The organism is Flavobacterium erigeronis, from assembly GCF_054075165.1.
In genome coordinates this window covers 1-57,671 of sequence record NZ_JBSKGP010000004.1, presented here as the reverse complement: position 1 = coordinate 57,671, position 57,671 = coordinate 1, and the positions used below count along the sequence as shown (strand labels likewise).

The window sequence follows — 57,671 nt, the reverse complement described above, 5'->3', positions numbered from 1 at the left end:
CAGCCGATGCTGTTTCGGTATTGGCAATTGGTTCTGTAAATGCTACAAAAACAAGATCGAGTTCTAGTTCTATCGGTCCAAGTTATGACGGAAGAATAAAACCCGATGTAATGGCGCAAGGCGTTTCTGCTGTAGTGGCGAATGCAAACGGAACTATTGGAACAGCGAGCGGAACTTCATTTTCATGTCCGATTATGGCAGGAATGGCAGCTTCGTTATGGCAGGCTTTTCCGTCCAAAACAAACAAAGAAATCAGACAGATGATTTTGGCTTCTGCCGACAGGTATGCTAATCCAGATAATAATTATGGATACGGAATTCCGAATTTTGGAGCTACATTAAGTGTGGACAGTTTTATAGCTGAAGCTTCGTTTGCAGTATATCCGAATCCAGCTAAAAATGAAGTTTCGTTTTCTTTTTTGAATGAAAACAACACGGCATCGGTGACTATTTATTCGATATTAGGACAAAAATTAATCGAAGAAAAAATCAATAATTCAAATCCAGTTCTTTCTTTGCAATCCCTTCAAAGCGGACTTTATGTTTATAGTTTTGATGCTGGTACTCTGCATAAAACAGGAAAGATAATCAAGCAATAAATTTTAATGAATAAAATCACGCAGCTTTTTAATATAAAATACCCAATCATTCAAGGCGGAATGATCTGGAATAGCGGTTACAAATTGGCTTCTGCAGTAAGTAATGCTGGAGGTTTAGGACTCATTGGTGCAGGTTCTATGTATCCAGAAGTTTTAAGAGAACACATTCAGAAATGCAAAAAAGCAACCGACAAACCTTTCGGTGTCAATATTCCGATGTTATATCCAAACATTGAAGAAATCATGAATATTGTGGTTGAGGAAGGAGTAAAAATTGTTTTTACTTCTGCAGGAAATCCGAAAACGTGGACGTCTTTTTTGAAAGAAAAAGGAATTACAGTAGTTCATGTGGTAAGCAGTAGTGTTTTTGCCTTAAAAGCGCAAGACGCTGGAGTAGATGCTGTTGTAGCTGAAGGTTTTGAAGCGGGCGGACACAACGGGCGTGAAGAAACGACTACTTTGACGCTAATTCCGATGGTTAAAGAAAAAATACAAATTCCTTTAATCGCTGCGGGTGGAATTGCCACAGGAAGAGGAATGTTGGCTGCAATGATTTTAGGAGCAGATGGTGTTCAGGTTGGAAGCCGTTTTGCCGCATCTGTAGAATCTTCTGCACACAATAATTTTAAAGATACGATAGTTAATACTAAAGAAGGCGGTACTCAATTGACATTGAAAGAATTGGCTCCAGTGAGATTGGTAAAAAACAAATTTTATCAAGATGTTCAAGACTTGTATCAAAAATGTCCTTCTAAAGAAGAATTAGTACAGCTTTTAGGGCGTGCGAGAGCCAAAAAAGGAATGTTTGAAGGTGATTTGGAGGAAGGCGAATTAGAGATCGGCCAAGTGGCAGGACTGATTCATGACATTTTACCAGTTGAAGAAATTGTTCAACAAATGATAGCCGAATTTGAAGTCGCATCCAAAGAAAAGACTACATTTGAGTTTTAATTGACGGCAAGAAATAATTTATGAATTCTATACGCACTTATATACTATTACTTTTTTTAGGATTTGGTCTTCAACAAGTTCAAAGTCAGTCCTATCATTTTAAGACTTCTGGCTTTAGCGTTCTAGAAAAAAACGAAAGAGGAAAATGGGGCGAGTGGTCGAATCTCGATTTGGTAAATCTTTCAGTCGTTTTAGATACCAATAAACATAGAATTGTAGTTTATTCTCAAGAAATCCAGCTTTTCAGTATTTTAGATTACATCGAAAGGGAAGAAAATGATACCGATATAACCTATTCTTTTTTGTGTAAAGACAACGACGGAAAAGAGTGCAAACTGTCAATCATCACCCGAAAAAAACAAGACTACCGCAAACAGCTTTATATCAATTATGACGATCATATAATTGTGTATAATATTTTTAATGTTTGATGTAAAGGTTCTGAGGTGCTAAGCTTCTAAGGTTCTGAGCTTCTAAGTTTTCAATCATAAACATATTTAAATATTAAACCCGACAAGTTTTTAAAACCTGTCGGGTTTGCTATATAAACTGAGAACCTTAAAGCCTTTGAGCCTTAGTTTCTTAGAACCTTAGTACCTCAGAGCCTTTAATTCTCCACATCCTTAATAAACTCATCATACTCTAAATAGAACATTTCCAGCGCGTGCATATTTTCGTTGAAAAAATCGAAAATAGTGTCCCAAGTATTTTTATTGCTAAAACCAACGCCTAGTTTTTCCACCCAAATTCGGCTGATGGTTTTGCCACTTTCAAGAGTATAATTTTTTTCAAAAACTAGATCTTTAATAAACTCTTCTTCTAGAATATTTTTTAAAGCTTCCAATTTTTCGAAGTAGGCAATACGTTTCTCATCGCTTCGGTGTTCAATGTCAATTAAAACCTGTGCCTTTTTATTGTCAACATAAAATTTAAAAGAGAAATCTTTGATTTTGGTATCATAAAGCACCCATTTACGAGGGTATTTTTCGGCAAATGCTACCCAAAATTCTCTTTTTATTCGTTGTGATTCTTCTCTGCTGTACATTTTTTTTTAGGCTTTAAGATTAGAAAACTTGCGGTACTGCGTTTTCTGGAGTATATTTATGTTTTATTTGAAAATACAAAAATAAGCTTTGATTATGAATTTTCAAGACTTTTTAAAATATGTTCCCAATATAATTCCAATCGAATTACCAGCAGTGACATCACACTTAAAAATGGCTCCCAAAGAGCGTATAGAGGGATTAAAAAATCTTGATATTGAAGGACTAAACGCTAGAATGGCGGGAGTAATGATGCTGTTTTATCCAAAACAGGAAAAAGCACATCTGGTTTTGATCGTTAGAAATGCTTATGATGGAGTCCATTCGGCTCAAATCGCATTTCCAGGAGGAAAGTATGAAAAGGAAGATTTAAATTTTGAAACCACAGCACTTAGAGAAACACATGAAGAAGTCGGAATTACAAGAGATAAAATAGAGATAATTAAGCATTTTTCGCCTATGTATATTCCGCCAAGCAATTTTTTGGTGCATCCGTTTTTGGGAATTGCCAAAGAAGAACTTTCTTTTTATCCCGATGTGCGAGAAGTAGCCGGAATTATAGAACTGCCTATTTCTGTTTTTTTAAATGATGATATCATTATCGATGCCAGATTATCAACTTCTTATGGAGCAAATATTTTGGTTCCTGCCTTTAATATTCAAAATCATGTGGTTTGGGGAGCCACAGCAATGATTTTAAGTGAATTGCGAGATGTGCTGAAAGCTGCAATCGCGAAATAAATTTAGTAAAGTTTAGTTAACGATTTGATATTCATCTGGATAACTGCAAATCGTAGAAATTGTGTAAAAGTGTTGCTAAAAGAATAATTTTTGTATGTTTGCGAACTCACAAAAAATAAGACAAATTAGTTATGGGATTGTTTAAGCGAAATCCTTTTGGGCATATATTATTCATCAAGAAATGGTTAATCCGAGTTCTTGGTGCGATGACTCATAAGAGATATAGAGGTTTTAATGAATTGCAGATTGAAGGATCTGAAATTATTAAAACGCTTCCAGACACTAATGTTTTGTTTATTTCCAATCACCAGACTTATTTTGCAGACGTTGTAGCTATGTTTCACGTCTTTAATGCCAGTTTATCAGGACGTCAGGATACCATTAAGAATATTGGTTATTTATGGCAACCAAAAATGAACATTTATTATGTTGCGGCCAAAGAAACGATGCAAGCGGGATTATTGCCAAGAATTTTAGCTTATGTTGGTGCTATTACAGTAGAGCGAACTTGGCGCGCTAAAGGTGTCGATGTTACCGAAAAACGAGATGTGAACCCAAATGATACCGAGAATATCAGAATTGCACTAGAAGATGGTTGGGTTATTACTTTTCCGCAAGGAACTACAAAATCGTTTAAACCAGTTCGTAAAGGAACTGCACATATCATTAAACAACACAAACCAATCGTTATTCCGATTGTAATTGATGGTTTCCGCCGCTCGTTTGACAAAAAAGGACTTCGACTAAAGAAAAAAGGAATTCTGCAATCTTTCATCATCAAAGAACCTCTTGATATTGATTATGAAAACGATACCATCGAGCAAATCGTAGAAAAAGTAGAATATGCAATCGAACAGCACCCTTCATTCTTAAAAGTTATTCCAGCTGAAGAAATAAAAGCGCAGGAAGAACTCAACAGATTGAGACAATGGGAGTATTAAAATTTTAGATTTCTGATTTTAGATTGTTTTGTTTTCTGGCCGGCTGCGTGAAATGTTTCAAGTTTCAGGTTTCAAGTTTAAAAAAAACTCTGCCCCTTTGCAACTCTGTCTCTTTGTTACTAAAAAAACTTAGTAGCTCAGTATCTTAGCACCTTAGAAGCTTAGATTAGAAATCAATCTTCTTCAACTCTTTATAATTCGCGTATAATCTGCGTAAAAGCGTTCCGTAGATAACTCTGTAAAAACACCAGAACAATCCGAAGAAGCCTAAGATTACAAGAAACAAAATACCGATTGTAACAAACATGGCTTTTCCGTTCATGGCCAGTTTGTTTCTAAGAAACTCCATATCCGGATTGTATACAAAAGCGATAAAAAAGCTTAAAATTGCTGTAATTACAATCATGCCTAAGTTATACCAAACATAATATTGAACCGTTTTACGAGTCTTTAAAATAGCGCTCATCAGCGATTTTGTGGCTATTGTGGTCGAAATTGTTTTGTAATTTTTATAAAAGATGTAAACAAAAATCAATACTACTATATAATTGAAATACGTTAGAAACTCTAAAGCAGTTACAATTTCAGGATGATTCATTTTATGCAATACATCGTCTGTATTGATGAATAAATTCGAAAATGTCCAGAAAGAAATTTCCAAAATGCTGATAATCAAAATCCATTTTACAATAGAAGATGATTTTTTGTGAATCATTTTGTAAATCTCCGTTTCAGAAATTTGTTGAAAAGAAGCAGCGCTCTTTTGCCAGTCTTTTTTTAGTAAATCCAGTTCTTTCATAATAATTTTTAAGGATTTAGTATTTTTTTAAGTTTCCCCTTAATTCTGTTCATTTTCACGCGCGCATTCACTTCGCTGATCCCTAGGGTTTCAGCTATTTCTTGATAATCTTTGTCTTCTAAATACATAAAAACTAATGCTTTTTCAATGTCATTCAATTGATAAACTGCTTTATACATCAGTTTAATCTGTTCTTCTTCTTCATAATTGTAGTCAACATCTTTTACAAAATGCTGATGATTTTCATAATCTACGGTCGAAATAGTTCTTTTGGTTTTTCGGTATAAGGTAATTGCTGTGTTTAAGGCAACACGATATGTCCAAGTCGAAAATTTACTGTCGCCTCTAAATTTTGGATAAGCCTTCCAAAGCTGAATGGTAATCTCTTGAAACAGATCTTTATGAGCATCTTCCCCAGCAGTATATAATCTACAAATCTTGTGGATTATATTCTGATTTGCCTGCAGCTGCGCAACAAATGACTGTTCTAGATTTTCGCTCATATAAGGATTAGTAGTTGTGAAATCATTTTTGTTACAGTTGGAAAACTTTTTTTATTGTAAAAAATTATAAATCTTTATCTCGATAATAATTAATCATCAGATCAATAAACTTACTGTAACTTTCCATTCCGTCTTTTTGATTGTTGGTTTTTAGGAAATTATCATACAAAAACTTAAAAAACGGTTCAGCAGGACTTTTATATTTTTTTCCGAAATCAACATCTTCTTGATAATTATTTAAAATGCCTTTATGAACAGATTTTATTAATTGCTTATAAATAGCCTCGTTTTTTTGGCGCCAGATACTTAAGCAATAACCAAGTGTAAGGGTATAACCAGAATATTTAAAATATAAGTTTTTGTTATTTGTCGTTGCCATAACTCCTATAAAATTACACTCGCTTTCGCTTGCAAAACCTATTTGGTGTGCCATTTCGTGACAGGTGGTAACAGGGAAATTGTATTTTGGCAATAAGTCGTTTACCTGAGCTTCATTGGTAAATGGATTTAAATAACCCCCAAATCCCATGTAGGATAAAGGAAGGCTAAAAAACGATTTTTTTACACTTAAAATTTTATATTCAAAAAATGGATATTGTTTCGCGAGATTTTGATATCCATTTAAATTCATCAGAAAAGCTTCTTTTTGAGAATACGGAAAAACAACTTTAGCACTATCGTTTTTTGTGATTTGAAACTGAACTTCATTTGTTTTTGCAATCAATCTTTTTGTAAAAGCCAAAAGATCAGCATCTGTATACTCTTTTTTGATTTCCATTTTTTGAAAAAGAGGTTCGCGATAATAATTGAAAGCCCAAAGCAAATGGAAGAAAAAGTAAAAAACTGAGATTTTACCTAAGATGGTTAAAAGATGATCTTTCCAATCTGTTCTCCAGGTTTTTCTAATTTTCCAAAACCAGCTAATAATAGAAATAAGTAAAAGGCCATAAATGATGTCGCCGACAGAAAAAGGAATTTTACCTAAAAGCGTTCTTGAAAAATGAGAAATTCTAATGAATAAATTCTTGCTGTAAAAGCCTTCAACAAAATCGGGAAAGTAGGGAAGGATTTTGTAAAAAATGATTTGGACAAGAAGAAATAGTGGGAGAATATATTTTTTTTTCACTCGGTTTACTTTTTTATAAAAATAATAATTAAATCGTACTTTGTTTTATTTTTTATAAATTTGTTGTACTATAAATAAGGAAAAAATGACACAAATCACGTTAAATATTCCAGATGAAGAATTGACTTTCTTTATGAAATTGATTGAGAAATTTAATTACGAAACTGTAATTAATGATTTTGCTGTGTCTGAAGAAATGAAAAATTTATTAGATCATCGTAGATCTAGTTCGAAAAAAGAAGATTTTATTCCTTGGACAGAAGCAAAAAAACAATTGGTTTTTAAATCTAAGAAATGATTTTTGAAGTTGTAATTGAACCAAGAGCAATTCTTGATATTCAGGATGCAATTGATTATTATGAATCTAAACAAAAAGATTTAGGAGATCATTTCTTTCAAGTGGTTAATGAGCATATTGAATTGCTAACTAAAAACCCTTATTTTCAAATACGATATAAAGATTATCATGGTTTGCCTATTAAAAAATTCCCGTTTATAATTTTTTACTTTATTGATGAAGAATTAAAAACGGTAAATATTTTATCAGTTTTTAATACATCCATGAGTCCATCAAAATATCCAAAATAATTCAAACAAAATATAATGAGTCAAGAAATTAGAAATCTGGAACCAAAAGTACTTTGGAACAAATTTGCAGATTTAAATGAAGTTCCGCGTCCATCGAAGAAAGAAGAGCGTGTAATTGAGTTTATGAAAAACTTTGGAAACAGCTTAGGCTTAGAAACTTTCGAAGATGAAATCAGAAACGTAATCATCAGAAAACCGGCGACTCCTGGAATGGAAAATCGTAAATCGATCGTAATGCAGGGACATTTAGATATGGTGCATCAAAAAAATGCCGATACAGTTTTTGATTTCGATACGCAAGGAATCGATATGTATGTTGATGGTGACTGGGTTCGCGCGCGTGGCACAACACTTGGAGCTGATAATGGGTTAGGAGTAGCGACAATTATGGCTATTCTGGAAAGTAAAGATATTCCGCATCCTGCAATTGAAGCTTTGTTTACGATTGACGAAGAAACGGGAATGACAGGTGCTTTAAACCTAAAAGGCGGTATTCTTCAAGGCCAGATTTTATTGAACTTGGATACAGAAGAAGATGATGAAATTGATATTGGATGTGCTGGAGGAATTGATGTAACAGCAACTAGAACCTATCATGAAGAAGAAGTTTCAGAAGGTTCTGTTGGTTATACTATTACAGTTAAAGGTTTAAACGGCGGACATTCAGGAATGGATATTCATAAAGGTTTAGGAAATGCCAATAAAATAATGAATCGTTTATTGTTTGATGCATTTGAGAATTTTGGTTTGCAAATCGTTGAAGTAAATGGAGGAAGTCTTAGAAATGCAATTCCGAGAGAAAGCGTTGCGAAAGTAATTATTTCTCAAATGTTTGATGAAGCGTATGTGTATGATATGCAGGAAATTATTTCTGATATCAAAGCGGAATACAAAACAACTGAGCCTAATTTGTCTATTGAAATCGTGAAAGGCGATTTGCCTGAAAAAGTAATGGATTTAGGAGTTCAAGAAGGGATTATCAGAGCGATTTATGCTGCTCAGAACGGAGTGTATAAAATGAGTGCAGATATGGCTGATTTGGTTGAAACGTCAAACAATATTGCTCGCGTAGTGATTAAAGATGGAGAAATCTTAGTAGGCTGTTTAACACGTTCTTCTGTTGAATCTTCAAAATTTGATTTAGCTAATTCGTTGCGTTCTGCTTTTGAGTTAGTAGGATGCGAAGTAGAGCTTTCAGGTTCTTATCCAGGATGGACACCAAATGTAAATTCTGAAATCTTAGAAGTTTTAAAAGAGATCTACGAAAAACAAAATGGAGAACAGCCAAAAGTTGTGGCTTGTCACGCCGGTTTAGAATGTGGAATTTTAGGAACAAATTATCCTGATATGGATATGATTTCTTTTGGACCAACAATTCACGGCGCACACTCTCCAGATGAAAGAGCTAGTATTTCTTCTGCAAGGAAATATTGGAAATTCGTTTTAGAAATTCTTTCTAATATCCCAGTGAAATAAAGAGTATTCAGTGTTCAGTCCCGAGTATTCGGGATAGTGTTCAGTTTAAATAGCTGCACTTTAAAATGAACTCTTACTTCATAAAAAAAAGTGGCCATTGGCCACTTTTTTTGTTTTATACTTAATAATCACTGATCACTTTTTTAGGCTGACCACTGACCACTTTTAATTTCTCTTCAAAACCTTATATTGTTCGTAACAAGCGCTGATTGCATCCATAATCTGGAGATCATTTGCACTTTGAATGAAAGAATCAGAATAGTTGCAGCGATGCATGATTTCGGGAATTTCATCCTTACTGATGCCTAATAATACTGCAACAGTTTCTCGGTCATATTTCGATTCTAAAAGCGTTCGTACCGTATCATCTTTTTTCATTTCCTTTAGTTTCTTGAGTTCTCTGGCATTTTTACCAAAAAAACCATAGAGTACGTCGGCGGGATTAAAAATAGATCCGAGGACTTTTCCGAAAGCATTTGGCGCGTATTCTCCAGCTTCGTAACCTTGTGTAAGTCCAGATATACTATAACGATAGTTTTCTTTTGTTGGAATTAATTTAGAATCGATTTCAAGATATCCTGTCAAAGAAAAAGGAGCAATAACAACTTCTTCCAAAGCAATTGCTTTTTCGGTAAGTTGAATTCTAGTCACTTTATTTTTTATCCAGTCATTTGTAACTCTGATTCTTAACGATTGAAATCCTAGAATAGAAAAATGAAGCGTATCGTTGACTTGAACATCAATTTCGAAATATCCTTTTTCGTCAGATTTTGCACCACGTACTTTATTGGTATTAATGATGTTTACCCCAGAAAGCGGTTGCTTGCTGTCGTCATTAATAACATAACCTGATACTCTTTGTGGAACTGTTGGCTGTGTATCTTGCGTATCTTGCGCAAAACCAAGGTTGGCGAGAAGTGTAAAAAAGAAAACTGCGAAATATTTCATATCCTGATTTAAAGCTCTAAAAGTAGTAAATCGGGATTAAATATCTCATAGTCTTGGAATTTAATTATAAGAAAATTAACAAAGGCAGTAGTATTGCTTTTTTGAATTACAAAACTCATTTAAAGAGAATGAAATTCTCGTAAAAAAAAATCCCAAATTCCAAGTATGTCTGGAATTTGGGATTTTGTATTTAAGAAATTGAATTATTAATCTCTTCTTGATCTTCTTGGTCTTGAGCTATCGCCGAAGTTGTCTGAACGTCTTGGAGCTCTGTCTGAACCACCTTCTGTTCTTGGAGCAGAACTTCTGAAACCGCCTTCTCTTCTTGAAGATGAGTTTCTGTCGCTTCTAAAACCTCCATCTCTAGAGCCACCATCACGTGAACCTCCGTCTCTTGAAGAATTTCTATCGCTTCTAAATCCACCTTCACGTCTTGGAGCAAAGTTTCCGTCTCTTCTAGATCCAGAATCTCTTCTTCCGCCACGGTTGTTGTGGTCACGTCTTCCGCCACCATCATTTTTAGAAATCTCAACATTAATACGACGACCTTCTAATTGAACATTGTTTAAAACGTCCATTACTTTGTCTGTAAATTGTGGATCTGTGTTAAAGAAAGAGAAACCTTCTTTTACATCAACTTTAAAGATATCATCACGACCTAAATCTAATGTTTCTTTCAAGTAATCTTTTAAAGACATCCAGTCGAAGTTGTCTCTTGAACCGATATTTACGAAATAACGAACTGCTCCGTTGTTGCTAAATTCTCTTGGTTCAGAATCTCCTCTTTCACGTCTGTCTGAAGATTGAGTAGAAATATCTCTGTTCTTTTTGTAATAAGCAATAAAACGGTTAAATTCTACTGAAACCATTTTCTTAATCAACTCTTCTTTAGATAAATCTTCCAAAACATTGTTGATTGCTGGTAAGTAGTTGTCAATTTCGTGATCAACCTCAGTATCTTTAATTTTGTTTGCTAAGTGCAATAACTGAATTTCGCAGATTTCAATTCCAGATGGAATAGTTTTTTCTTCAAATTTCTGTTTGATGATTCTCTCGATAGAAGAAATTTTACGTAATTCACTTTTTGTAACAATTACAATAGAAGTACCTAATTTTCCAGCTCTACCAGTACGTCCAGAACGGTGATTATACGTTTCAATTTCGTCAGGCAATTGATAGTTCACAACGTGAGTTACGTTATCAACGTCAATTCCACGTGCAGCAACGTCAGTTGCAACAAGCATTTGGATTTGTCTTCCACGGAAAGATTTCATTACACCATCACGTTGCGCTTGAGATAAATCTCCGTGTAACGCAGCGGCGCTATATCCATCTTCAATTAACTTTTCTGCAATAGCTTGCGTGTCTCTTTTTGTACGACAGAAAACTACAGAAAAAATGTCTGGATTAGCATCAGCTAAACGCTTTAAAGCTTCGTAACGATCACGAGCATTTACTAAGTAAAATTCGTGAGATACTGTAGAAGAACCAGAATTTTTAGTTCCTACAGTAATTTCTACTGGTTCGCTCATGAATTGTTTTGCAATTCTAGCAACCTCTTGCGGCATAGTTGCAGAGAACAACCATGTGCTTTTTTCATCTGGAGTATCTGATAAAATAGATACAATGTCTTCGTAGAATCCCATGTTTAACATTTCGTCTGCCTCATCAAGAACACAGTAATCTATGTTTTTAATGTTTACCAAACCTCTGTTAATCATGTCTTGCATTCTTCCAGGAGTTGCCACAATAATTTGTGCACCTCTCTTTATTTCTCTTGCTTGCTCTGTTATACTAGCTCCTCCGTAAACTGCTACCACATTAATACCTTTTTCGTATTTTGAGTAGTTTTTAAGTTCGTTAGTAATCTGTAAACATAACTCGCGAGTTGGCGATAAAACTAATGCTTGTGTATTTCTGTTGTCAGCATCAATTTTTTGGATTAGCGGAAAACCGAAAGCTGCCGTTTTCCCTGTCCCTGTTTGAGCCAACGCAACCATATCCGTGTCTTTTTCCAATAATAGGGGAATCGCCTTTTCCTGTACCTCTGACGGATTTTCAAATCCTAGATCTAAAATCGCCTTCAGTAACGATTCATTCAATCCTAATTGTTCAAATTTATTCATATGTGTTTTAAAATAGGGTGCAAAATTACTGTTAATTATTCAGATAAACTAATGCAGTTTTAATAATTATGTATTTGTTAAGAATTGATTATCAAAAAGTTACAGTTTTATTAAAATTATTTTTTCGATACAATGAAGAAATACGCTAAAAAACACGTCGTAAAATGTAAAATTTAGCGTCTAAAATGTTGTATTTTAAACAATTATTTTGTGGTGCTCAGAAAATCAATTAGTTGCTTAACAGCTTTTCCGCGGTGACCTATAGTATTTTTGGTTTCCAAAGGCAGTTCTGCAAAGGTCTCGTTAAAATTTTCAGGTTTAAAAATAGGGTCATAGCCAAAACCGTTTGTTCCCGTTTTTTCATGTGTAATATTTCCTTTCGCAATTCCGGTAAACAAATATTGCTGCCCTTTTAAGTTTAGAGTGATAACGGTCTTGAACTGGGCGCTGCGATTTTCTACATTTTTTAAAGCCTCCAAAAGCTTGTTCATATTATCATCTGCATTTTTTTGCTCGCCTGCATATCGGGCAGAATATACTCCAGGTTCTCCATTTAAAGCGTTTACTTCTAATCCCGTATCGTCTGCAAAACAATCGTAACCATATTTTTGAGTTACATAATCGGCTTTCAAAATGGCGTTTCCTTCAATAGTATCAGCAGTTTCTGGAATGTCTTCCAAACAGTTAATATCTTCTAAGCTTAATATTTTAATGCTTTCAGGAAGCATGCTTTGAATTTCTGCGATTTTATTTTTGTTGTTTGAAGCGAAAACGAGTTTCATAGAATTAAAGTATTTAAATGATTTTCAACACAAATTTAGAATTCTTATATTTGATATGTTAGCTAAAATTCAAATAAATGCAATTATCAGTACTTTATAAAAAAATCCTGCCTTTTGTAAAGCCGTACAGAAAAATGGTAATCGCAACTTTACTGCTAACTTTTTTAGGATCGTTTGCAGCACAGGTAAATGCTGTAATCTTAAAATATACTGTTGATACCATCAATAATTTAATGGTTGCTCATGAACCATTATCAAAAGGATTTCATTTACTCGGAATAATTAGCATTGTTTTGTTAACTAAAGAACTGGTCAATTCGGTGGTTCAGTTTGGACAAAAATTCTACGGAGAAAAACTCCGCATTTTTATCACTCGTGATATTTCTCAAACGATCGTCGAAAAAATTCTAAGCTACAGAATGGAATTTTATACTTCAGATGAAAATGAAAGCGGTAAACTGCAGACTAGAATAGATGCTGGAATTAGTAGTTTGACACGATTGGTTCAAAACTTTTTTATTGATATTCTCCCTCTTTTTGCAAATGCATTTGTGGCTTTGGTTATTATGTTTTATGCTAATGTGTATGTTGGTTTGGTGAGTTTGTGCATTATTCCTATTTACTTTTACATTAGTCAGTTACAGGCAACGAAATTGAGCGGTTTTAGAAGAAGAATGCGTAATTATCGCGAAACAAAAAATAACGGTATTATTAGTTTGATAGAATCTATAACCGTTATAAAATCGTTTGTTCGTGAACCTGCTGAAGCCGATCGTCATCAGAAAATTCAATTTGAAATGACCGAAAATCAGCTCGAAACTAGAAAAACGAGTTTTATTTTTGAAAGCATAAAAAGTTTTGTCGAGCAGATCGGAGTGGTAATCATTATTATTCTAACAGCTTATTTTGTTTTGAACAATCAAATGACAATTGGAGCGATTATGTTTCATATTATGTTGTTTAATAATGTATCATCTCCAATTCGACAATTGCATCGAATTTACGATGAAGTAAACGATGCTTTGATTTATTCTGAAGGTTTCTTTGATATTTTAGAATCTGATAATGAAATTGAAACTACGGGAGATTTTATTCCAGAGAAAATTATCGGATTAATTGAAGTTAAAAATGTAGATTTTAAATATCCAAACGGCACTCAGGCACTTTATGATGTTAATTTTACGGTGAAACCAAATGAAACTACGGCATTAGTCGGATTAAGTGGAGCTGGAAAAAGTACGATTATTAATTTATTGGATAAATTTTACCTTCCAACTTCAGGACAAATACTTTTGGATGGAAGAGATCTGAAAGATTATAACACCGATTTTCTTCGAAAAAATATTGGATTGGTTCTACAGAAAAACCATATTTTTAAAGGTACAATCGCAGAAAATATTCTCTATGGAAATCCAGAAGCCACGCATGAGGAAGTCATAGAAGCAGCAAAACAAGCCTATATTCACGAACAAGTTATTCAATTGCCAAAAGGCTACAATTCTGATGCGCATTTACTTTCTGGCGGACAGCAGCAGCGTATTGCAATTGCAAGATTATTTCTAAAAAATCCGCCCATAATATTTCTGGACGAACCAACTGCAAGTCTGGATGCAATTGCCACAGAACAAATTAAAAAATCTTTGGATGCTATAAAGAAAGACAGAACCGTAATTATTATTTCGCACAGCATTTCGCAGATTATTGACGCCTCAAATATTGTTGTTTTGGAAAAAGGAAGATGCGTAGAAAAAGGAACACACGACGAATTGTATGATAATAAAGGAGTTTACTATCAAATATTTATGGCAATGGCCAATAGTTTAAACATCGAGAAAATTACGCAAACTTTCGATTAAAATTAAGGACTAATTCATCTATTAAAAAAGCAATTGCAATTCCGAAGGTATAAGCTAGAATATCCGACCATAAAAATCCTTGTCCTAGAACATATCTACCAAAAAGTGTTTTTCTAAGTTCAATCATCCATTCTCCTTGATAAAGCTGTAAAAACTCAATGCAATAACAAATAAAAAGTGAAATTGCTGCTAAAAAGAAAAAGCTTTTTAGAGGGAAAATGATTCTAATCAGAAAGTAAATCATAACCGCATAAAGAAAATCACCAATCCAGAGAGGGATAAAAGAGATTTTTCTCGAAAGTATTCCTAAAGCAATGATGAATAGGAAAACTAGTAGATAATAGATTCTTGATTTTTTCAATTGATAAAATTTGAAAGCAAATTTATATTAAATCGTACTATATTTTAGTGCGAGAAGTTTTTTTAGTTGATGCTGTTTTTCGGTCTGAGTATTTTTGGTCTGGCTGAGCGGAGTCGAAGCCTTACTAGTACTCATAACGTATTTCTATTTGTGTTTTTGTTTTTTTAAAGCTTTGCTGACACTAAATGTTATAGAATAATTTCCTCATTTTATGTCTTCCTGAGCGGAGTCGAAGGACATGCTAGAAACTCGACAAAGAGAATCGACAATCTTTGCGGGGCTTCGACTCCGCTCAGCCTGACAAATGGCAATCTATTTGACAATCTTTGCGTAGACGCACTGCAGTGCGTCTCTACGGAAAATCTTTGCGATCTCTTAGGATATAATCTTCGCGAACCTTTGCGTAAATCTTTGCGTTTCTTTGCGGTAAAACTCGTCCTAATATATTCTCAAAACACCTTTAATAGTACATTTTTGCGGTACAAAAAATACAAACACTCTTCTACATTACTTTATTTCATAAATTTATCGGTTCAATTAACTCACTATCAAATTAACCACATGAAGGCAAAATTTTTTACGCTGATTGCAGCTTTGTTCCTTTTCTTAAATCAAGGCTATTCTCAAAAAGACAATTCGTTTAATATTAAAAAGCAATTGGATTATTGCGCAGAACAGGCATCAAAAACCTTAAAAGTGATTCCGAATGACGGAACTTCTCCGAGAACAGTTCCAAACGGAAGCAAAGAATGGAAATTTGTTGGTTACAAAGATTGGACAAGCGGATTCTGGCCTGGAGAATTGTGGTTTTTGTACGAAGCAACCAAAGATAAAAAATGGGAAAAGGAAGCCGATAAATTTAGCCGTTTTCTAACGCCATTGTCTGTTTCTAAAGCGGGAGATCACGATTTAGGTTTTCAGGTTTTTAATAGTTTTGGAAACGGGTATCGTTTGACAAAAAATCCAGAATACAAAGAAATTATTCTAAAAACGGCCGACACATTGGCAACACTTTTTAATCCGAAAGTGGGAACAATCCAGTCTTGGCCTCACAATAAAATGGGCGGTCACAATACTATTATTGACAATATGATGAACTTGGAGCTTTTGTTTTGGGCTTCAAAAAACGGAGGAAGCAAAAAACTATATGATATTGCTGTAAAACACGCCGAAACTACAATGGCAAATCATTTCAGACCAGACAATACTTCTTATCACGTCATTATTTATGATTTCGAAACTGGGAAAAAGATAAAAGGCAGAACGGCTCAAGGATACAGTGATGACAGTATGTGGGCGCGCGGTCAGGCGTGGGCTATTTATGGTTTTACAATGACTTACAGAGAAACAAAAGATCCTAAATTTTTAGATTTTGCTCATAAATTGGCACGTGTTTATTTAGATAAATTAACGACAGAAGATTTAATTCCGTATTGGGATTTTAACGCGCCAAATATTCCAAACGAACCAAGAGACGCTTCTGCGGCGGCAATTGTTTCTTCTGCACTTTTAGAACTAAGTTCATATACAAAAGACAAGAATTTAAAAGCAGAATATCTGACCAAATCTAAAAAAATGATCGTTTCACTTTCAGATCATTATCAGAGTCATGATGTTAATTCAGCATTTTTATTGCATTCAACGGGTCATAAACCTGCAGGAAGTGAGATCGATTGTTCTATAAATTACGCAGATTATTACTATCTTGAAGCACTTTTAAGACTTCAGAAACTAAAATAAAAGATTATGCTAAAGAAAATAAGCCAAATTGCATTTGCAATAATCACAGTTTTAATGCTTGTAAGCTGTAAAAACACCAAACAAAAACTTCAAGAGTATGTTGTTACGTATAATAAAACGATAGCTCCAAGTTTTAGAGCAGATAATGTAACCCTTACTACAGCAAGAGGTTATATTAACGATGATAAGATTGAATTGCGTTTTGAAACCGATTTAGAGCAAAATGAAGCAAATAAATCGGCTGCGGTTATTTCTTTTCCGAAATTGATCAAAGGAATGATTGATAAAGATCAAGTTCCAAGACAATTGATTGAAGAAGGAGTTCAGTTTGATGTTTATTTTCTAGCAGATGATAATACAGTTCTAGACAAAGAAGTGCTAAGTGGCGAATCTCTGAAAGATTTTTTGAAATAATGAGGTAAGTTTTACAGTAAAATAAACCGTTTTAATTCTTACATATTAAAAGTCTCTTTAAACTTTATTTAAAGAGACTTTTTTGTATTTGAACTAAAAGTAAAATCTAAAACAAACGTTTTTATTCTTACAATTTTTTCTTTTTTAAGTACATAATGAGTTTGTATTCAAATAATTATACAAGTGTTTTTTGTTACTGGGTGTTGTTTTTATGTTGTGAATTAGTTATGTTTGAGTTAAAAAATAACTATTAAACCAAAAAATTATGAAAAAAATTACCCAAATCGCATTTGCTGTTGCTTTTGCATTGTTTTTAGTTAGCTGTAAAAATACCAAGCAGAAAATTCAAGAACATGTAAGTAATTATAACAATTCTTCTTCTATAAAAGGAAGCGGTATTACGAGCACAACGGCAAAAGCTTTTCTAAATGAAAATAAAATCGAAATTAGGATTGAAACCAATTTAGAAGAAAATGATGCAAACAAATTAGCCTACAAAGAATCTTTTCCAGCTCTGTTAAAAGAAATGGTTAAAAACGACCAGATCTCTTCTTCGCTAATTGCAGAAGGAGTAAAGTTTGATGTTTATTTCTTGGCCTACAATAATGCTATTTTAGCACAAGAATTGGTAGATCAGGAAGAATTGGCAGTTTTGGAAGGAGCCGCGAGCCCAAATAAAGAAACGGCAAAATTATAGTTTTAAAAAAACCTCTTCATCTGAAGAGGTTTTTTAATTATGAGAACTGCGTAACGTTTTTCAAATTATCAGGGAAATATTGATCAGATAAATTGGCAAATTCGTCACCTCGCATGAAAATACTAATGTCTACGTCTGCAAAACTGCTTTTCCCTGCTGCAGCCAAAAGTTCATTTGCAGCATGCAATGTATTTTTATGGAAGTGAAAAACTCTTTCAGATTTATCTGTAACCACCAAACCTTTCATCAGCATTTTGTTTTGTGTAGCAACCCCAGTTGGACATTCGTTATTATGGCAGCGAAGCGCTTGAATACAGCCTAAAGAAAACATAAATCCTCTCGCACTGTTGCACATATCGGCTCCCAATGCAATTGCATGTAAAATAGAATAGCCAGAAATAATTTTTCCGCTTCCTATAATGCGCATTTTATCGCGAATCCCTAAACGGACTAAAGTTTTATTAACGAAAATTAATGCAGGTTCAAAAGGCATTCCAACACCATCTGCAAATTCTAGCGGAGCTGCTCCAGTTCCACCTTCTGCGCCGTCAACTGTTATAAAGTCTGGATAAATATCTTCGTTGATCATCTCTTGGCAGATCGCTTCAAATTCGGCAGTATTTCCAATACACAATTTAAATCCGATTGGTTTTCCGTTAGATAAATCGCGTAATTGTTTAACGAAATAAATTAATCCTTTCGCATCAGAAAAAGCATGATGGCCAGGAGGAGAAAGAATCGTCGTATGTGGCTGCACGCCTCTAATTTTGGCAATCTGTTCGGTGTTTTTTGCGGCTGGTAATACACCTCCGTGACCTGGTTTTGCACCTTGCGAAAGTTTAATTTCGATCATCTTTACATTCGGAAGATTCGCTTTTGCAGAGAAATTTTCGGGACTAAAATTTCCTTCTGCATCACGGCATCCAAAATATCCCGTTCCAATCTGCCAAGTAATATCGCCGCCTCCTTCTAAATGATAATCGGTTAATCCTCCCTCTCCAGTATTCTGGTAGAAATTTCCTTTTTTTGCACCAAGGTTAATGGCACGAACGGCATGTTCGCTTAAGGAACCAAAACTCATTGCTGAAACATTAAATAACGAAGCAGAATAAGGCTGTTTGCAATCTTTTCCGCCAACTAAAACGCGAGGAAGTTCCTCATTTACTTTTGCTGGAAAAATAGAATGTTTTATTCCTTCATAGTTTTCTGTGTTCAAGTTTAATTGTGTTCCAAAAGGCGTATTCGAATCAATATTTTTGGCTCTTTGGTATACTAAAGAACGCTGATTTCTAGAAAAAGGCTTTCCGTCTGTAGATCTTTCAATAAAGTACTGTTGAATTTCTGGCGCAATCATTTCAAACAAATACCTGAAATAGCCCAAAACAGGAAAGTTTCGCAAAATAGCATGTTTCTTTTGCGAAGCATTATAAACTCCGACAATCAATAAAAGAGGAATAATAAAAACGAGTAAATAACCGCGTCCAGTATAGTAGTAAATTGCAGCAACAATTAGAAACAATAAGAATCCGTAAATAAAGAATTTTTTTCTCATGTTTTTAAAAAATTAAATAGGTAATAAATGTAATCTTAGTTGAATCTTAAACGCACATAAACGTGTTTGATTCCTTTTTTGTCCGATTCTCTTTCGTCGATTTCTAAAATATCGGTCAATGATTTAAGCATCGGAGTCAGTTTAGAATAACCATAGTTTCGAGGATCAAATTCAGGTTTTTTCTTCACAATCAAATTGCCGACATCGCCTAAAAATGCCCAGCCATCGTCGTCTTCAATGTCGGTAATGGTATCTTCTATAAGTTCTATAGTTTGCTTGTCTATTTTGTGAAGTGCTTTGTCAGAAGGTTTTTCTACAGGTTTTTTAGTATCAGCAGCGACTGCTTTTGGTTTTTTCTTTTGAGTGGCGCCGTCCAAAACTTCAATATAAATAAATCGGTCGCAGGCAACAATAAAAGAATTTGGTGTTTTCTTTTCTCCAATACCAATCACTTTCATACCCGATTCGCGAAGTCTTATGGCAAGCCGTGTAAAATCGCTGTCACTAGAAACAATACAGAAACCGTCTAATTTGCCAGAATAAAGCAAGTCCATGGCATCAATAATCAAAGCAGAATCTGACGAATTTTTTCCAACTGTATAACTGTATTGCTGAATAGGAGTAATAGCATGTTCTAATAAAACGCCTTTCCAGCCATTTGCATTAGGTTTTGTCCAGTCTGCATAAATCCTTTTTGTGGTTGGCGTTCCTAATTTTGCAATTTCTTCCATCATGCCTTTTACATTACTGTAAGGCACATTGTCTGCATCAATAAGAACTGCCAGTTTTAAATCTTTTGAATTGCTTAAAGGCATTATTTTAATATTTAAAATTAAATACTCTCAAAGTTAAAATTAAAATTGGTTTTTATAAGAATCCAATGCCGAATAAGTTTTTCAATTAGCACTAATTAGTTTCATTATAAATAATATTCAGTAGTTATAAAATTAATTAAAGATAAATTTGTCTTTTATGTAAAACCTATATATCTTTGCTAAGAATAATTAAAGGATGTATGTTTTCAAAAGCGTGTGAATACGGAATAAGGGCTTCAATATTTATTGCAACCAAATCTTCAAAAGGGATTAGAGTTGGAATAAAAGATGTTGCAAAAGAAATCGATTCTCCAGAACCATTTACCGCCAAGATTATGCAGATTTTGACCAAAAATGGCATTATTCATTCGGCAAAAGGAGTAGGGGGCGGCTTTGAGGTTTCTCCAGAAGCATCAAAATCAATAAAATTAATTCAGATTGTAGATGCTATAGACGGAAATAAAATTTACAGCGGCTGCGGTATTGGTTTAAAAGAATGTTCAGAAGAGCATCCTTGTCCTGTTCATCATGAATTCAAGAAAATACGAGGTTTGCTTTTAGAAATGCTGACTAAAACAACTTTAGAACAACTCGCTTCAGACGTAAAATCGGGCGATTTCTTTTTAAAAACATTGAATATAAACGATTAATATTAAATAAATTATCTTAAAAATGAATACAAAAACCAAAATTTCACTATTAATCCTAATGGGATTTTTAACAATAACTTCTTGCGGTAAAAAAGAAACAGCTCCAGCAGATCAAACTGAGACAACTGAAACTTCTACAGAAGGAGAAGCAGCTCCTGTAACCCCAGCAACAGAAGAAAATGTATTAGTTATTGAAGGAAATGATCAAATGCAGTTTAATACAAGTGAGTTGAAAGCAGTTGCAGGGAAACCAATCAAACTGACTTTAAAACATGTTGGAAAAATCCCTAAAGAAGCAATGGGACACAATTTAGTGATCTTACAAGAAGGAACAGATCAGTCAAACTTCGCTTTAAAAGCAAATGATGCTAAAGCAACAGATTATATTCCAGAATCTGAAAAAGCTTCAATAATCGCTCACACTAAATTATTAGGCGGTGGCGAAGAAGATACAATCGAGTTTACAATAGACAAAAAAGGCTCTTACCCGTTTATCTGCTCTTTCCCTGGCCACGTGGCTATGATGAAAGGCGTATTAATTGTAGAGTAAATAACCAAAACTCCAAATGCTGTAAAAGGTTTGGAGTTTTTTTTAAAACCAATAAAAGATAAAATTGTCTTTTATTTAAAATTCCCCCCAAGGAAATGAAAAGAGAAAAAAAATTATGGCTAGTTTTTGCACTAGTGATGAGTATATCATTTGCAGTGCTTGGTTATTATGGTTACGAAATTTATCAGCAGGCACCCCCAGTACCGAAAGAAATAGTAACCGATTCAGGAAAAGTTGTTTTTAGCGAAAGCGAAATTAAAGACGGACAAAATATCTGGCAAAGTATAGGAGGCCAGGAAGTGGGATCTGTTTGGGGACACGGCGCCTATGTGGCCCCAGACTGGACCGCAGATTGGCTGCATAGAGAAGCACTATTTATATTGGATATTTATGCGAAAAAGGATTTTAATAAGAAATATGCCGAGTTGGATGCTGAAAAACAGTCGGCTCTGAAGATTCGTCTGCAACAGGATGTAAGAACGAATCGTTACAACGCTGAAACGGGAGTTTTGACCATTTCTGAAAACCGTTTGGCGGCGATAGAATATTTAAGCGAATATTATAAAGGTCTTTTTACGAATGATCCAAAATTTGATAAACTGAGAGGCGACTATGCAATTCCTAAAAACTCTATTACAGATGTAGATAGAATGCATAAAATGAATGCCTTTTTCTTCTGGGCAACGTGGGCAACAGTGACCAATCGACCTGACGGAAATATTTCATACACACACAACTGGCCTTCAGACGAATTGGTTGGAAATGTTGCAACCACAGAACTTTTGGCTTGGTCTGGAGTAAGCATTATTTTATTGATTTTGAGTGTCGGAATCTTAGTTTTCTATCATGCAAAATCTGGAGAGGAAGAAGAATTTCCGCTGCCAAAAGAAGATCCGATTATCAAACAAGGCAAAACCAAATCGATGGGATTGGTAACCAAATATTTCTGGATTGTAAGTTTACTGATGGTGCTGCAAATGGTGTTCGGAATTATAACGGCTCATTATGGAGTGGAAGGAAATGGTTTATACGGAATTCCGATTGATAAAGTTCTGCCTTATGCCGTAACGCGTACCTGGCACACGCAATTGGCTATTTTCTGGATTGCAACGGCTTGGCTGGCAACAGGATTGTATATTGCTCCAGCAGTTTCTGGTAAAGATCCTAAGTTTCAATGTTTTGGTATTAACTTCTTATTCATTGCTTTATTGATTATTGTTTTAGGTTCAATGGTTGGACAATGGTTTGGAGTGATGCAAAAACTGAATTTAGTTCAAAATTTCTGGTTTGGACATCAAGGTTACGAATATGTTGATTTAGGGCGTTTCTGGCAAATATTCCTTTTAGTGGGACTGTTTTTATGGCTGGCTTTAATGATTCGTCCATTGCTTCCAGTTTTAAGAAAAAAAACAGAAGAGAAAAACCTGATCATATTGTTCTTAGTTTCTTGTACTGCAATCGCAATGTTTTACGGAGCTGGATTGATGTGGGGAAGACAAACCAATTTAGCCATTGCAGAATATTGGAGATGGTGGGTTGTTCACCTTTGGGTTGAAGGTTTCTTTGAAGTATTTGCGACCGTAGTAATTGCCTTTTTATTTGTTCGTTTAGGATTATTAAAAACCAAAACAGCAACTTTAAATGTATTGTTTGCCACCATTATTTTTATGGCTGGCGGAATTTTAGGAACATTCCACCACCTGTATTTCTCTGGAACACCAACAGCAATTATGGCTTTAGGAGCAACTTTTAGTGCTTTAGAAGTGGTTCCGCTGACTTTAATTGGATTTGAAGCGTATCAAAATTATAAACTATCAAAATCAACAAAATGGATAGCCGATTACAAATGGCCGATTTATTTTATGATTTCTGTAGCATTCTGGAATTTCCTTGGAGCTGGAATCTTCGGATTCATTATTAATCCGCCAATTGCATTGTATTATGTTCAGGGATTAAACACAACGCCTTTACATGGACATACGGCTTTGTTTGGTGTTTACGGAATGTTAGGAATTGGTTTGGTATTATTTGTACTAAGAAGTTTATACCGAAATGTAAGCTGGAACACCAGATTGCTCAGTATAACTTTCTGGTCTTTAAATATTGGTTTATTTCTGATGGCCATTTTGAGTCTTCTTCCAATTGGAGTTTGGCAAGCAATTGAAAGTATTAATCACGGAATGTGGTACGCGCGTTCATCAGAATTAATGCAACAGCCTGCAATGATTACTTTAAAGTGGCTTCGTGCCATCGGAGATTCGATTTTTGGAATCGGGTTCATTACTATGGCCTGGTTTGTATTTGAACTCACATTAAAAAACAAAAAATAAAACACAAAACTTAAAAAATGATTATCATGGAAAATTTAAAAAACAAAACAATTGGATCATTCGTAGCTGAAGATTTTAGAACAGCTGCAGTATTTTCTAAATACAAAATAGATTTTTGCTGTAAAGGAAACCGAACAGTTACCGAAGTTTGCGAAAAACAAAATATTGACGCAGATGCATTATTAGAAAATGTTCTACAGGTTGCACAATCAGAAAATAACGGAAACATTGATTTCAATTCTTGGCCTTTAGATTTATTGGCAGATTATATCGAGAAAACGCATCACCGTTATGTGGAAGAAAAAACAAATGTAATTCTTCCGTTTTTAGATAAATTATGTAAAGTTCATGGAGCAAATCACCCAGAATTATTTAAAATAAATGAATTGTTTATTGGATGTGCAGGTGAATTGTCTCAGCATATGAAAAAAGAAGAATTGGTTCTTTTTCCATTTGTGAAAAGAATGGTGAAAACGAAAGAATCTGATGGAATTTTATCTCAGCCTTCCTTCGGAACCGTTTCAAATCCGATTGCGATGATGATGAACGAACATGATAATGAAGGAGAGCGTTTTAGAGAAATCGCAGCTTTAACCAATAATTATAATCCGCCGGCAGATGCTTGTACCACTTACCGAGTAACTTTTGCTATGCTGAAAGAGTTCGAAGCAGATTTGCACAAACACATCCATTTGGAGAATAATATTTTATTTCCAAAAGCAGTTCTTCTTGAAAAAGATTTTGTTGAAGTAGAATAAAGGTTAATTTAATAGTTGGAAAAGCACCGATAAAATATATCAAAATGATAATTGTCGCTGTTTTTTTTAGCCACGAATTTCACGAATTGCACCAATTTTTTAATTTTAATTCAATTTCTCAAATTTTGCATTTGCATTATTGTAGACAAAGTAAATATTAGTGAAATTTGTGAAATTCGTGGCTAAAAAAAATAATAAAAATGCACGTTATGAATTCTCAAAAAAGCTGGATACTCTGCTGTTTTTTTAATTTTCTGATTGCCTGTATTTTCGGATTATTAATGCGTTTTATGTATCTCTTTCCGTTAGATTTTCTAAACTACAGTTTTCTGCTTCATGCACATTCGCATGTAGCTATGTTGGGTTGGGTTTATTTGATCGTTTATGTTTTGATCGTTCATTTTTTTATTCCAAAAGAAAAAAGTCAGAAACCTATTTATAACCGTTTGTTTTGGCTGACAGAGTTTTCCGTAATCGGAATGATGATTGCTTTTCCCATTCAAGGATACGCTTTGTTTTCGATTATTTTTTCGACCCTGCATATCTTGTTAAGCTATATTTTTTGCCGTTTGGTTTGGAAAGACAGTGTACAAGATCAATCGCCATCACAAAGACTTTTATTGGTTTCGATTCTGTTTATGATTTTATCGACTTGCGGAGTCTGGTGTCTCGGACCGGCCGTAAGCACATTAGGAAAACAAAGTGCTTTTTACCAGATTGCCATTCAGTTCTTTCTTCATTTTCAATTTAATGGCTGGTTTATATTGGCAATTTTGGCTTTGTTTTTAAAACAATTTCAAAATAAAATTGATGAGATAAAATTTAGAAAGTTTTACTTCTTTATGGTTATTTCTACGCTTTTAACCGTCTGCTTTCCAATTCGCTGGTTTGTCGAAAATGATATTTTGAGTTCTATCAATGTAGTGGGAGTTTTAATTCAATTGGGAGCTTTTATTTATTTCTACAAAATGCTAAAACCTCAAATTAGGACTTTCAAAAGTTCTTTAGATAAAACAACTAAATTGGTTTATGGTTTAGCTTTAACTTCCTTGTTTTTGAAAGTCGGAATACAATTACTGACTATTTTTCCAAATTTAGCTGAGGTTTCTCATCAAATCAGAAATTTTGTAATTGGTTTTATTCATTTAACGACTTTAGGAATCATAACTGGATTTTTGTTTGGGATTTTGCTTCAGAATAAAATGCTTTCTTCCAATTCTTCTACATTAAAAATAGGAGTAAAGATTTTTATTTTGGGATATGTTTTGACTGAAGTTTTATTGTTTTTGCAAGGTTGGTTTTTCTTTTTTGGAGCAGGGAGCATTCCAGGATATTTTCTAAATATTTTGATATTCAGTATTCTTTTGGTTTTAGGCTTAGCTTTAATTATGGTTTCTATAATAAAATTGAAATTTGACAATTTAAAAAAAGCCACAGATTAAGAAAAAAGTCTCAGAGAGACGACATATTTATATATTCATATTAGGAATATAATTTTGCTGACGTGATAAATATACCGCTCAGCTGGAGCTTTAAAATGTGATGTGTAATGTTTCTATAAATATTGCGCTTCTCCGAAGCTTAATTGAATTCCATTATAAATAAAAAAACAAGAGCCGATTTTATTATAAACCTGCTCTTGTTCTTACTAATTAACCTATTTAAAATATCTATATTTTCCCTGCTTCCTGATTTATGGTTTCAATAGTCTTTTCATTGTTTACTCCTAAACCTTCCTGCTGAAAAATTAATTCTCCTTCTGGATTAAAAACACTAATAATATTCGAATGCGAAAAATCTATTGGAGATATTTTTTTATAATTAACAGCTAAAACCGCTGCAAATTCACGAGTATTTTCCTCAGATGAACGAAGGAAAATCCAAGGATCTTGATTCATTTTATTATCAATGGCAAACTTCTTTAATCTTTCTGGAGTATCTGTTTTAGGATCTATACTAACCAAAATCAATTTGACATGTTGTTTGGTTTGTTTCTCCAATTTGGATTCAATATCTCGCATATCGGCTACTAATCTAGGGCAGGCTGCTTTACAGCTGGTGTAAATCATTACCATAACCAAGACATTTCCTCTAAGCGATTTTAGTTCAATGTCTTTTCCGTCCTGCGTTGTCCATTTAGACGGAAGATTGTAAATCGATAAATCACTAATTTCTTTCTTTGTTTCTGCTTTATTTTCTTTTTTATCTGCTTCCTTACAGCTGTAAAAGGAGAAAAGAAGAAGAAAAGCAATTGCTATTTTTTTCATTTTTAACTAAATTAAATTTTAGGCTTTATCGTGCTGGCGCATCTAAATCCCAGATTTCGTGTTGAATATTGTGCTTTCAAACTTCCTCTAAAAGCATATCGCATAAAAGCGGCATAATCCATTAGATCGGATGCGTTTACAGAGGCGCCTCCGCAGAAGAGATTTTTATCACTGCTTTTGTCTTTTCTAGATTCTCCCGATAAAAAAATGCTGTTAAAATCAGACGTCCATTCCCAAACTAAACCGTGCATGTCGTAAACTCCCCAATAATTTTTGAAAGTTTTTCCAATCTCATTTTCATACGTCTTCGATTTCTCGTACCAGGATAAAATATATTCGTTAAATTCTTTTTTAGTTCGTGCGTCTATTTTTTTGGTGTCGGCCATAGCCACATATTCCCATTCGTCCATTGTTGGCAAGCGCTTTCCTTGGCATTCGCAGTACTTTTTTGCTGCAAACCAAGAAACGCCGGTTACAGGAGATTTGGCTTTTGCATTTCCAAAATCAAGATCAGTTGACCAGTAAGCCAAATAACTTTTATCGGCAAAAATTCCTTTAATCTTTGATTTTTGATAAGAAGGATTTTTTTTGACAAATTCTAAAAATTCACTGTTTGTTACAGGATAAATGTCGATGTAAAAAGATTTTACAGTAACAGGTTTTTTAGAAACAGCTCCATAAAGAGGGACAAAAGATCCCTCTTTTATGAAAGCCATTCCTTTTTCCTGAGCTTTCATGACACTAAGTGCAGAGAAAAAGAGAATAGTAAGTATGAAAATGTATTTTTTCATGCTAGAGTTTTGCTGTTATCTTAAAGCTTTTACCATTTCTGGAGTAACTTCTGTTTTATTATTTCCCCAGCTGTTATAAATGTAGGTAAGCACATTAGCGATTTCATCATCAGATAAATTCTGAGCTGGCATTATGTTGTTGTATTTTTTACCGTTAACGGTTACTTCTCCCGTTAAACCATGCAAAATTGTTTTAATAGCACGTTTAGAATCGGCATTTAAATAATCTGATTTTGCCAAAGGAGGGAAAGTACTTGGAATTCCTTGTCCTTCAGACTGGTGGCATGCAAAACAAGTTGTTCCGAAAATTTCTTTACCAATTTTAATTTTTTCCTCAACGGTACGTTTTGGAATCGCTGTTGTTTTTGAAGCTGCAGTTTCAGGCATTTTCTGGATTGTTCCGCCCTCAGGCAAATAAATACCTTCTTGAATAGTTCCAGAATAAATGTTTTTATTTTCTTTTCCTTCTACTTTTAGCATTCCTAGCGCCCCTTTATTAAATGCTCTGAAAATAGAGTGGTCAACCAAAATAAAAGTTCCTGGCGTTTCTACTTTAAAATCTACAATGGCAGCGCCACCAGCAGGAATCAAAGTAGTCTGTACATTTTTATTGACTGTGCTTCCTCCTTCAACATGAACATTGTCGAATATTTCACCAATAACGTGGAAAGAAGAAACCAAATTTGGTCCGCCGTTTCCAACAAATAAACGAACGGTTTCGCCCACTTTGGCTGTTAATTCATTTCCGTTTGTTAATGAACCCACTTTTCCGTTAAATACAACATAATCAGGAGTTTCTTTTACGGCTTTATTCATGTCAAATGGCTGAAGGCCTTTTGCTCCATATTCACCTTGAGTGTAAAAATCACCCTGCATCACGTAATATTCTTTGTCAACTGGTGGAAGTCCGCCTTCTGGTTCAACCAAAATCAATCCGTACATACCATTTGCGATGTGCATCCCCACAGGAGCAGTTGCACAGTGATATACATATAAACCAGGATTTATCACTTTAAAACTAAAAACTTTTTCATGACCCGGAGCTACAAGAGAAGAAGTTGCTCCACCTCCTGGACCAGTTACAGCATGTAAATCGATATTGTGAGGCAATTTATTATCCGGATGGTTTTTTAAGTGAAATTCTACTTCATCGCCAACCCGGGTTCTAATGAAACTTCCGGGAACTGAGCCACCAAATGTCCAATAGGTATATTTTACACCATCTGTCATTGTGCCTTCTTGTTCCTTGATTTCCATGTTTAATTTTAACTTCATTGCGGTTCTGTCGCCAACAGGTTTAGGAACGTGAGGAGGAGCAGTAAGTTCGGCCTCCATTTCGCCTTGAGTTGTAATGTCTGCGTAAATTTTATCTTGTTCTTTTTTACAGCTTCCTAAAATTAGCAGCATAAATAACGAACAGATTAGAGCACTCGTTTTAATCCGGGTTTTGGTAGTGTGTTTCATGATCTATTATTTTGTTTTGTGTTAAATTTCTAAACAAAAATAAAAGACTTTTTTATCCTTTATTATGATATTAATCATGTTTTGGCATAATTACAGTGGGAAACGGGGCTTTTTGGGAGCAAACAAAGAGACGCAAAACTGTATTATTTTTTTGCAGCAGAATATTTTTTAATAAAAATAATTGAGGCTCTTCATTTTAAATTAATAATGATTATTTTTGCTCGCTGATTAAGTAAAAAAAATTACTACATATATTATGGTAAAAGATTTATTCGAAAGAATTCAGGACAATAAAGGACCTTTAGGAAAATGGGCTTCTCAAGCAGAAGGTTATTATGTTTTCCCAAAGTTAGAAGGAGAGTTGGGTCCTAGAATGCAATTTCACGGAAAAAATATTTTAAACTGGAGTTTAAATGATTATTTAGGTTTAGCTAATCATCCAGAAGTTCGTAAAGCAGATACAGATGCAGCAATTCAGTTTGGTGCAGCTTATCCGATGGGAGCTCGTATGATGTCTGGACACACTACTTACCACGAACAATTAGAAAATGAATTAGCAGAATTCGTAATGAAAGAATCTGCTTATTTATTGAATTTTGGTTACCAAGGAATGGTGTCTATTATTGATGCTTTGGTTACTAAAAATGACATTATTGTTTATGACGTTGATTCACATGCTTGTATCATTGATGGTGTTCGTTTGCACATGGGTAAACGTTTCACATACAAACACAATGATTTGGAAAGTATGGAGAAAAACTTGCAGCGTGCTACTAAAATGGCAGAAGAAACAGGCGGAGGTATTTTATTTATTACGGAAGGTGTTTTTGGAATGCGCGGACAGCAAGGAAAATTAAAAGAAATTGCTGAATTAAAGAAAAAATACAATTTCAGATTATTAGTAGACGATGCTCACGGATTTGGTACTTTAGGAAAAACGGGTGCTGGAGCAGGTGAGGAGCAAGGAGTTCAAGATCAGATTGATGTTTACTTCTCTACTTTTGCAAAATCTATGGCTAATATTGGTGCTTTCGTAGCGGCTGATAAAACAGTTATCGATTATTTGAAATACAACTTACGTTCTCAAATGTTTGCAAAAGCATTGCCAATGATTCAAACTATTGGTTCTTTGAAACGTTTAGAGTTATTGCGTCAGTCTTCTGCAATTAAAGACAAACTTTGGGAAAATGTAAATGCATTACAAAGCGGTCTTAAAGAAAAAGGATTTAATATTGGTGATACAAATACTTGTATCACACCAGTTTACCTAGAAGGAAGTATTCCTGAAGCAATGGTAATGGTAAACGATTTAAGAGAAAATTATGGTATTTTCCTTTCTATTGTTGTTTATCCAGTTATTCCAAAAGGAATTATCTTATTGAGAATGATTCCTACAGCTTCTCATACTTTAGCTGATATCGAAGAGACTTTAACAGCTTTCGAAGCAATTCGTGAGAAATTAGTTAACGGAACTTATAAAGAAATTGCAGAACGTACAACTGTTGACGTTTCGTAAATTCTAAAAAAAAAATAGATTTCCTTAAGTGGGAATTATGTAAAAAATCCATTTGTTCTACGAATGGATTTTTTTTTGAATTGAATTAACTTTATACTATAATCACAAAATAAAAATAGAAAATATGAAAAAAGTACTAACACTAACAGCAGTACTTGCCTTGTCGATTTTTGCTTCATGTAAAAAAGAAACAACGACAACAGAGCCAGTACAAATTACGCCTAGTCCACCTAAAGAAGCAGAAATTGTAGAACCGGCAGGGGATCAATGTTATGCTTGGAGAGCTAACGGAAGTGTTATCGAGATGAGTTTCAACGTAAATTCTCATCAAGAAGTAAACGGGACACTAAGTTATAATTTGGTTGGAAAAGATAAAAACGAGGGAAGTTTAATTGGAAATATGAAAGGAGATACTTTGGTCGCAGATTATACTTTTAATTCTGAAGGAGTTTCATCTGTTAGAGAAGTTGTTTTTCTTCAAAAAGACGGAACTTTTATTGAAGGATATGGAGATGTAGTAGAAGCAAATAACAAAGTTTCTTTTAAAGATAAATCAAAGCTTAAATTTGATCAAAAAAATACTTTGGTAAAAGTAGATTGCAAAGTAGAGTAATGATGTGTTTTATAAAGTGAAAAATCCATTCGTTTTGGGGACGAATGGATTTTTTTTATGTTTTTTTTAGTCCTTAGCCCTTAGTCCTTAACGCTAAGTGCTTATTTTTTGACATTAATTGCTTAATACTAGGGACTAACAACTAAGAGTTAAGGACTAAAATTAAAGATTCTTCAAATAGGTCTTTCTCTGACAGTGAATAGTAGGATCAAAGTTTTTCCAAAGCAAATGAATGGCATTGTTCTCTAATAACTCAGGAGTTCTGATACAAGTCTGAATTCCTTTGGCAGAAAACGTTTTATAATATTCATCAAATATAATCGCTGTTACACCTTTATTTTGATAGTCAGGATGAACTCCGATGAGGTAGAAAACAACATCTTTACTGTGTTTTTTAGCTTTTAATAACTGCAAAAATCCAAACGGAAACAATTTTCCTTTTATTTTTTGTAAAGCTTCAACAAAACTTGGCATTACAATACTGAAAGCTACCAGATTATCATCTTTATCAACAACAAATTTGATATATTCTGGATTAATAAAGCTGATATATTTCTTTTTAAAATATTCTTTTTGAACATCAGAAATAGCTACAAACGAAGCCAGTTTTTCATAAGATTCATTAAACAAATCAAACATTTTGTCTACATGAGGCATAATGTCTTTTGTTTTGGTAAAATTAAGCGCTTTTAATCCGTAGCGCTTTTTGATTAACTCTTGTGCTTTCTGAAAGAATTCTGGTTTTACATTAGAAAAAGGAAATATACTTTCTATATATTGTTTTTCAACCTGAAACCCTAATTGCTCCAAATGCGTTACATAATACGGGTGATTGTACCATGTAATCATGGTTCCAATTTGGTCATATCCTTCAGTAAGAACCCCAACTTTATCGAGATTCGAAAATCCCATTGGGCCTTCAGCATGCTCTAAATTGTGTTTTCTTCCTAATTCATATACTTTTTCAAGCAATGCCTTTGTAACTTCAATATCATCAATTACATCAAACCATCCAAAACGCACTTTTCTCTTATGCTGATTGTTAACTTCAGACCAATTGATAATAGCAGTAATACGCCCAACAATTTTGTTGTCTCTGTAAGCTAAATAAAAGTAAGCTTCGGCATTATCAAAAGCAGGATTTTTAGTTTTATCAAAAGATTCCAATTCGTCTGAAATAATAGGCGGCACCCAATATGGGCTGTCCTTATATAATGAAAAAGGAAATTTGATATATTCGGTTAATTCTTTTTTGCTTTTAGCTTCTTTAATTGTAATCATTAAGATGGTATTGAGAGTCCTTCTATAAAAGGGTCTAGTTATTCAGTTTATTCGTATTTAGCTTTACGCTTTCGTTCTTTTTCTTGATAGTCAATTGCTTTTTCATTATCAGGATTCTTTTTTGCTCTAGCGGCTGCTTTATCTTCAACTACCTTCTCTTTGTACCATCCATCATAACGCCATGATACGCCAACACCGCCATATAATATAGAAGGTGTGTTTTTGAAATTGGTACTTATAGAAGCATCAACCTGCATATTAGAAGAAAGAAGAAAAGCTGCTCCTCCACGAAGAATTGAATCGCTGTAGAAATCACTTTTATATCCTTGATTTTCAACAAAACCAGACCATCTGTCATTAAAACCGTGCGTCAAAGTTAATACATATCCGTAACTTGGATAGTCGGTTCCAATATAATCTGCAATAATATTAGTCACAAAAACCCAAGCTCCGCCTCCTAATAAATTTTGTGTAATAATCGATACTTTAGGAGAAATAGCGCCATCAGGAGAAAAATAATAAGGATTATCGGCTCCAACAAAATTAGCTCCTGCAAAAACAGAAACAGCTGGAATAAGCTCTCGCCATTGAAAATTTCGATTGGCTTTATAGCTGTAGATGTTTACTTCTTTTTTGTAATTTTTGTACGGATCATAAATAAGATATTTAGCTCCTAAAACCGTGCGTCTAAAATTATTCTTTTTGTAGCTGGTGTACGGAGTATCAAAATTCTCGGTTTGGTATTGTAAATCAGCGATGAATTCTAATTGTTCGAGAAAAGCGCCATATCGAATAGTTAAATCTGTACCGAATCCGCTGGCATCGTAGTCTAATAAGTCGTGTTTTTCTTTAATGCCGTAAACACCTAATTCGGCTTGAATAACAGATTTTCCAACGGCGTAGGCAGACATTGTTTCACCTGGGCGATTTGAGTTAATGACGTCAGTATATTGCGCAAAAAACAGTTGTGGAATAAAAAAAAGTACCGGGGCAAGTAAGTTTTTAATTTTGAACATATAATTTTTTTTGAGTTGAAAAATAATAACGCATTTCAAATGTACATATTTTATTATTTATTTAAGATTCATATTTTATTTTTAAGCAACGGATTTATTAATTTTGGAAAAAAATATATAGTTATGCAAGAAGCATCTTTTTCAGGTTTGTTCAAGACCATCATGTGGGTTATAGCTTTTTATTACATTTTTAAATTTTTAGCTAAAATCTTTTTGCCTGTGTTGGTTAAAAAGGCAGTAGAAAATGCCAGTGAAAATTTTCAAAGACAACAGCAACAATATAATCAAGGTAATAGATATCAGAACAATAGCAACACAAATAATAATGATGAAATAATCATTAATACAGCTAATGCTAAAAACCCGCGCGAAACCAAAAAAGTGGGTGAGTATGTTGATTACGAAGAAATAGATTAGATTTGTGTCCTGAAAATTTAGGATTCATTTTAACCCAAACCAGCCAAAATTGAAAATAGTAAATAAGTTCTATCCGCATGCCCTTGTAGTTCTGGGCTTTATTCTTGTTTCATTAATTTATTTTTATCCAGTTCTTCAAGGAAAACAAATTTTCCAGTCTGATATTGCTCAATACACCGGAATGGCAAAAGAGCAAAATGACTTTAGAGCAGTAGAAAATGCAGAACCTTATTGGACGAATTCTGCTTTTGGCGGTATGCCAACATACCAGCTTGGTGCAAATTATCCGAACGATTTTATAGGTAAAGTTGATGACGTATTGCGTTTTCTTCCGCGTCCTGCAGATTACTTGTTTTTATATTTCCTCGGCTTTTATGGCTTATTATTGGTTTTAAAAACAGATCCGCTGAAAGCTTTTATAGGTTCAATTGCGTTTGGTTTTTCAACTTATATGATTATTATTCTAGGAGTTGGACATAATGCCAAAGCGCATGCTATTGCCTATATGCCTTTAGTAATTGCAGGTTTTATACTCGTTTTTCAGAAAAAATACATTTGGGGAGGTTTGCTCACCATGTTTGCCGTGGCATTAGAAATTAGTGCCAATCACTTCCAGATGACCTATTATTTATTGATTTTCTTATTGATTCTAACAGGTTATTATGCTTTTAATTTTATTAAAGAAAAAGATTTTAAAGGGCTTTTAATTTCTTGTGGCGTTTTATTAGTTGCGGGGATTTTTGCATTAGGTGCCAATGCCGGTAATTTAATGGCTACACAAGAATATGCTAAATACAGTATTAGAGATAAAAGTGAGCTGACATTTAATCCAGACGGATCTAAAAATGAAACGACTGCTTCTATGACTACAGACTATATTACAGAATATAGTTATGGAATTGCAGAAAGTTTGAATTTAATTGCTCCAAGAATATTTGGAGGTTCAAGCCACGAAAATGTTGGTACAGACAGTCGTATGTACGCCTTTATGGTAGAGCAAGGCGTTCCTTCGTCTCAAGCTCAAGATTTTGTTTCTGGAATGCCAACGTATTGGGGAGATCAGCCGATTGTTTCAGCGCCAGCTTATATTGGAGCTGTGGTTTTCTTTTTGGCTGTTTTAGCTTTATTTATTGATGATCGAAAAATTAAATATGTTTTCCTTACTGGAGCGCTTTTCACTTTAGTGCTTTCTTGGGGAAAAAACTTCTCTTTATTAACGGATTTCTTTATCGAATACGTTCCTCTTTACGATAAATTTAGAGCGGTTTCATCTATTCAGGTAATTCTAGAACTATGTTTTCCTGTTTTGGCTGTTATGGGATTAAAGTCATTCTTTAAAGCTAAAGATGAACCAAAATTACAGCAAAAAGCATTGGTGCAGACAGGAGTTTTTGGTTTAGGAGTATTGGTAATTTTGTTAATAGCAAAAAGTTTCTTCCATTTTACAGGAGCGAGCGACCAATATTTCATGGAAAGCTACGGGCCAGGTTTTGTTGACGCTTTAAAAGAAGACAGAATGACGATGTATTATGCAGATATCTTACGATCTGGATTTTTAATCGTGGTTACTTTTGTTGTGCTTTGGATGTTTATTAAAAACAGATTCTCTCAAACGACAACTTTAATCGTTATTGGAATTGTAATGATTTTTGATTTGTTTTTTGTGGATAAAAAATATGTTTCGGCAAAAGATTTCGTAAGTCCGGTTCAGATTGCAGCACCTTTCCAAGAAACTCAAGCAGATGCTCAAATTTTAAAAGATACTTCTGTTTATCGTGTATTCGATCTTCAGGGACAATTACAGGGAAGATCTTCTTATTTCCATAAAACAATTGGAGGTTATAGTGCTGTAAGACCAAGAAGAATGCAGCAGTTATACGATTATCAAATTGCTAAAAATAATCTGGAAGTGCTTAATATGTTGAATGTTAAGTATGTGATTCAGGTAGATAGCACAGGAAATCAAATTCCGACACTTAATCCAGATGCTAACGGAAATGCTTGGTTTGTGGAGTCTGTAAAACTGGTAAACAAGCCAGATGATGTCATGAAAGCCTTGAATACTTTGGATACTAAAAAAGTAGCGGTATTTAATGTTCATGAACATGAAAATAAATTTCAAAATGCGAGATTAAAGAAACCTTTAGATACAACTGGAACCATTAAAGTTGTTACTTATAAGCCAAATTACATCAAATACAAATCAGATAAAGAGAATGATGGTTTAGCTGTTTTCTCTGAAATGTATTATAAAAATGGTTGGAATGCTTATATCGATGGTAAATTAACAGATCATTTCCCTGTTGATTATGTTTTGAGAGCAATGGAAGTTCCTGCAGGAAAACATACGATTGAATTTAAATTTGAACCTCAGATTATCAAAACCGGAGGAACAATTACTTTGATAAGTTCAATTGGAATGTTGGTGCTTTTAGCTGCGGGGATTTATTTCGAAAAATTCTACCGCAAAGATTCACAAAGTAGTCACAAAGACACACAAAAATAATTTAGAAAATCTTTGCGATTCTTAGCGAGCACTTTGCGAATCTCTGTGAAACAGAATAAATCTTAGATGGAACAAAAAAAACTTTTAATAATTACCTATTATTTTCCGCCTGCCGGTGGGCCTGGCGTACAGCGTTGGTTGAAATTTGTAAAATATTTGCCAGAATTTGATGTACAGCCTATAGTTTATGTTCCAGAAAATCCAACTTATCCCATTGTTGACGAAGGATTGATAAGCGAAATATCAGACAAAGTAATTGTTTTAAAGAATAAAATTTGGGAGCCCTACCAATTGGCTTCTGTTTTTTCGAAAAATAAAACCAAAAAAATCAGTTCGGGAATTTTTCCTCAAAAGAAAAAACAGACTTTCTTAGACAAAACGTTTCTTTGGGTTCGAGGAAATCTTTTTATTCCAGATGCCCGTGTTTTTTGGGTAAAACCGTCTGTTTCTTATCTAGAAAAATATATTCAGGAGAACAATATCGATACGATTGTAACTTCTGGACCGCCGCATAGTCTTCATTTAATTGGTTTAGAATTACAGCAAAAATTGAAAGTGAAATGGTTTGCCGATTTTCGTGATCCTTGGACAACAATCGGATATCATAAAGCACTTCGATTGTCTTCTTATGCGGAGAAAAAACATAAAAAATTAGAGCATAAAGTGCTTAATTCTGCTGATGAAATTATTGTAACAAGTAAAACTACGAAAACGGAATTTGAAGCGATTACCACTAAGCCAATTACGGTAATTACAAATGGTTACGATGTTGAAACAGTTGAAAAACAAACATTAGACACCAAATTTACTTTAGCTCATATTGGTTCTTTCTTATCAGACAGAAATCCGCCATTTCTTTGGGAAGTTTTGGTTGAATTGCTAAAAGAAGTTCCGGAGTTTAAATCTCATTTAGAAATAAAATTAATTGGAGCCGTAAGTCAGGAAGTTTTAGATGCGATACAAGAACATCAGTTAAATGATTATTTGAACTTGGTGGGTTACGTTTCTCATAAAGAAGCGGTTGCACATCAAAGAAAATCTCAGGTTCTGCTTTTGATCGAAATTAATTCTGAAGATACGAAAAGCATTATTCCAGGAAAATTGTTTGAATATATGGTTTCAAACCGTCCAATAATTGCCATTGGGCCTCAAGGTTCTGACTTTGCAGATATCGTTACGCAGACCAATACAGGAGTATTTTTTGATTATTCTGAAAAAGCGAAGTTAAAAAGTGTAATTTTGGACTTTTTTAATCAGTTTTTGGAAGGGAAACTGCAATCGCACGGAATTGGTTTACAGCAATATTCGAGAAAAAACCTGACCAAGCAATTAGCACAGCTGATTAAAGGATAATCATTAAAATTTCAAATACAATCTAAACTCAAGAAATGGGTATTGTCTTAAATCAGTCTTTTAAAAACACTATAATTACATACATTGGTTTTGGTATCGGAGCCATAAATACTTTATATCTTTATCCCGTTTTTCTTGGAGCAACTTATTACGCTTTAACAAATTACGTTACTTCTGCGGCAAATGTAATTATGCCTTTGTTCGCGATCGGAATGCAGAATACGCTTGTAAAATTTTATTCGCAGTATAAAACAGAAGAAGAAAGAGAGCAGTTTTTGTCTTTTACAGCGTTGTTTCCGCTTTTAATGTGTATTCCGTTAGGACTTATCGGAATCTTCTTTTACGACGACATAACCGATTTTGTTTCGAAAGAAAATCCTATTGTGCGCGAATTTATGCTGCTTATTCCGTTTATCGGAATCTGTATGGCTTATTTTGAAATTTTTTATGCGTGGGCTAGGGTTCACATGCATTCTGTTTTTGGAAATTTTATAAAAGAAGTCGGTTTAAGATTGCTTTCGACTTTTGCTTTAATAGCGTTGTATTTCAATTGGATCAGTCTGGTTCAGTTTGTTTATGTAACAGCGGCGATTTATTTTATAGCTTTTATCGTAACCATGTTTTATGCTTTTTATGTTAAAAAGCCTAATTTTCAAATTTCTATACCTGAAAATGTAAAAAGTGTAATGGAATATACTTTTTATATTATTTTATCTGGAAGTGTTGCGAACTTACTTTTAGACGGCGATAAACTGATTTTGAATCAGTATATGAAAATCGAAAACATCGCCTATTACTCCGTTGCGACTTATATTGCTTTGGTAATTTCAGTTCCAAGTCGTGCGATGCATCAGATTGTGTACCCGATTACAGCTAAATTAATGCACGATAACAAATTCGACGAATTAAATCAGCTTTATAAAAAGACTTCCATCAATTTACAGATCGTGGGTGGTTTTGTAATGCTTTGTATTTTTGTCAATATTAACCAATTATACGAATTAGTTCCGAAAGAATATAGTGGCGGAATTTCTGTAGTTTTTATGATTGGTCTTTCTAAATATTTTGACCTTATTTTAGGAAACAATAATGCTATTATTTTCAATACCAAATATTACCGTATGGTATTGTATTTAGGATTAATGCTCGTTGTTTTAACCGTAATTTTAAATTTGATCTTTATTCCTATCTGGGGAATTTTTGGTTCTGCATTTGCAACTCTGCTATCGATTACTTTGTATAGTTTGGCAAAACTGCTGTTTGTGGTGAAGAAACTGCATTTGTACCCTTTTACAAAACAGACTATTGATTCTATGCTGCTTACTTTTGTATTGTTTCTGCTGTTTTATTTTTGGGAATTTCCATTTTTCCAGTTAATAAGTATCGCTTTAAAATCTATTTTGGTAACTATATTATATGTTTATCTGAATTATAAATTTAAAATTTCGTCAGATATCAATAATGTTATTGATTCGATCTTTAAGAAATTAGGGTTTAAAATTTGATCTGATTTTTCTGTAAAAAAGAAAGCAATTTAAAAAATCATAACTTTTTTGTTTTTATATTTGTTAGAAAGGATAACTAATTTATTTCTAATTGAATATGAAAATAAAAGTACTTAGGTTATTAGCTTTTTTCTTTATTTTATTTTCTTTTTCTGTATTTGCACAGGCTCCTGATCTGAAAAGCACTGATAAAGAAATTTCGACAGCGAAACTCAAGGGTTATCCTGTAAAACCTTTCAAAGACACGCTCTTTTTGGTTTATCATCATGTTGGTTCTTTTTCTGCAAAAGAGCGTGCAGAATATATTACCAATAAAATAAAAAGACTTTACAACGAATCTTTCTTTGAAAAAGATTCGCTTAAAGTTGTTCCTTCGGATGCTTCGATGGATATTATCTATCAAAATGATTTAGTCATAATGTCTGTTTTTGATGCTGATGCAAAAGCAGAAAATAGCACTATAACTAAAATTGCCAATAGAAATCTGGCGAAAATTAGAAATGCGATCCTATACCAAAATGAGAATTATTCTCAATTGCCTAAACGAATCGGATATACGGCTTTATTAATTCTTATTATTAGTTTGGTTTTGTTTTTGGTCGGGAAGGTTTTTAATCTGATTAAAAATTATATTGTCAAAAATAAAGCTAGATATTTTAAAGGAGTCAATTATAATACAATCAAAATATTATCTCCAGAAAGGCAGCTGATTTTGTTTCTCCGTTTTTTTGGTTTTATAAAAATAGTAACACTTATTTTAATTGTTTACTTGTCGCTTCCTGTTTTATTCAGCATATTTCCAGCTACTAAAGATTACACAACAATGCTTCTTAGATGGATTTTGACGCCGGCTAAATCTGCATTAATGGGATTTCTAGGATTCTTGCCAAGTCTGTTTACGATTATAGTAATTGTTATCATTTTTAAATATGCGCTCAAAATCATTAAATTTTTCTTTGACGAAATAAAATCTGAAAACATAAAAATTGACGGATTTTATAGCGATTGGGCATTGCCAACATTCAATGTAATCAGACTGCTGATGTACGCTTTTATGCTGGTTATTATTTTTCCGTATCTGCCAGGTTCAGATTCTCCAATTTTTAAAGGAGTTTCGGTATTTGTCGGGGTTCTGTTTTCTCTTGGTTCTTCTAACGCTATTGCTAATATGGTGGCGGGTTTAGTAATTACGTATATGCGCCCGTTTAAAATTGGTGATTATATAAAGATTGGTGATGTAAGCGGAGAAGTAATAGAAAAAACGGCATTGGTTACCAGAATAAGAACGCCAAAATTTGAAGATATTACGATTCCGAATGCTACAGTTTTGTCCAGTACTTCGACCAATTATTCGGCAAACACCAAACAGTCAACTGCCGGATTGCTTATTCATACGACAGTCACGATTGGTTATGATGTGCCATGGAAAGACATTTACGCCGCTTTGATTGATGCCGCATTAAAAACTGAAATGACTGAAAAAGAGCCAAAACCATTTGTATTGCAAACGAGTTTAGATGATTTTTATGTTTCGTATCAAATTAATGTTTACACTAAAGAGCCAACGAAACAGCCAAGAATTTATTCCTCATTGCATCAAAATATTCAAGATTCTTTCTTTGCAGCAGGAATAGAGATTATGTCGCCACACTACAGTGCTTTCAGAGATGGAAGCGCAACAGCAATTCCGCCAGAATACTTGAAAGAAGAGTAGCTAGAATTCAATTTTCAAGGTCATTTTTAAGGTTAAATAATTGACAATTAGGTATTAAAAAATAAACTTTAACACCTGAATATTTTGTAATTAATCGAATTAAAATTAACTTTATACTAAAGGTTTAGCATTACTTTGAAGAAATTGCATAATTATTTCTAACAAAAATACCTAAATATGGGTATTGTTTTATGCTTTCGAGAGAGATAAATTTGCAAGAAATAGTAGACGAAATTAGTTATTGGATTAATGGTAGATTAAATTAATTATGAAAAACAATCATCTCAGCCAGGAACAAAGCATGCAAGTATTTTCTAATATGATTTCAAACAAAGTTCATAATGGATTTACTTTAGAAGAAAGAAATGATGAGTTGCTTTTCGCAGTCTTGTCTAAAGGAGGAAAAGTGGTTAACCACAGTTTGAATTTTATTATTTTTTGTTTAACTCTAGGTTTATGGTCATTTGCTTGGCTGTATCTTACCTTTGAAGCTTCAAAACAAAAAAAGATTTTAGTAGCTATTGACGAAGATGGTCTTCCGTTTGAAGAAAGATGTCTAGTAGCTTAAAACATTATTAAAAAGAGAAATAAAATTATAAAGCCATAAATACAAACTAATCAATTGTATTTATGGCTTTGTTATTTGAGACGGGACTTATTATAGTTTATCTTTTAAGTAAACTCCAGTTACCGATTCTTTTACTTTTACAATATCTTCTGGAGTTCCAGAGGCAAGTAAATGACCTCCATTTTCTCCACCTTCAGGACCTAAATCAAGAATCCAGTCTGCACATTTTATAAGATCAAGATTGTGTTCGATAACGATTATAGAATGTCCTTTTTCGATTAAAGCGTCAAACGAAGCCAAAAGTTTTTTAATGTCATGAAAATGAAGTCCCGTTGTAGGTTCATCAAAAACAAATAAAGCTTTGTCTTTTGTCGCGCCTTTAACCAAGAAAGAAGCCAATTTAATACGCTGTGCCTCTCCACCAGAAAGAGTAGAAGAAGACTGTCCTAATTGAACATACCCTAAACCAACATCTTGTAAAGGCTGTAATTTCTGTGTGATTTTGGCCTGTTTATTTTTTTCGAAAAAAGCAATGGCATCGTCAATCGTCATCGTCAGGATATCATTGATATTCTGATTGTCAAAAGTAACCTCTAAAATTTCTTTTTTAAATCGTTTTCCGCCACAAGTTTCGCAAGGAAGAGAAACATCGGCCATAAAAACCATTTCAACATTTATAGAACCTTCACCTTTACAAGTTTCGCAACGGCCTCCGTCAACATTAAAAGAGAAATGTTTAGCCTGATAGCCTCTTATTTTTGATAATTTTTCTTTGGCATACAAATCACGAATATCATCATACGCCTTAATATACGTTACAGGATTCGATCGAGAACTTCTCCCAATCGGATTTTGATCTACGTACTCAATATGTTTGATCTGCGAAAATGATCCTGAAATTTCAGTAAACTGTCCCGCTTTTTCGGCCGCGCTTTCCAGTTTTTTCTGCATAGCTGGAAACAAGATTTTCTTAATCAGCGTACTTTTTCCACTTCCAGAAACACCGGTAACTACAGTTAAAACATCTAACGGAAATGTAACATTAATGTTTTTTAAGTTGTTTTCGCGTGCACCAATAATATCAATATGTTTTTTGAATTTTCGTCTTTTCTTTGGAACAGTAATTTCTAAATCACCATTTAAATATTTCGCAGTTAAAGAATCAGATTGCAGAATTTCATCATAAGTTCCTTGCGCAACTAGTTTTCCACCAAAAGTTCCAGCTTCTGGACCAATATCTATAATCATATCGGCAGCTTTCATGATATCTTCATCATGTTCTACCACAATTACGGTATTTCCTAAATCGCGAAGAGAAAGCAATACTTTAATTAATCTTTCAGAATCTTTAGGATGCAGACCAATACTTGGTTCATCCAAAATATACATCGAACCAACCAAACTGCTTCCTAGAGAAGTTGCCAAGTTAATACGTTGCGATTCTCCTCCAGAAAGCGTTGCAGAATTTCGATTTAAAGTAAGATAGTCTAAACCAACCTCAGTTAAAAAGGAAAGACGATTATTGATTTCGACCATCAAGCGTTTCGCAATCTGCTGTTCGTAAACGTTTAATTCTATATTTTTGAAAAAAGTAACCAAATGTTTAATTGGTAAATCAACCAAATCAGAAACTGTTTTTCCGTTGATTTTTACATAAGAAGCTTCTTCGCGCAAGCGTTTCCCTTTACAAGCGTGACATTTTGTTTTGCCGCGATAACGTGAAAGCATTACACGGTTTTGAATCTTATAATTTTTTTCTTCTAATTCTCTAAAGAAATCATTTAGTCCCTGAAAATATTGATTTCCAGTCCAAATTAAATCTTTTTGTTCGTCAGTTAATTGGAAATAAGGCTTATGAATAGGGAAATCAAATTTGTAAGCATGTTTTACCAACTCATCTTTATACCAGCTCATGCTTTCTCCGCGCCACGGATAAATAGCACTTTCATAAACAGACAAAGCAGTATTTGGAACAACCAGATCGGCATCAATACCAATAATGTTTCCATAACCTTCGCAAACCGGGCAAGCCCCATATGGATTGTTGAAACTGAATAAGTGAACATTTGGCTCGAGAAAAGTCATTCCGTCAAGCTCAAAATTATTCGAATAAGAAAATCTCTTCTCTGCATTTAATTCTTGAAGATAACAAATTCCTTTTCCTTCAAAAAAAGCAGTTTGCACAGCATCTGCCAGACGGTTATAAAATTCTTCTTCCTCTTTTACAACAATACGGTCAATAATCAGTAAAATGTCTTTATTATCTAATTGATGCAAATCTGAAGCAGAAAATTCATCTAGACGAACCATTTCATTGTCAACCAAAATACGTGCAAAACCTTGCTGCAGAAGCACTTTTAGTTTGTCTTCTAATTGCCTTCCTTCTTCAAGATGTATAGGAGCAAGCAAAAGCCATCTGCTGTCAAGAGGAAGACTTTTTACATCAGAAATAACATCTGTAACGGTATTTTTTTTAACCTCTTGTCCAGAAATAGGAGAGTAGGTTCGCCCAATTCTCGCAAACAGAAGTTTGATATAGTCGTAAATTTCAGTAGAAGTCCCAACAGTCGAACGAGCATTAGTCGTATTTACTTTTTGCTCAATAGCAATTGCAGGCGCTATACCTTTAATATATTCTACTTTTGGTTTGTCTAAACGGCCCAGAAACTGACGCGCATAAGAAGATAAACTTTCTACATAACGTCTTTGTCCTTCGGCATATAAAGTATCAAAAGCTAAACTTGATTTTCCTGATCCTGAAAGACCTGTAATGACAACCAGTTTATTTCTCGGAATAACCACATCTACATTTTTTAGATTATGTACCTGCGCTCCTTTAATTATAATATTTGATTTCGGATCTATTTTAGAAAGGTCAATTTGCATAAAAAAGTCAATTTTTACAAAAGTAATCAATTTTGAATTGGATTTAGTTAAGGATTTAGTTCCAAATTTTAACTATTTTACTCTAACTGAAAGACTTTTTGAAGCAGATTTAGCTGTAAAAGTGTACTTTTTTAGAGCTGTATTGATCCAGTTTTAACACAGTCTGCAAAAAAATATTCTCCGATTGTCGGATTATTTCAATAAAAATTGTAATTTGAAATCTGATTAGAAGAAAAGAATAAAAATTATCTCATTAATTATTAGGTATTTAGGTTCGTTTTTTAACACTTTTTCCTAGCATTTGTTTTACGGATTTTTAGCACTTTGTACGTAAATTTTATGTTTATTGTACATTAATAAAAGTTTTACTAATAATAATTAATGATTTATTTGCATTTTAAAATTAAAAATTGTTAAATTTGGTCACAATATTAACATAACCTAAAAAAAGAAACGCCTATTTAAAAAAACTACTTTTTAGAAAAATACTCCAAATTTTTAAAATAAAACTAAAAAAGTAGTTATTATGGCTGATCTGCATACTCCAGACGCTCTATTAGTAAAAAATTATGTTGACGGTAGCGAAGCTGCTTTGGCGACATTAATAAAAAGGCACGAATCTAAGATATATGGTTTTATATATTCTAAGATTGCTGATAGAGATATTTCAAATGATATTTTTCAAGATACATTTATTAAAGTAATCAAGACTTTAAAAAGCAATTCTTATAACGAAGAAGGTAAATTTCTGCCTTGGGTAATGCGTATTTCTCATAACTTAATCGTAGACCATTTTCGCAAGACAAAAAAAATGCCGATGTACAGAGAAACAGAAGAGTTTTCTATTTTCTCTATCATGTCTGACGATGCGCTGACAATAGAAGGCAAAATGATTGTTGACCAAGTCGAATTGGATCTAAAAAAGTTGATAGAAGAACTTCCAGAAGATCAAAAAGAAGTATTGGTAATGCGTATGTACCAAGATATGAGTTTCAAAGAAATCTCAGAAATTACAGGCGTAAGCATCAATACAGCACTAGGAAGAATGCGTTACGCGCTAATGAATTTGAGAAAAATAATAGATAAACATCAAATTATTTTAACCAACTAATACTATTTTGATATTTAGTCCGTTATACTAGTATAAATCATTTTTACAGTATGGGGAAAATTTACTCAAAAAAAGCATTAGCTTCCAAAAATCTTAAACCTAATAAAGAAGTCGTTTCTTTTTTATTGAATTATTCTAAAGCCTTGACAGTAGTTAAGATTGAAGATAAAAATTTTGAGATTATAGCTAACTAAACACCCCACTGCTCCTGTCGGATGTTTATTAAAAATAAACCGAATGGTCGTTTCGGTTGAAAAAGCTCACTGTTTGTATTACTTATACAAATAGTGAGTTTTTTATTTTGTTTATATTTTGAACTTAAAAAATATAAGTTTTTTACATCATTTTCCTCGTGTTTTGTTAAAATTTAATATTTTGATGAGATTTTATATGTTTATTTAGTTTTTAATTTTATTTTAGTTAAAAAACTAGCTTTTTGTTCGATAAAAATGATTTCGTAAGTATTATTCGTATAAGAGTACTGGTTTTATTCAAAGAATTAGAAAAATAACAACGTAATAACTAAATATTTAACCCCAAAACAGATTGTTTATGAAGAAAAACTACCCTGCTTTATTTTGTTAAGTTTTGATGCTCATTTGATTTTGAGAAAATAGTTGGACCAGCAGTATTTACTCAAAAAATAGCAATAAAGATAATTTTTAAACCAGTTTAATTGTCTGTTGCTATTGCCTCAAGAAAATAAGAAAATCATTTAATCACCAAAACTTAACCGTAAAATGAAAGAGAACATTAAAATGTTGTCGTGCTTATTAATGATCAGCATTGGCGCATTTGCCCAAAAAGACAAAATTAAGGAAGCGCAGTCTTTATTTGATAAAGGAAATAGCCAAGACGCTTTGGCAATTTTAACCAAAACAGAATACCTTATTCTTAACGCATCTGATGAAGACAAGTCGGATTATTATTTCTTAAAAGGTAACGTATTAAAAGATTTGGCTGTAAAAAACATTGATGCTGCCAATAATTTTACATTGGCGTCGCAATTGTACCAAGATGTGTTTTTATACGAAAACGAATCAGGAAAATTTAAATGGACAGTAAAAGCTAATATGGCTTTGAAAGATATGAAAGCCAGTCTTGTAAATGGCGCAATGGCAGATTTTAAAGCTGGAAACTTCAAAGAAAGCGCAGAGAAAAGTTATAAAGTATATTTGTTTGATAAAAAAGATACTTTAAACTTGTGTAATGCTGCAGCCTCATCCATAAATGCAAAAGATTTCAATGCTGCCGTTACTTATTATGAACTTCTGAAAAAGATTAATTATTCTGGAAAAGGAGTTCTGTACTATGCTACAAACAAAAAAACAAAAGAAGAAGATACCTTTATTTCTCCAAAAGCCAGAGAATCTGCAATTCAACAAGGTTTGTACGAAAAGCCAAGAACAGAATCTATTCCATCCAAAAGAATAGAAATAAACAGCAATCTGGCGTATGCCTATCTTGAAAAAAAGGATTATCCAAAATCAGAAGCGATTTACAATTATGTACTGGAATTAAATCCAAATTATATTGATGCGTATATCAATCTAGCTTATCTGAAATTGCAAATGAAAAAAGATCTTGCCGATGAGATCTCTGCTCTGGGAACAACTCCGGCAGAAATGAAGCAATACGATAAGCTAAATGCCAGAAAAGATGATATAACAAGAAGTGCGATTCCGTATTTGAAAAAAGTGCTAACGCTTGAGCCAAAAAATCCAGATGCAACCAAAACGTTATTAGGTGTTTACAGATCACTTGATATGAATACAGAATACAATGCTTTAAAAGCAGGTATGTAAATTAGATAATCTATTAAATTAGATAATTAGATAATGTGTTTTAATAACAGAGAATTATCTAATTATCTAATTTTTTTATTGGCACATTAAAAGTTTTTTTCTCCATTTCTTCAATAAGAGATTTTTTGCCAACGGTTTTAGTGATAATGTCTTTCTCCAAATTCCAGCCTCTTGCAGGCGAATATTCGCGGCCATACCAAATAATCTGCAAGTGCAAGTCGTTCCATAATTCTCTCGGAAATAATCTTTTAGCATCTTTTTCAGTCTGGGCAACATTTTTTCCGTTAGATAAATTCCATCTGTGCATCAAGCGATGAATGTGCGTGTCTACGGGAAAAGCCGGAACACCAAAAGCTTGCGACATTACCACACTAGCCGTTTTATGTCCAACAGCAGGTAAAGCCTCAAGCGCTTCAAAACTTTGCGGAACTTCTCCGTTATGTTTTTCTATCAAAATTTCAGACAAACCATGAATTCCCTTCGATTTCATCGGAGACAAACCGCAAGGGCGAATAATTTCTTTAATTTCTTCCACCGACATTTTAACCATATCATACGGATTATCAGCTTTTGCAAACAAAAGAGGCGTAATCTGGTTCACACGAACATCTGTGCATTGCGCAGACAATAAAACCGCAATTAAAAGCGTATACGGATCTTTATGATCTAGCGGAACAGGTATAGTAGGGTAGAGTTCTTTCAATTTGTCGATAACAAACTGTACACGAGCTTCTTTATTCATTTCAATGATTTTATTGACTGTAAAAATACTATAATTTTAATGATGTGCCTAATCCAGCTTTCCGTTTCAACTCCTCATTATAGCAGTAACATTTTTAAGCATTTAAAAGAGCTTCCTTCGGTCGCTTTTTAAATGCAAAAAATGTAAACTGCCATAATTCCGGGGTTTCCACTTCAATCTGGGGCATGAAAAAAGTTATGAATTATAAGTTATGAGTTAAGAGTTGTACGCTATCTTTGTTTTAGTCTAAAATCTAAAATCAACAATCTAAAGTAAATAATATCTACAAGGCATTTAGCAAACCTTGCGGGAATCTAAAATCAACAATCTAAAATCTAAAATTAAAAAGAGATGACAACATTAAAAGCAGGAGATAAAGCACCCAATTTTTCAGGAACAGATCAAGACGGAAAAACACATAAACTGGCAGATTACGCCGGGAAAAAATTGGTAGTTTTCTTTTATCCAAAAGCGAGCACACCTGGCTGTACAGCCGAAGCGTGTGATTTGAGAGATAATTTTCACCGTTTTCAAGCCAATAATTATGAACTTCTTGGAGTAAGTGCCGACACCTCAAAAGCACAAGTGAAATTCAAAGAAAAGTACGAATTGCCTTTTCCGCTAATTGCAGACGAAGATAAATCGGTTATTAATGCCTTTGGAGTTTGGGGACCAAAGAAATTCATGGGAAGAGAATACGACGGAATTCATAGAACTACTTTCGTAATCGACGAAAAAGGAATTATCGAAGAAGTAATAGAAAAAGTAAAAACAAAAGAACACGCTTCGCAGATTTTGAAATAAAATTTTGTTTCAGGTTTTTCTTTGTTTCAAGTTTCAAGTTGTGCTCAAAATGGGTTGAAATTTTGCCGCAAAGAACGCAAAGATTATTTACGCAATGCACGCCAAAGATTTTACGTAATGCACGCAAATATTGGACTGTAGAGACGCACCGCAGTGCGTCTACGCACAGTATGGCAGGTTCTGCATTCGGCGTCAAGTTTCAAGTTTCATAATGAATATTTTGCGTTAAAAATTAAATACAAAGCAAAAAAATGCGAGATTTTATTGCCACAGATTATAAAGATTATCAAGATTTTTTTTTTAATCCTTTTAATTTTAATAATCTGTGGCTATTGCACAAAGCTTTGCGAACTTTTCGTTTTTAAAACGAAACTCAAATAAAAAATCTTAGCGTGCTTTGCGTTAAAAATTAAAGGCAAAGGATATAACATAAAAAAGTCCCGCGAAGGGACTTTTTTTTATGCATTTTGCTCTAATTCTTTCTGTGGATGATATCCAAAAAGATGATGTTCTTTTATAATTTCAGGAATTCCAGGAGGAAGCATTGGTTCCCATCCAGGTTTGCCTTGATTGATCATTTTCAAGATCTCTCTCGAGAATACATCCAGAATATTCGGATCATAATCTTCAATATCAACCACTTTTCCGTTGAATTTAAAGAATTTGTATAATTCTTTCATTCTAGGATGAACTTTCAAGTTGTTTGAATTCATTAATGAGCCATCTTCATCTAACATCGGATACAAGAATACTTTCATATCGCGGTAGAATAATTTTCCAAACGCTTCCAGAATTCCTCCACTTAAATGGCGATAATATTTCTCATCAAAAATATCAACAAGATTGTTTACACCCATTGCCAATCCCATACGGGCTTTGGTATAGTTAGCGAAATATTCTACTACTTTATAATATTCTTGGAAATTCGAAATCATAACCGTCTGACCAAGCGAACAAAGTAATTCGGCTCTGTCCATAAAGTCACGTTCGTCAATTTCACCGTCAGAACGTAAATTCGAAAGAGTGATTTCAAAAATTACAAGCGTGTTGTTCTTTTCAACTTTATTTTCTTTGAGAAACATTTCTAATGATTTCTCATACATGTCCATGTTTACCTTTGTAACTGGGCGGAAACTTCCTCTTAAAGCTAATAAGTTCTTTTTGTAAAGAATAGCTGCTGGCAGAATATTTTTCCCTTCAGGATTAAACATTACGGCATCGGTCATTCCATTTTTAACCAATTGTAAACTCATCAAACGATTGTCTACATCGGCAAAACGAGGTCCAGAAAAGTTAATGGTATCAATCTCTAACTGATCTTTGTCTAAGTGATCGTATAAATAACGAAGTAATCGTTTTGGATCGTTGTATTTGTAAAAAGCACCGTAAATTAAGTTTACCCCTAAAATACCAAGTGTTTCTTGTTGCAGTCTGGCGTCAGTCTCTTTAAAACGAATGTGAAGAATAATTTCGTTATAAGCTTCGTCTGGTTCAATTTGATAACGAATTCCAACCCATCCGTGACCTTTAAATTGTTTGGCAAAATCTATTGTGGCAACTGTATTGGCGTAACTGAAAAAAAGTTTGGTAGGGTGTTTTTCTCGGCTTAAACGCTCTTCGATGATTTGTCCCTCGTGGGTAAGCATTTTTTTCAAACGCTCTTCAGTAACATATCTTCCATCATTTTCAGCTCCATAAACGGCGTCACTAAAATCTTTATCATAGGCAGACATTGCTTTTGCAATAGTTCCCGACGAACCTCCAGATCTGAAAAAGTGTCTAACTGTCTCTTGTCCAGCGCCAATCTCAGCAAATGTTCCGTAAATATTTTCGTTTAAATTAATGCGTAACGCTTTGTCTTTTATAGAAGGAATCTGTTCGATGACCTTGTCACCCTTGAGTTTTATTTCTGTACCCATTTTGTTTTAAATAGATTTGTTACAAAGTTAGTAAATTAGGCTTCTAATGAAAGAGAAATAATCCTATTTTTGTAAAAAAATTAAGTTCAATTGAAGGTTTATTTTTTAGGTACAGGTACTTCTCAAGGCATTCCAATTATCGGAATCGATCATCCAGTTTGTAAAAGCACTGATGCTAAGGACAAAAGGCTTCGTGTATCCATTTGGATTACATGGAACGAGCATTCCTACGTTATAGATTGCGGTCCTGATTTCAGACAGCAAATGCTTTCTTGCGGATGTCGAAAACTAGATGCGATACTTTTTACTCATGAGCATGCAGATCATACAGCTGGCTTAGATGATATACGTCCGTTTAATTTCAGACAGGGCGAAATTCCGATTTACGGACACAAACGTGTTTTAGATAATTTAAGACGCCGTTTTGATTATGTTTTTGAGACCGTAAACAAATATCCAGGGGCACCAAGCGTAAAAACAATTGAAGTGCAAAACAATGCTCCATTTGCTGTTGGAGACAAAATGGCGATTCCTATAAATGCCATGCACGGTGATCTTCAAGTTTTTGGGTACCGAATCGACGATTTTGCTTATCTGACAGATGTAAAAACAATCGAACCAGCAGAAGTTGAAAAACTGAAAGGATTGAAAGTTTTGGTGGTAAATGCTTTGCGCGTCGAACCTCACGATACTCACTTTAACCTGCAGGAAGCGCTAGATTTTATCAATCTTGTCAAACCCGAAAGAGCTTATTTAACTCACATTAGTCACGTTTTAGGTTTTCACGAAGAAGTACAGAAAACACTTCCTGAAAATGTTTTTCTGGCTTATGACAATTTAGAAATTACAATTTAATTATACCACACAATGAAAAAATCCTTAATGCTTTATCTTTTTATTTTGGCTATTTTAATGAACGTTTTTACGTATGCATTTTACAGCGGCGAAGTGAAATTTGGAGAGCAGCGATATGAAAAGACAACAAAAAAACTAAGAGATAGCATTAGTCTAATGAAAAATAAATTGGCAGAAGCAGATTATTTTTCTTTAGAACACAATGAAAATGCACAAAATTACTTTGATAACAGTGCTTCTGGAGGAAAAGTTATCTTGTTTGAGAAGCTAATTCCAGTTGTTACAGAAAAACTATTAGATTTAAATTCAAATCCAAAAGGGAATCCGTATACAGGGCAAGATCAAATTGGACCGAATAAATTTATCATCAATAAAGTAAAGATTTTAAACCACAGATGGATTATTGCAGACTACAGTAATGGTGAATTATGGGGAGAAGTCTTGTTAAAGTATTTTGTTGATAACGATGATAACATTACCTTTGAAGTAAATCAAACTTGGTTATATCAAAAATAGGATTTTACAATCCTATTTTTTTTGACCTTTAAATAAATAGGATATGAAAAAGATATTTTTGTTTTTGATGATTTCAAGCGTATTTTCTTGCGCTAAAAAAGTTTCTCAGGAAAAAGTAGAGGCAACTCCAAAAGAACCGCAAAAAGAAGCTGTTGTAGGAGCTGATTCTGATGCTCACGGTTGTAAAGCTTCGGCTGGATATACTTGGTCAGAACTTAAAAAAGAATGTATCCGAATTTTTGAAGGAACAAAACTTTCTCATTATGATGACGGTAAAACATACACAACTGCATCATATGTAATTTTTGACGGAGACAAAGCAGAGCTGTTCTTAGATACTCAAAAAGAATCTATCATTTTAGAAAGAAAATCTGAAGGTGACTCTTGGGTAAATGGCGACTGGCAATTGATTCCCTGGAAAGGATATGTTTTGAAGAAAGACGGGAAGATTCTTTATACTGGAGAGTAAATTAAATTCCAAATTAAAAATTCCAAAGCTTGTATTGAAAAAAAACTTTGTCAAAGTTTTAAACTTTGACAAAGTTGTGCTGAAACTTAGATATTAAAACTAAATAATTTCTTTAATAAAATCAGAATTTATTACTTGAGCAAATTCTTCGTTTAAACTTGCCAAAGCAGTTTGATGAATTAACTCTGCAGAGAAAACTTCTCCGTTTAGGCCTTTTTTATTGAAAGTAGCTGTTGCATCAGAAACAAGATAAACGTTGTATCCATAATTCCCTGCCATTCTGGTTGTCGTAGAAACGCAATGATCTGTAGTTAAACCTACAATTACAAGATTGGTAATTTTGGCATCGTCAATTAGTTCTTTTAAGTTTGTTCCAATGAAAGCGCTGTTGACATTCTTTTTGATAATTGTTTCTCCTTCAAAAGGTTTTACAACGTCCTGAAATTCATTTCCCGGATTTGTTTCGTTTAAAATTGAATTCGGATTCGAAGAGCAATGCTGGACATGAAAAATTGGAAGTTTTTTAGTTCTCCAAATATTTAGAAGCTCACCTGCTTTTTGTTCTGCGTCAATATTATTTCGATCTCCACCCCAGTAAGCAACATCGTGAAAACCTTTCTGGATATCAATTAAAATTAAAGCTGGATTTTCAAGTTTTGAATTGCTCATTTTTATGGGATATAATTACTATAGACTCTTAATATTAAGTACTGTGACTGACCACTTCCGGACTGACCACTGAATACTAACTCAAAAGCCAATTCTTAAAATCAAAGAAATTCTGTGGTGCAACTCCATGCCCGACAGGATATTCTCTGTAAACAACAGGAATATTTAATTTCTCTAAAATCGCTGGTGTTTTTTTGGCCCATTCAATTGGAATAACCTGATCTACAGTTCCGTGAGAAGCGAATATTTTTAGGTTTTTAAAATCGTTGTTTTCAAAACCTTCTTTAATAATTTCTTCATTGAAATAACCGCTCATAGCAACCACTCGCTGAATTTTTTCTGGATAAGAAAGGGCAGTTGCATAACTTAAAATAGATCCTTGGCTGAATCCAATTAAAGTTACATTATTAGCATCAATTGGATAATTGGCAACTAATTCATCAATAAAAGCAGCAATTTTGTCTCTTGAAATTTTTGCCTGTTCGTTGTCTGAAAATTTATTTTGGTCAGCATCGAAGTTAATCGCGTACCAAGCGTAAGCACCATATTGTAAATCGTAAGGTGCTCTTGCAGAAATGATATAATAATTATCTGGAAGTTCAGAAGCAAAAGAGAATAAATCGGCTTCGTTGCTTCCGTATCCGTGCAATAAAAGCAGTAACGGATTTTTATCTAAAATTACTTTTGGTTCTTGTATTTTGTATTCTAAAGATAGATTCATTTTTTTAGTGTTCAGTGTTCTGTTTTCTAGTGTTCAGTTTTCAACTTTGACAAAGTTAGCGACGTGCAATTGGAATTTGGAATTTCAAAAAATTGGAATTTGTTATCCAATAGATTTAAACCATTTCTGAAACAATTCTCCAACAAGCGGAATCGGTCTCATTTGTCCTTGGATAGCGGTAAAAATACCGTAAGTCCATAAGATAGAAACACAAATCCACATTGGAAAAGTGATAAAAAAGCTGTCAAAATTACTGGTTAGCGCTCCAAAAGAAATAAAAGTTAGAGATAGGCCTAAAGCCTGACGGATATGAAAAGAAGCAAAGCTATTTTTATTTTCAGAATTCATAGACATGGCAATGAGAACCCCAACGATTAAAATATAACTCGTAATAGCGATTGGCTTTCCTTCTTCGACTGAATTATTCATTGTATTATTTTGTAACTAGTTGATTTTGATTTAAAATTCCGTAAACAGAACCTTTAATTTCAGTTCCTAAAAAAGCCGAATTTTTAGATTTTGAAAGAATATTTTCTTTAGCAAAAGTTGATTTTCCTTCTGTTGTAAACAAACTCAAATTCGCTTTTGCGCCTTCTTCTATTTTGTTGTTTTCCAAACCAAAAACAGTTCTTGCAGCAGTTAATTTTGCTACAATCGTTTCTACAGGTAAAACCGTTAATAAAGCTCCAAAAGCACTTTCTAAGCCGATAGTTCCGTTTTTAGCGGTATCAAATTCCATTTTTTTGAATTCAATATCAATAGGGTTGTGGTCAGACGTAATCATATCGATTGTTCCGTCGGCAACTCCATTCAGTAAAGCTTGTCTGTCAACTTCGGTTCTTAGCGGAGGCGTAACTTTAAAGCGAGTATCAAATCCGTCCAGTTTTTCATCAGTTAAAACTAAATGATGTACAGAAGCGCTGCACGTTACCTGTAATCCTTTGGCTTTAGCTTCTCTAATTAATTCAACCGATTTTGCAGTGGAAATGGTCGGAATGTGAAGCTTTCCACCTGTATATTCTAGTAAAAATAAGTTTCTCGAAATTTGAAGTTCTTCTGCTAAATTCGGAATTCCTTTTAATCCTAATCTTGTAGAAACAATTCCTTCGTTCGCAACACCATTTCCTTTAATGTTAGGATCTTGTGAATAAGCAATTACCAATCCATCAAAATCCTGTACATATTGTAAAGCAATTTTCAAGATATTAGCATTGTCAATACTTTTGTTGTAATCTCCAAAAGCGATAGCTCCAGAGTTTTTCATATCAAAAAGTTCTGCCATATCCTTTCCTTCGCTGGCTTTAGTCAAAGCGCCAATTGGAAAAATTTCTGTTGCAAAACCGTTTGCTTTATTTTTCACAAAATTTACCTGAGACTGGTTGTCAATAATCGGTAGCGAATTGGGCTGTAAGGCAATTGCTGTAAAGCCACTTTTTGCTGCAACATTCAATCCGTTTGCTATGGTTTCTCTGTCTTCGTAACCTGGTTCTCCAAGTGAAACACTACTGTCAAACCAGCCTTGAGAAACATGAAGATTGTCAAATCGTACTACTTCTGCATCATCATTTGGAAGAGAAACGCCTATTTTTTCTATTAAGCCATCTGCAATTAAAAGATCAACGGTCTGATTGTGAAACGGACTTTTTGAGTCGATAATTTTGGCGCTTTTGATGATTAGTTTCATATGTAGATATTTTTTTGTCGTAAAATGATTATTGTAAAAAGTAAGACGTTTTTGAAAATCGACCTACTTTACAAATTTTATAATTGCCATTTCTAATGCTAAAAATAACAGTGCAAAGATAACAAACCATTTCCAAATTTGGCTGTCAGTTCGTTCTGTTTGTAACGTATTGAAAATGGTCGAAATGGTATCGGCAGTTTTAAAATCAGAAACTACATTAGTGTTTACCTGACTCAAATCGCTTTCGGTTCTTTTGTAATTAAAACTGATATTTTCAGCCTGCTGTTTTTTATCAAAAATGCTATAATTTCCAGCGGTTTCAGGAAAATCATTAAAGGTTAATTTGACTTTATTATTTAAAATCTGCTGAATCGGAATAAACGAATCTTCTGTTCCTTTTACTTCTAAAATAGCATCTTTAGTCAGCAAAACATCTACAAAATAAGGCTGATTATTTCCTATTGTCAAAGCATTGACGCCAGTTTTCTGATTGTTCTGCGCAATTTTATAAAACAAAGGAACAATTAAAGGCGATTGCTGAAAATTAGAATTAGCACCATTTATTGGCGCTGTAAAAACCGTTATTCCAGAAACTTGATTTTGAACCGATGTCACAAATGCAGTCTGATCTTCAAACGAAAGCACAGCAGGATAGGGACTTGACACAGCAAATGAACTGTTTACTTTCGGATATTGGAAATTGGTTATTTTGTTTTCGAAAACTCCTGAAAATAAAGGATGATCAAAATTAATTTTCGTGATTAATTTACTGTTGGTTTGTAAATTTCCGAATTGAATTTTTCCAAACTGCCCCAACAAAGCATTTAAACTTGAAAGCGAACTTTTCTCAGATGGAATTACAACCAAATTACCTCCTTTAGAAACAAAAGCTTTTAAAGTCGTTTGCAACGCCTGAGGAATGTCAATTAGTTCATTTAAAATAATCGTATTTTGTTTTTCTAAACTATTGTAATCTAAAGCGCTAATCGAGTAATTGTTGTAATTGAATTCGCCAGAAGTATAAATTCTCGATAAGAAATTACTTTTTTCTGGCTCGCCAATGCTAATAACGTTTGTTTTTTTGTTTTTAGAAATGCTGAAAAACAATTTGTTATCATAAGTCAGTCCATTGTCTTCAATTGCAACATAACCATGAAAAGCCTCTTTTGGAATAGTGAAATTGATTTTCTTTTTCTTCGCATCAAAATTGACAATTGTTTTAGCTATCAGTTTGTTTTGATTGTAAAGAGCTGTCGAAACAGGCTTAAAATCTTCGCCATAAGCCGATAAATTAATTCCAATTTCGTAGAAGTTTTCTAATGTCTGATTGATGTATACGCTATCAATCGAAATGTTATTTTTTTGTTCTGCTTCGGGAACTATAAAATAGGGTTTTTCGTCAAAATCTATACTTTTAATAGCTGCTTCTTGTAATCCAACAGCATCTGTAATAATAACGATATCTTTTTTATGAGCCGATTTATGCGCTTTTATTTTTGCTGTAATGGCTGAAAGATCAAAAGAAGAAGCGCTGTATTTTAAGTTTTGTAAAGCACTTTTTGACGATTTAATATCGGTATTCCAAAAGTTTTCGGTATTGGTTAAAAGTGAGAATTGGGCGTTTTCTGGAGTGTTTTCTAGCAATTCCTGAACGGCTCTTTTTAATAATTCTCCTTTTTTGCCTTTTGCCTGCATACTGAAAGAATTGTCTAGAACAATATACATTTCGTTTGACGCGTTCTTACTGTCGACAGCTTCAAAAAAAGGCTGCGCAAATGCGATAATCGCACAAGTAAGCAATAGTAAACGTGTAGCTAATAAAAGTCGCTTTTTGATTTTAGAACTCTTACGAGTCTGAACAGCAAGCTCTTTTAAGAATCGAACATTGGTAAAATAAGAAGTTTTAAATCGTCTTAATTGAAATAAGTGGACCAGAATTGGAACGATCAATAAAAACAGAAAGTATAGAATTTCGGGATGTTTAAAATGCATTCTGGCTTCGATTTACTTGTCAAAAGTACGAATTAAATTATTTAAACCATATAAGTTCGGGTAAGAGATTTGTTGTCTAAAGAATAAAGAATAAAGAATAAAGAATAAAGAATAAAGAATAAAGAATAAAGAATAAAGAAT

At 33.6% G+C, this 57,671-nt stretch carries 55 protein-coding genes (1 of these 55 running past the window's edge); 32 read left to right on the top strand and 23 right to left on the bottom strand.

Going from position 1 to position 57,671, the window contains the following annotated elements; genetic code table 11:
- The 3 genes in view from ACWA1F_RS09130 to ACWA1F_RS09120 are tightly spaced (at most 20 nt apart) and all read left to right on the top strand, a layout consistent with a single transcriptional unit that may run on beyond the window.
- Positions 1-599, top strand: partial view of a S8 family serine peptidase gene (locus tag ACWA1F_RS09130; protein WP_456893479.1) — the end only. The gene continues 1,009 nt to the left of window position 1, outside the view; the window shows 599 of its 1,608 coding nt (coding positions 1,010-1,608); its start codon lies beyond the left edge, outside the window; the stop codon is at positions 597-599.
- 6 nt (positions 600-605) lie between these two features.
- Positions 606-1,550: an NAD(P)H-dependent flavin oxidoreductase gene (locus tag ACWA1F_RS09125; protein WP_456893477.1), complete on the top strand. Its 945-nt coding sequence runs from the start codon at positions 606-608 to the stop codon at positions 1,548-1,550.
- Between the two features lie 20 nt (positions 1,551-1,570).
- Positions 1,571-1,981, top strand: coding sequence for a hypothetical protein (locus ACWA1F_RS09120; protein WP_456893475.1), 411 nt, complete (start codon positions 1,571-1,573; stop codon positions 1,979-1,981).
- 176 nt (positions 1,982-2,157) lie between these two features.
- Here the strand turns inward: ACWA1F_RS09120 and ACWA1F_RS09115 are convergent, their stop codons facing one another.
- Positions 2,158-2,595 (bottom strand): DUF4268 domain-containing protein, encoded by a 438-nt coding sequence (locus ACWA1F_RS09115; protein ID WP_456893473.1) that lies wholly within the window; start codon positions 2,593-2,595, stop codon positions 2,158-2,160.
- Between the two features lie 94 nt (positions 2,596-2,689).
- On the opposite strand from ACWA1F_RS09115, the gene ACWA1F_RS09110 reads away from it, so the two are divergent.
- On the top strand, positions 2,690-3,334 hold the full coding sequence (locus ACWA1F_RS09110) for an NUDIX hydrolase (protein ID WP_456893471.1): 645 nt from the start codon (positions 2,690-2,692) through the stop codon (positions 3,332-3,334).
- A 131-nt stretch (positions 3,335-3,465) separates the two neighbouring features.
- Entirely contained in the window at positions 3,466-4,275 is an 810-nt protein-coding gene (locus ACWA1F_RS09105; RefSeq protein ID WP_306156643.1) for a lysophospholipid acyltransferase family protein, read from the top strand.
- A 166-nt stretch (positions 4,276-4,441) separates the two neighbouring features.
- Here the strand turns inward: ACWA1F_RS09105 and ACWA1F_RS09100 are convergent, their stop codons facing one another.
- The 3 genes from ACWA1F_RS09100 to ACWA1F_RS09090 all read right to left on the bottom strand — a co-directional run bounded on the left by ACWA1F_RS09100 (position 4,442) and on the right by ACWA1F_RS09090 (position 6,703).
- Entirely contained in the window at positions 4,442-5,074 is a 633-nt protein-coding gene (locus ACWA1F_RS09100; protein WP_456893469.1) for a hypothetical protein, read from the bottom strand.
- Positions 5,075-5,082: 8 nt separating this feature from the next.
- Positions 5,083-5,577: an RNA polymerase sigma factor gene (locus ACWA1F_RS09095; RefSeq protein ID WP_008462500.1), complete on the bottom strand. Its 495-nt coding sequence runs from the start codon at positions 5,575-5,577 to the stop codon at positions 5,083-5,085.
- 64 nt (positions 5,578-5,641) lie between these two features.
- Positions 5,642-6,703: a DUF3810 domain-containing protein gene (locus ACWA1F_RS09090; protein WP_456893466.1), complete on the bottom strand. Its 1,062-nt coding sequence runs from the start codon at positions 6,701-6,703 to the stop codon at positions 5,642-5,644.
- Between the two features lie 85 nt (positions 6,704-6,788).
- Between ACWA1F_RS09090 and ACWA1F_RS09085 the strand changes: the two genes are divergently transcribed.
- The 3 genes from ACWA1F_RS09085 to ACWA1F_RS09075 are packed head-to-tail and all read left to right on the top strand — an operon-like array spanning position 6,789 to position 8,767.
- On the top strand, positions 6,789-7,001 hold the full coding sequence (locus tag ACWA1F_RS09085; RefSeq protein WP_456893465.1) for a hypothetical protein: 213 nt from the start codon (positions 6,789-6,791) through the stop codon (positions 6,999-7,001).
- Positions 6,998-7,291 carry a type II toxin-antitoxin system RelE/ParE family toxin gene (locus ACWA1F_RS09080; protein WP_456893463.1) on the top strand — a complete coding sequence of 98 codons (294 nt, stop codon included), beginning with the start codon at positions 6,998-7,000 and terminating at the stop codon, positions 7,289-7,291. The genes ACWA1F_RS09085 and ACWA1F_RS09080 overlap by 4 nt, the downstream gene beginning before the upstream one ends.
- Positions 7,292-7,306: 15 nt before the next feature.
- Positions 7,307-8,767 (top strand): aminoacyl-histidine dipeptidase, encoded by a 1,461-nt coding sequence (locus ACWA1F_RS09075; protein ID WP_456893461.1) that lies wholly within the window; start codon positions 7,307-7,309, stop codon positions 8,765-8,767.
- Positions 8,768-8,932: 165 nt separating this feature from the next.
- Here the strand turns inward: ACWA1F_RS09075 and ACWA1F_RS09070 are convergent, their stop codons facing one another.
- The 3 genes from ACWA1F_RS09070 to ACWA1F_RS09060 form a co-directional block, all read right to left on the bottom strand.
- Positions 8,933-9,715: a carboxypeptidase-like regulatory domain-containing protein gene (locus ACWA1F_RS09070; RefSeq protein WP_306156629.1), complete on the bottom strand. Its 783-nt coding sequence runs from the start codon at positions 9,713-9,715 to the stop codon at positions 8,933-8,935.
- 206 nt (positions 9,716-9,921) lie between these two features.
- Positions 9,922-11,841 carry a DEAD/DEAH box helicase gene (locus ACWA1F_RS09065; RefSeq protein ID WP_306156628.1) on the bottom strand — a complete coding sequence of 640 codons (1,920 nt, stop codon included), beginning with the start codon at positions 11,839-11,841 and terminating at the stop codon, positions 9,922-9,924.
- A 203-nt stretch (positions 11,842-12,044) separates the two neighbouring features.
- On the bottom strand, positions 12,045-12,623 hold the full coding sequence (locus tag ACWA1F_RS09060; protein ID WP_456893459.1) for a non-canonical purine NTP diphosphatase: 579 nt from the start codon (positions 12,621-12,623) through the stop codon (positions 12,045-12,047).
- A gap of 77 nt (positions 12,624-12,700) precedes the next feature.
- Here ACWA1F_RS09060 and ACWA1F_RS09055 point away from each other — a divergent pair, with 77 nt between their 5' ends.
- Complete coding sequence (locus ACWA1F_RS09055) at positions 12,701-14,479, top strand: ABC transporter ATP-binding protein (RefSeq protein WP_456893457.1); 1,779 nt, start codon at positions 12,701-12,703, stop codon at positions 14,477-14,479.
- On the opposite strand, the gene ACWA1F_RS09050 is transcribed toward ACWA1F_RS09055, so the two are convergent.
- Positions 14,460-14,840 (bottom strand): ribosomal maturation YjgA family protein, encoded by a 381-nt coding sequence (locus ACWA1F_RS09050; protein ID WP_456893455.1) that lies wholly within the window; start codon positions 14,838-14,840, stop codon positions 14,460-14,462. The two genes, ACWA1F_RS09055 and ACWA1F_RS09050, sit on opposite strands and share 20 nt — an antisense overlap.
- 561 nt (positions 14,841-15,401) lie before the next feature.
- On the opposite strand from ACWA1F_RS09050, the gene ACWA1F_RS09045 reads away from it, so the two are divergent.
- The 3 genes from ACWA1F_RS09045 (at position 15,402) to ACWA1F_RS09035 (ending at position 17,691) form a co-directional block, all read left to right on the top strand.
- The gene (locus tag ACWA1F_RS09045; RefSeq protein ID WP_456893453.1) at positions 15,402-16,580 is read left to right on the top strand and encodes a glycoside hydrolase family 88 protein; all 1,179 of its coding nucleotides are present in this window, start codon (positions 15,402-15,404) and stop codon (positions 16,578-16,580) included.
- Positions 16,581-16,586: 6 nt separating this feature from the next.
- The gene (locus ACWA1F_RS09040) at positions 16,587-16,994 is read left to right on the top strand and encodes a hypothetical protein (protein WP_456893451.1); all 408 of its coding nucleotides are present in this window, start codon (positions 16,587-16,589) and stop codon (positions 16,992-16,994) included.
- 265 nt (positions 16,995-17,259) lie between these two features.
- Complete coding sequence (locus ACWA1F_RS09035; protein ID WP_456893449.1) at positions 17,260-17,691, top strand: hypothetical protein; 432 nt, start codon at positions 17,260-17,262, stop codon at positions 17,689-17,691.
- Between the two features lie 37 nt (positions 17,692-17,728).
- Here ACWA1F_RS09035 and ACWA1F_RS09030 read toward each other — a convergent pair whose 3' ends face one another.
- Both ACWA1F_RS09030 and ACWA1F_RS09025 read right to left on the bottom strand, forming a co-directional pair.
- Positions 17,729-19,243: an FMN-binding glutamate synthase family protein gene (locus ACWA1F_RS09030; RefSeq protein ID WP_306156615.1), complete on the bottom strand. Its 1,515-nt coding sequence runs from the start codon at positions 19,241-19,243 to the stop codon at positions 17,729-17,731.
- Between the two features lie 35 nt (positions 19,244-19,278).
- On the bottom strand, positions 19,279-20,058 hold the full coding sequence (locus ACWA1F_RS09025; RefSeq protein ID WP_306156613.1) for an NYN domain-containing protein: 780 nt from the start codon (positions 20,056-20,058) through the stop codon (positions 19,279-19,281).
- A 200-nt stretch (positions 20,059-20,258) separates the two neighbouring features.
- Between ACWA1F_RS09025 and ACWA1F_RS09020 the strand changes: the two genes are divergently transcribed.
- The 5 genes from ACWA1F_RS09020 (at position 20,259) to ACWA1F_RS09000 (ending at position 25,788) form a co-directional block, all read left to right on the top strand.
- The gene (locus ACWA1F_RS09020) at positions 20,259-20,708 is read left to right on the top strand and encodes an RrF2 family transcriptional regulator (protein WP_306157028.1); all 450 of its coding nucleotides are present in this window, start codon (positions 20,259-20,261) and stop codon (positions 20,706-20,708) included.
- A gap of 22 nt (positions 20,709-20,730) precedes the next feature.
- Complete coding sequence (gene azu / locus ACWA1F_RS09015) at positions 20,731-21,258, top strand: azurin (RefSeq protein WP_456893447.1); 528 nt, start codon at positions 20,731-20,733, stop codon at positions 21,256-21,258.
- 95 nt (positions 21,259-21,353) lie between these two features.
- Positions 21,354-23,588: a nitric-oxide reductase large subunit gene (locus tag ACWA1F_RS09010; protein WP_456893445.1), complete on the top strand. Its 2,235-nt coding sequence runs from the start codon at positions 21,354-21,356 to the stop codon at positions 23,586-23,588.
- A 26-nt stretch (positions 23,589-23,614) separates the two neighbouring features.
- A complete protein-coding gene (gene ric / locus ACWA1F_RS09005) occupies positions 23,615-24,346 on the top strand; it encodes an iron-sulfur cluster repair di-iron protein (protein WP_456893443.1) in 732 nt (243 codons plus the stop codon).
- 209 nt (positions 24,347-24,555) lie between these two features.
- The gene (locus tag ACWA1F_RS09000) at positions 24,556-25,788 is read left to right on the top strand and encodes a hypothetical protein (RefSeq protein WP_456893441.1); all 1,233 of its coding nucleotides are present in this window, start codon (positions 24,556-24,558) and stop codon (positions 25,786-25,788) included.
- 228 nt (positions 25,789-26,016) lie between these two features.
- Here the strand turns inward: ACWA1F_RS09000 and ACWA1F_RS08995 are convergent, their stop codons facing one another.
- The 3 genes from ACWA1F_RS08995 to nirK are packed head-to-tail and all read right to left on the bottom strand — an operon-like array spanning position 26,017 to position 28,868.
- Positions 26,017-26,613 (bottom strand): SCO family protein, encoded by a 597-nt coding sequence (locus tag ACWA1F_RS08995; RefSeq protein WP_456893439.1) that lies wholly within the window; start codon positions 26,611-26,613, stop codon positions 26,017-26,019.
- A gap of 11 nt (positions 26,614-26,624) precedes the next feature.
- On the bottom strand, positions 26,625-27,404 hold the full coding sequence (locus ACWA1F_RS08990; protein WP_456893437.1) for a formylglycine-generating enzyme family protein: 780 nt from the start codon (positions 27,402-27,404) through the stop codon (positions 26,625-26,627).
- Between the two features lie 15 nt (positions 27,405-27,419).
- Entirely contained in the window at positions 27,420-28,868 is a 1,449-nt protein-coding gene (nirK, locus tag ACWA1F_RS08985) for a copper-containing nitrite reductase (protein WP_456893435.1), read from the bottom strand.
- Positions 28,869-29,124: 256 nt separating this feature from the next.
- Here nirK and ACWA1F_RS08980 point away from each other — a divergent pair, with 256 nt between their 5' ends.
- Positions 29,125-30,384 (top strand): aminotransferase class I/II-fold pyridoxal phosphate-dependent enzyme, encoded by a 1,260-nt coding sequence (locus tag ACWA1F_RS08980; protein ID WP_306156598.1) that lies wholly within the window; start codon positions 29,125-29,127, stop codon positions 30,382-30,384.
- Between the two features lie 124 nt (positions 30,385-30,508).
- Positions 30,509-30,997, top strand: coding sequence for a hypothetical protein (locus ACWA1F_RS08975; protein ID WP_306156596.1), 489 nt, complete (start codon positions 30,509-30,511; stop codon positions 30,995-30,997).
- Between the two features lie 162 nt (positions 30,998-31,159).
- Here the strand turns inward: ACWA1F_RS08975 and ACWA1F_RS08970 are convergent, their stop codons facing one another.
- Together ACWA1F_RS08970 and ACWA1F_RS08965 are read right to left on the bottom strand one after the other, a co-directional pair.
- Positions 31,160-32,278, bottom strand: coding sequence for a GTP cyclohydrolase (locus tag ACWA1F_RS08970; protein ID WP_456893432.1), 1,119 nt, complete (start codon positions 32,276-32,278; stop codon positions 31,160-31,162).
- A gap of 47 nt (positions 32,279-32,325) precedes the next feature.
- Complete coding sequence (locus ACWA1F_RS08965; RefSeq protein WP_456893430.1) at positions 32,326-33,294, bottom strand: transporter; 969 nt, start codon at positions 33,292-33,294, stop codon at positions 32,326-32,328.
- Between the two features lie 123 nt (positions 33,295-33,417).
- On the opposite strand from ACWA1F_RS08965, the gene ACWA1F_RS08960 reads away from it, so the two are divergent.
- The 6 genes from ACWA1F_RS08960 (at position 33,418) to ACWA1F_RS08935 (ending at position 41,357) form a co-directional block, all read left to right on the top strand.
- Positions 33,418-33,711: a DUF4834 family protein gene (locus ACWA1F_RS08960; protein ID WP_456893428.1), complete on the top strand. Its 294-nt coding sequence runs from the start codon at positions 33,418-33,420 to the stop codon at positions 33,709-33,711.
- A 49-nt stretch (positions 33,712-33,760) separates the two neighbouring features.
- Positions 33,761-36,217, top strand: coding sequence for a YfhO family protein (locus ACWA1F_RS08955; RefSeq protein WP_456893426.1), 2,457 nt, complete (start codon positions 33,761-33,763; stop codon positions 36,215-36,217).
- 66 nt (positions 36,218-36,283) lie between these two features.
- Positions 36,284-37,570, top strand: a complete 1,287-nt coding sequence (locus tag ACWA1F_RS08950; RefSeq protein WP_456893424.1) for a glycosyltransferase family 4 protein — start codon at positions 36,284-36,286, stop codon at positions 37,568-37,570.
- A 35-nt stretch (positions 37,571-37,605) separates the two neighbouring features.
- Positions 37,606-39,075 (top strand): oligosaccharide flippase family protein, encoded by a 1,470-nt coding sequence (locus tag ACWA1F_RS08945; RefSeq protein WP_306156585.1) that lies wholly within the window; start codon positions 37,606-37,608, stop codon positions 39,073-39,075.
- 97 nt (positions 39,076-39,172) lie between these two features.
- A complete protein-coding gene (locus ACWA1F_RS08940) occupies positions 39,173-40,789 on the top strand; it encodes a mechanosensitive ion channel family protein (protein WP_456893422.1) in 1,617 nt (538 codons plus the stop codon).
- Between the two features lie 268 nt (positions 40,790-41,057).
- The gene (locus ACWA1F_RS08935; protein ID WP_306156580.1) at positions 41,058-41,357 is read left to right on the top strand and encodes a hypothetical protein; all 300 of its coding nucleotides are present in this window, start codon (positions 41,058-41,060) and stop codon (positions 41,355-41,357) included.
- Between the two features lie 90 nt (positions 41,358-41,447).
- Here the strand turns inward: ACWA1F_RS08935 and uvrA are convergent, their stop codons facing one another.
- Positions 41,448-44,243: an excinuclease ABC subunit UvrA gene (gene uvrA, locus ACWA1F_RS08930; protein WP_456893420.1), complete on the bottom strand. Its 2,796-nt coding sequence runs from the start codon at positions 44,241-44,243 to the stop codon at positions 41,448-41,450.
- A gap of 526 nt (positions 44,244-44,769) precedes the next feature.
- On the opposite strand from uvrA, the gene ACWA1F_RS08925 reads away from it, so the two are divergent.
- The 3 genes from ACWA1F_RS08925 (at position 44,770) to ACWA1F_RS08915 (ending at position 47,159) form a co-directional block, all read left to right on the top strand.
- Positions 44,770-45,354, top strand: coding sequence for an RNA polymerase sigma factor (locus ACWA1F_RS08925; protein WP_111366804.1), 585 nt, complete (start codon positions 44,770-44,772; stop codon positions 45,352-45,354).
- Positions 45,355-45,404: 50 nt separating this feature from the next.
- Entirely contained in the window at positions 45,405-45,548 is a 144-nt protein-coding gene (locus ACWA1F_RS08920) for a hypothetical protein (protein WP_164515274.1), read from the top strand.
- A gap of 546 nt (positions 45,549-46,094) precedes the next feature.
- Positions 46,095-47,159 (top strand): tetratricopeptide repeat protein, encoded by a 1,065-nt coding sequence (locus ACWA1F_RS08915; RefSeq protein ID WP_456893417.1) that lies wholly within the window; start codon positions 46,095-46,097, stop codon positions 47,157-47,159.
- A gap of 58 nt (positions 47,160-47,217) precedes the next feature.
- On the opposite strand, the gene ACWA1F_RS08910 is transcribed toward ACWA1F_RS08915, so the two are convergent.
- Positions 47,218-47,901 carry an endonuclease III domain-containing protein gene (locus ACWA1F_RS08910; protein WP_456893415.1) on the bottom strand — a complete coding sequence of 228 codons (684 nt, stop codon included), beginning with the start codon at positions 47,899-47,901 and terminating at the stop codon, positions 47,218-47,220.
- A 351-nt stretch (positions 47,902-48,252) separates the two neighbouring features.
- Between ACWA1F_RS08910 and bcp the strand changes: the two genes are divergently transcribed.
- On the top strand, positions 48,253-48,705 hold the full coding sequence (bcp, locus tag ACWA1F_RS08905) for a thioredoxin-dependent thiol peroxidase (protein WP_456893413.1): 453 nt from the start codon (positions 48,253-48,255) through the stop codon (positions 48,703-48,705).
- Positions 48,706-49,163: 458 nt separating this feature from the next.
- Here the strand turns inward: bcp and ACWA1F_RS08900 are convergent, their stop codons facing one another.
- Positions 49,164-50,624: a TonB-dependent receptor gene (locus ACWA1F_RS08900; protein WP_306156567.1), complete on the bottom strand. Its 1,461-nt coding sequence runs from the start codon at positions 50,622-50,624 to the stop codon at positions 49,164-49,166.
- A gap of 90 nt (positions 50,625-50,714) precedes the next feature.
- On the opposite strand from ACWA1F_RS08900, the gene ACWA1F_RS08895 reads away from it, so the two are divergent.
- Genes ACWA1F_RS08895 through ACWA1F_RS08885 form a run of 3 tightly spaced genes read left to right on the top strand, consistent with a single transcriptional unit; the run spans position 50,715 to position 52,464 of the window.
- Complete coding sequence (locus tag ACWA1F_RS08895) at positions 50,715-51,479, top strand: MBL fold metallo-hydrolase (RefSeq protein WP_456893411.1); 765 nt, start codon at positions 50,715-50,717, stop codon at positions 51,477-51,479.
- A gap of 12 nt (positions 51,480-51,491) precedes the next feature.
- Positions 51,492-51,995 (top strand): hypothetical protein, encoded by a 504-nt coding sequence (locus tag ACWA1F_RS08890; RefSeq protein ID WP_456893409.1) that lies wholly within the window; start codon positions 51,492-51,494, stop codon positions 51,993-51,995.
- A 43-nt stretch (positions 51,996-52,038) separates the two neighbouring features.
- Positions 52,039-52,464 carry a hypothetical protein gene (locus ACWA1F_RS08885; RefSeq protein ID WP_456893407.1) on the top strand — a complete coding sequence of 142 codons (426 nt, stop codon included), beginning with the start codon at positions 52,039-52,041 and terminating at the stop codon, positions 52,462-52,464.
- A 99-nt stretch (positions 52,465-52,563) separates the two neighbouring features.
- On the opposite strand, the gene ACWA1F_RS08880 is transcribed toward ACWA1F_RS08885, so the two are convergent.
- The 5 genes from ACWA1F_RS08880 to ACWA1F_RS08860 form a co-directional block, all read right to left on the bottom strand.
- Entirely contained in the window at positions 52,564-53,133 is a 570-nt protein-coding gene (locus tag ACWA1F_RS08880; protein WP_456893405.1) for a cysteine hydrolase family protein, read from the bottom strand.
- A gap of 76 nt (positions 53,134-53,209) precedes the next feature.
- A complete protein-coding gene (locus tag ACWA1F_RS08875) occupies positions 53,210-53,854 on the bottom strand; it encodes an alpha/beta hydrolase (RefSeq protein ID WP_456893403.1) in 645 nt (214 codons plus the stop codon).
- Between the two features lie 102 nt (positions 53,855-53,956).
- Positions 53,957-54,283 (bottom strand): hypothetical protein, encoded by a 327-nt coding sequence (locus ACWA1F_RS08870; RefSeq protein ID WP_306156553.1) that lies wholly within the window; start codon positions 54,281-54,283, stop codon positions 53,957-53,959.
- Positions 54,284-54,287: 4 nt separating this feature from the next.
- Positions 54,288-55,538 carry a dihydroorotase gene (locus ACWA1F_RS08865; RefSeq protein ID WP_456893401.1) on the bottom strand — a complete coding sequence of 417 codons (1,251 nt, stop codon included), beginning with the start codon at positions 55,536-55,538 and terminating at the stop codon, positions 54,288-54,290.
- A gap of 63 nt (positions 55,539-55,601) precedes the next feature.
- Complete coding sequence (locus ACWA1F_RS08860; RefSeq protein WP_456893399.1) at positions 55,602-57,530, bottom strand: BatA domain-containing protein; 1,929 nt, start codon at positions 57,528-57,530, stop codon at positions 55,602-55,604.
- Between the last annotated feature and the right edge of the window lie 141 nt (positions 57,531-57,671).

Coding starts and splice junctions, on each gene's coding strand:
- ACWA1F_RS09125 (WP_456893477.1), top strand. CDS start 606: ATGAATAAAATCACGCAGCTTTTTAATATAAAATACCCAATCATTCAA.
- ACWA1F_RS09120 (WP_456893475.1), top strand. CDS start 1,571: ATGAATTCTATACGCACTTATATACTATTACTTTTTTTAGGATTTGGT.
- ACWA1F_RS09115 (WP_456893473.1), bottom strand. CDS start 2,595: ATGTACAGCAGAGAAGAATCACAACGAATAAAAAGAGAATTTTGGGTA.
- ACWA1F_RS09110 (WP_456893471.1), top strand. CDS start 2,690: ATGAATTTTCAAGACTTTTTAAAATATGTTCCCAATATAATTCCAATC.
- ACWA1F_RS09105 (WP_306156643.1), top strand. CDS start 3,466: ATGGGATTGTTTAAGCGAAATCCTTTTGGGCATATATTATTCATCAAG.
- ACWA1F_RS09100 (WP_456893469.1), bottom strand. CDS start 5,074: ATGAAAGAACTGGATTTACTAAAAAAAGACTGGCAAAAGAGCGCTGCT.
- ACWA1F_RS09095 (WP_008462500.1), bottom strand. CDS start 5,577: ATGAGCGAAAATCTAGAACAGTCATTTGTTGCGCAGCTGCAGGCAAAT.
- ACWA1F_RS09085 (WP_456893465.1), top strand. CDS start 6,789: ATGACACAAATCACGTTAAATATTCCAGATGAAGAATTGACTTTCTTT.
- ACWA1F_RS09080 (WP_456893463.1), top strand. CDS start 6,998: ATGATTTTTGAAGTTGTAATTGAACCAAGAGCAATTCTTGATATTCAG.
- ACWA1F_RS09075 (WP_456893461.1), top strand. CDS start 7,307: ATGAGTCAAGAAATTAGAAATCTGGAACCAAAAGTACTTTGGAACAAA.
- ACWA1F_RS09070 (WP_306156629.1), bottom strand. CDS start 9,715: ATGAAATATTTCGCAGTTTTCTTTTTTACACTTCTCGCCAACCTTGGT.
- ACWA1F_RS09065 (WP_306156628.1), bottom strand. CDS start 11,841: ATGAATAAATTTGAACAATTAGGATTGAATGAATCGTTACTGAAGGCG.
- ACWA1F_RS09060 (WP_456893459.1), bottom strand. CDS start 12,623: ATGAAACTCGTTTTCGCTTCAAACAACAAAAATAAAATCGCAGAAATT.
- ACWA1F_RS09055 (WP_456893457.1), top strand. CDS start 12,701: ATGCAATTATCAGTACTTTATAAAAAAATCCTGCCTTTTGTAAAGCCG.
- ACWA1F_RS09045 (WP_456893453.1), top strand. CDS start 15,402: ATGAAGGCAAAATTTTTTACGCTGATTGCAGCTTTGTTCCTTTTCTTA.
- ACWA1F_RS09040 (WP_456893451.1), top strand. CDS start 16,587: ATGCTAAAGAAAATAAGCCAAATTGCATTTGCAATAATCACAGTTTTA.
- ACWA1F_RS09035 (WP_456893449.1), top strand. CDS start 17,260: ATGAAAAAAATTACCCAAATCGCATTTGCTGTTGCTTTTGCATTGTTT.
- ACWA1F_RS09030 (WP_306156615.1), bottom strand. CDS start 19,243: ATGAGAAAAAAATTCTTTATTTACGGATTCTTATTGTTTCTAATTGTT.
- ACWA1F_RS09025 (WP_306156613.1), bottom strand. CDS start 20,058: ATGCCTTTAAGCAATTCAAAAGATTTAAAACTGGCAGTTCTTATTGAT.
- ACWA1F_RS09020 (WP_306157028.1), top strand. CDS start 20,259: ATGTTTTCAAAAGCGTGTGAATACGGAATAAGGGCTTCAATATTTATT.
- azu (WP_456893447.1), top strand. CDS start 20,731: ATGAATACAAAAACCAAAATTTCACTATTAATCCTAATGGGATTTTTA.
- ACWA1F_RS09010 (WP_456893445.1), top strand. CDS start 21,354: ATGAAAAGAGAAAAAAAATTATGGCTAGTTTTTGCACTAGTGATGAGT.
- ric (WP_456893443.1), top strand. CDS start 23,615: ATGGAAAATTTAAAAAACAAAACAATTGGATCATTCGTAGCTGAAGAT.
- ACWA1F_RS09000 (WP_456893441.1), top strand. CDS start 24,556: ATGAATTCTCAAAAAAGCTGGATACTCTGCTGTTTTTTTAATTTTCTG.
- ACWA1F_RS08995 (WP_456893439.1), bottom strand. CDS start 26,613: ATGAAAAAAATAGCAATTGCTTTTCTTCTTCTTTTCTCCTTTTACAGC.
- ACWA1F_RS08990 (WP_456893437.1), bottom strand. CDS start 27,404: ATGAAAAAATACATTTTCATACTTACTATTCTCTTTTTCTCTGCACTT.
- nirK (WP_456893435.1), bottom strand. CDS start 28,868: ATGAAACACACTACCAAAACCCGGATTAAAACGAGTGCTCTAATCTGT.
- ACWA1F_RS08980 (WP_306156598.1), top strand. CDS start 29,125: ATGGTAAAAGATTTATTCGAAAGAATTCAGGACAATAAAGGACCTTTA.
- ACWA1F_RS08975 (WP_306156596.1), top strand. CDS start 30,509: ATGAAAAAAGTACTAACACTAACAGCAGTACTTGCCTTGTCGATTTTT.
- ACWA1F_RS08970 (WP_456893432.1), bottom strand. CDS start 32,278: ATGATTACAATTAAAGAAGCTAAAAGCAAAAAAGAATTAACCGAATAT.
- ACWA1F_RS08965 (WP_456893430.1), bottom strand. CDS start 33,294: ATGTTCAAAATTAAAAACTTACTTGCCCCGGTACTTTTTTTTATTCCA.
- ACWA1F_RS08960 (WP_456893428.1), top strand. CDS start 33,418: ATGCAAGAAGCATCTTTTTCAGGTTTGTTCAAGACCATCATGTGGGTT.
- ACWA1F_RS08950 (WP_456893424.1), top strand. CDS start 36,284: ATGGAACAAAAAAAACTTTTAATAATTACCTATTATTTTCCGCCTGCC.
- ACWA1F_RS08945 (WP_306156585.1), top strand. CDS start 37,606: ATGGGTATTGTCTTAAATCAGTCTTTTAAAAACACTATAATTACATAC.
- ACWA1F_RS08940 (WP_456893422.1), top strand. CDS start 39,173: ATGAAAATAAAAGTACTTAGGTTATTAGCTTTTTTCTTTATTTTATTT.
- ACWA1F_RS08935 (WP_306156580.1), top strand. CDS start 41,058: ATGAAAAACAATCATCTCAGCCAGGAACAAAGCATGCAAGTATTTTCT.
- uvrA (WP_456893420.1), bottom strand. CDS start 44,243: ATGCAAATTGACCTTTCTAAAATAGATCCGAAATCAAATATTATAATT.
- ACWA1F_RS08925 (WP_111366804.1), top strand. CDS start 44,770: ATGGCTGATCTGCATACTCCAGACGCTCTATTAGTAAAAAATTATGTT.
- ACWA1F_RS08920 (WP_164515274.1), top strand. CDS start 45,405: ATGGGGAAAATTTACTCAAAAAAAGCATTAGCTTCCAAAAATCTTAAA.
- ACWA1F_RS08915 (WP_456893417.1), top strand. CDS start 46,095: ATGAAAGAGAACATTAAAATGTTGTCGTGCTTATTAATGATCAGCATT.
- ACWA1F_RS08910 (WP_456893415.1), bottom strand. CDS start 47,901: ATGAATAAAGAAGCTCGTGTACAGTTTGTTATCGACAAATTGAAAGAA.
- bcp (WP_456893413.1), top strand. CDS start 48,253: ATGACAACATTAAAAGCAGGAGATAAAGCACCCAATTTTTCAGGAACA.
- ACWA1F_RS08900 (WP_306156567.1), bottom strand. CDS start 50,624: ATGGGTACAGAAATAAAACTCAAGGGTGACAAGGTCATCGAACAGATT.
- ACWA1F_RS08890 (WP_456893409.1), top strand. CDS start 51,492: ATGAAAAAATCCTTAATGCTTTATCTTTTTATTTTGGCTATTTTAATG.
- ACWA1F_RS08885 (WP_456893407.1), top strand. CDS start 52,039: ATGAAAAAGATATTTTTGTTTTTGATGATTTCAAGCGTATTTTCTTGC.
- ACWA1F_RS08880 (WP_456893405.1), bottom strand. CDS start 53,133: ATGAGCAATTCAAAACTTGAAAATCCAGCTTTAATTTTAATTGATATC.
- ACWA1F_RS08875 (WP_456893403.1), bottom strand. CDS start 53,854: ATGAATCTATCTTTAGAATACAAAATACAAGAACCAAAAGTAATTTTA.
- ACWA1F_RS08870 (WP_306156553.1), bottom strand. CDS start 54,283: ATGAATAATTCAGTCGAAGAAGGAAAGCCAATCGCTATTACGAGTTAT.
- ACWA1F_RS08865 (WP_456893401.1), bottom strand. CDS start 55,538: ATGAAACTAATCATCAAAAGCGCCAAAATTATCGACTCAAAAAGTCCG.
- ACWA1F_RS08860 (WP_456893399.1), bottom strand. CDS start 57,530: ATGCATTTTAAACATCCCGAAATTCTATACTTTCTGTTTTTATTGATC.